At 39.7% G+C, this 57,671-nt stretch carries 52 protein-coding genes and 2 pseudogenes (2 of these 54 cut by a window edge); 33 read left to right on the top strand and 21 right to left on the bottom strand.

Going from position 1 to position 57,671, the window contains the following annotated elements; translation table 11 throughout:
- Positions 1 to 25 carry the end of a hypothetical protein gene (locus tag NDQ71_RS23760; RefSeq protein ID WP_192542941.1) on the top strand. Its footprint begins 482 nt before the window's first position, so only the last 25 of its 507 coding nucleotides appear in the window; its start codon lies off the left edge, out of view; it ends in the stop codon at positions 23 to 25.
- A gap of 97 nt (positions 26 to 122) precedes the next feature.
- Here the strand turns inward: NDQ71_RS23760 and NDQ71_RS23765 are convergent, their stop codons facing one another.
- The 3 genes from NDQ71_RS23765 to NDQ71_RS23775 form a co-directional block, all read right to left on the bottom strand.
- Positions 123 to 1,121 carry a hypothetical protein gene (locus tag NDQ71_RS23765; RefSeq protein WP_192542942.1) on the bottom strand — a complete coding sequence of 333 codons (999 nt, stop codon included), beginning with the start codon at positions 1,119 to 1,121 and terminating at the stop codon, positions 123 to 125.
- A 6-nt stretch (positions 1,122 to 1,127) separates the two neighbouring features.
- Positions 1,128 to 2,330, bottom strand: coding sequence for an AAA family ATPase (locus NDQ71_RS23770; protein ID WP_192542949.1), 1,203 nt, complete (start codon positions 2,328 to 2,330; stop codon positions 1,128 to 1,130).
- 351 nt (positions 2,331 to 2,681) lie between these two features.
- A complete protein-coding gene (locus NDQ71_RS23775) occupies positions 2,682 to 3,461 on the bottom strand; it encodes a DeoR/GlpR family DNA-binding transcription regulator (RefSeq protein WP_301563145.1) in 780 nt (259 codons plus the stop codon).
- 393 nt (positions 3,462 to 3,854) lie between these two features.
- Between NDQ71_RS23775 and NDQ71_RS23780 the strand changes: the two genes are divergently transcribed.
- Complete coding sequence (locus tag NDQ71_RS23780) at positions 3,855 to 4,637, top strand: FGGY family carbohydrate kinase (RefSeq protein ID WP_301563146.1); 783 nt, start codon at positions 3,855 to 3,857, stop codon at positions 4,635 to 4,637.
- Here the strand turns inward: NDQ71_RS23780 and NDQ71_RS23785 are convergent.
- Genes NDQ71_RS23785 through NDQ71_RS23795 form a run of 3 tightly spaced genes read right to left on the bottom strand, consistent with a single transcriptional unit; the run spans position 4,588 to position 6,806 of the window.
- Entirely contained in the window at positions 4,588 to 6,093 is a 1,506-nt protein-coding gene (locus tag NDQ71_RS23785; RefSeq protein ID WP_244453981.1) for an IS66 family transposase, read from the bottom strand. The genes NDQ71_RS23780 and NDQ71_RS23785 overlap by 50 nt on opposite strands.
- A gap of 57 nt (positions 6,094 to 6,150) precedes the next feature.
- Positions 6,151 to 6,504, bottom strand: coding sequence for an IS66 family insertion sequence element accessory protein TnpB (gene tnpB / locus NDQ71_RS23790; protein WP_301563133.1), 354 nt, complete (start codon positions 6,502 to 6,504; stop codon positions 6,151 to 6,153).
- A complete protein-coding gene (locus NDQ71_RS23795) occupies positions 6,501 to 6,806 on the bottom strand; it encodes an IS66 family insertion sequence element accessory protein TnpB (RefSeq protein ID WP_179808177.1) in 306 nt (101 codons plus the stop codon). The genes tnpB (NDQ71_RS23790) and NDQ71_RS23795 overlap by 4 nt, the downstream gene beginning before the upstream one ends.
- Positions 6,807 to 6,864: 58 nt before the next feature.
- On the opposite strand from NDQ71_RS23795, the gene NDQ71_RS23800 reads away from it, so the two are divergent.
- The 4 genes from NDQ71_RS23800 (at position 6,865) to NDQ71_RS23815 (ending at position 12,589) form a co-directional block, all read left to right on the top strand.
- Entirely contained in the window at positions 6,865 to 7,599 is a 735-nt protein-coding gene (locus NDQ71_RS23800) for a hypothetical protein (protein ID WP_301563147.1), read from the top strand.
- A 458-nt stretch (positions 7,600 to 8,057) separates the two neighbouring features.
- Positions 8,058 to 9,128 (top strand): site-specific integrase, encoded by a 1,071-nt coding sequence (locus tag NDQ71_RS23805; RefSeq protein WP_301563148.1) that lies wholly within the window; start codon positions 8,058 to 8,060, stop codon positions 9,126 to 9,128.
- A 77-nt stretch (positions 9,129 to 9,205) separates the two neighbouring features.
- Positions 9,206 to 10,549, top strand: coding sequence for an ATP-binding protein (locus NDQ71_RS23810; protein WP_192542946.1), 1,344 nt, complete (start codon positions 9,206 to 9,208; stop codon positions 10,547 to 10,549).
- A gap of 384 nt (positions 10,550 to 10,933) precedes the next feature.
- Positions 10,934 to 12,589, top strand: a complete 1,656-nt coding sequence (locus NDQ71_RS23815) for a DUF4158 domain-containing protein (RefSeq protein WP_301563164.1) — start codon at positions 10,934 to 10,936, stop codon at positions 12,587 to 12,589.
- Here the strand turns inward: NDQ71_RS23815 and NDQ71_RS23820 are convergent.
- Positions 12,570 to 14,113, bottom strand: a protein-coding gene (locus NDQ71_RS23820) for an IS3 family transposase (protein ID WP_225736794.1) whose coding sequence is annotated in 2 segments (ribosomal slippage) — positions 12,570 to 13,660 and positions 13,660 to 14,113 — 1,545 coding nt in all. Because the reading frame shifts where the segments join, the coding sequence is not laid out codon by codon here. The genes NDQ71_RS23815 and NDQ71_RS23820 overlap by 20 nt on opposite strands.
- A gap of 67 nt (positions 14,114 to 14,180) precedes the next feature.
- On the opposite strand from NDQ71_RS23820, the gene radC reads away from it, so the two are divergent.
- The 8 genes from radC (at position 14,181) to NDQ71_RS23860 (ending at position 19,278) form a co-directional block, all read left to right on the top strand.
- Positions 14,181 to 14,657 carry a DNA repair protein RadC gene (gene radC / locus NDQ71_RS23825; RefSeq protein ID WP_301563149.1) on the top strand — a complete coding sequence of 159 codons (477 nt, stop codon included), beginning with the start codon at positions 14,181 to 14,183 and terminating at the stop codon, positions 14,655 to 14,657.
- Positions 14,654 to 15,088 (top strand): DUF2787 family protein, encoded by a 435-nt coding sequence (locus NDQ71_RS23830; RefSeq protein ID WP_301563150.1) that lies wholly within the window; start codon positions 14,654 to 14,656, stop codon positions 15,086 to 15,088. The genes radC and NDQ71_RS23830 overlap by 4 nt, the downstream gene beginning before the upstream one ends.
- A gap of 27 nt (positions 15,089 to 15,115) precedes the next feature.
- The gene (locus NDQ71_RS23835) at positions 15,116 to 15,559 is read left to right on the top strand and encodes a DUF2787 domain-containing protein (RefSeq protein WP_301563151.1); all 444 of its coding nucleotides are present in this window, start codon (positions 15,116 to 15,118) and stop codon (positions 15,557 to 15,559) included.
- A 186-nt stretch (positions 15,560 to 15,745) separates the two neighbouring features.
- Positions 15,746 to 16,306, top strand: coding sequence for a tyrosine-type recombinase/integrase (locus tag NDQ71_RS23840; protein ID WP_301563152.1), 561 nt, complete (start codon positions 15,746 to 15,748; stop codon positions 16,304 to 16,306).
- Positions 16,307 to 16,407: 101 nt separating this feature from the next.
- Positions 16,408 to 16,908, top strand: a complete 501-nt coding sequence (locus tag NDQ71_RS23845) for a lecithin retinol acyltransferase family protein (RefSeq protein WP_301563153.1) — start codon at positions 16,408 to 16,410, stop codon at positions 16,906 to 16,908.
- Positions 16,909 to 17,059: 151 nt separating this feature from the next.
- Complete coding sequence (locus tag NDQ71_RS23850; RefSeq protein WP_301563154.1) at positions 17,060 to 17,365, top strand: IS66 family insertion sequence element accessory protein TnpB; 306 nt, start codon at positions 17,060 to 17,062, stop codon at positions 17,363 to 17,365.
- Positions 17,362 to 17,715, top strand: coding sequence for an IS66 family insertion sequence element accessory protein TnpB (gene tnpB / locus NDQ71_RS23855; RefSeq protein WP_301563133.1), 354 nt, complete (start codon positions 17,362 to 17,364; stop codon positions 17,713 to 17,715). The genes NDQ71_RS23850 and tnpB (NDQ71_RS23855) overlap by 4 nt, the downstream gene beginning before the upstream one ends.
- Positions 17,716 to 17,772: 57 nt before the next feature.
- Positions 17,773 to 19,278 carry an IS66 family transposase gene (locus NDQ71_RS23860; RefSeq protein WP_244453981.1) on the top strand — a complete coding sequence of 502 codons (1,506 nt, stop codon included), beginning with the start codon at positions 17,773 to 17,775 and terminating at the stop codon, positions 19,276 to 19,278.
- On the opposite strand, the gene NDQ71_RS23865 is transcribed toward NDQ71_RS23860, so the two are convergent.
- Positions 19,229 to 19,777 carry a DUF1961 family protein gene (locus NDQ71_RS23865; protein WP_301563155.1) on the bottom strand — a complete coding sequence of 183 codons (549 nt, stop codon included), beginning with the start codon at positions 19,775 to 19,777 and terminating at the stop codon, positions 19,229 to 19,231. The two genes, NDQ71_RS23860 and NDQ71_RS23865, sit on opposite strands and share 50 nt — an antisense overlap.
- A 183-nt stretch (positions 19,778 to 19,960) precedes the next feature.
- Between NDQ71_RS23865 and NDQ71_RS23870 the strand changes: the two genes are divergently transcribed.
- The 11 genes and pseudogenes from NDQ71_RS23870 to NDQ71_RS23920 form a co-directional block, all read left to right on the top strand.
- The gene (locus tag NDQ71_RS23870) at positions 19,961 to 22,669 is read left to right on the top strand and encodes a hypothetical protein (RefSeq protein ID WP_301563156.1); all 2,709 of its coding nucleotides are present in this window, start codon (positions 19,961 to 19,963) and stop codon (positions 22,667 to 22,669) included.
- 521 nt (positions 22,670 to 23,190) lie between these two features.
- Complete coding sequence (locus NDQ71_RS23875; RefSeq protein WP_192543162.1) at positions 23,191 to 24,297, top strand: glycoside hydrolase family 88 protein; 1,107 nt, start codon at positions 23,191 to 23,193, stop codon at positions 24,295 to 24,297.
- Positions 24,298 to 24,460: 163 nt separating this feature from the next.
- A complete protein-coding gene (locus NDQ71_RS23880; RefSeq protein WP_301563157.1) occupies positions 24,461 to 25,285 on the top strand; it encodes an MFS transporter in 825 nt (274 codons plus the stop codon).
- A 92-nt stretch (positions 25,286 to 25,377) separates the two neighbouring features.
- Complete coding sequence (locus NDQ71_RS23885) at positions 25,378 to 26,595, top strand: IS4 family transposase (protein WP_301562640.1); 1,218 nt, start codon at positions 25,378 to 25,380, stop codon at positions 26,593 to 26,595.
- On the top strand, positions 26,585 to 27,385 hold the full coding sequence (locus NDQ71_RS23890; protein WP_301563158.1) for an MFS transporter: 801 nt from the start codon (positions 26,585 to 26,587) through the stop codon (positions 27,383 to 27,385). The genes NDQ71_RS23885 and NDQ71_RS23890 overlap by 11 nt, the downstream gene beginning before the upstream one ends.
- Positions 27,382 to 28,761, top strand: coding sequence for an oligogalacturonate lyase family protein (locus NDQ71_RS23895; protein ID WP_301563159.1), 1,380 nt, complete (start codon positions 27,382 to 27,384; stop codon positions 28,759 to 28,761). Before NDQ71_RS23890 ends, NDQ71_RS23895 begins: the two co-directional genes overlap by 4 nt.
- A gap of 67 nt (positions 28,762 to 28,828) precedes the next feature.
- Positions 28,829 to 29,785, top strand: coding sequence for a glycoside hydrolase family 43 protein (locus tag NDQ71_RS23900; protein WP_301563160.1), 957 nt, complete (start codon positions 28,829 to 28,831; stop codon positions 29,783 to 29,785).
- A 554-nt stretch (positions 29,786 to 30,339) separates the two neighbouring features.
- Positions 30,340 to 30,504: a hypothetical protein gene (locus NDQ71_RS23905; RefSeq protein WP_301563161.1), complete on the top strand. Its 165-nt coding sequence runs from the start codon at positions 30,340 to 30,342 to the stop codon at positions 30,502 to 30,504.
- A 668-nt stretch (positions 30,505 to 31,172) separates the two neighbouring features.
- Positions 31,173 to 33,536 (top strand): TonB-dependent receptor, encoded by a 2,364-nt coding sequence (locus NDQ71_RS23910; protein WP_192543014.1) that lies wholly within the window; start codon positions 31,173 to 31,175, stop codon positions 33,534 to 33,536.
- Positions 33,537 to 33,591: 55 nt separating this feature from the next.
- Positions 33,592 to 34,887: a PepSY domain-containing protein gene (locus NDQ71_RS23915; protein ID WP_192543015.1), complete on the top strand. Its 1,296-nt coding sequence runs from the start codon at positions 33,592 to 33,594 to the stop codon at positions 34,885 to 34,887.
- Between the two features lie 436 nt (positions 34,888 to 35,323).
- Positions 35,324 to 35,531 (top strand): annotated as a pseudogene (locus NDQ71_RS23920) (transposase); the annotation flags it as partial.
- A gap of 372 nt (positions 35,532 to 35,903) precedes the next feature.
- On the opposite strand, the gene NDQ71_RS23925 reads toward NDQ71_RS23920, so the two are convergent.
- The 4 genes from NDQ71_RS23925 to NDQ71_RS23940 all read right to left on the bottom strand — a co-directional run bounded on the left by NDQ71_RS23925 (position 35,904) and on the right by NDQ71_RS23940 (position 38,621).
- On the bottom strand, positions 35,904 to 36,338 hold the full coding sequence (locus NDQ71_RS23925) for a copper chaperone PCu(A)C (protein ID WP_192543017.1): 435 nt from the start codon (positions 36,336 to 36,338) through the stop codon (positions 35,904 to 35,906).
- Positions 36,339 to 36,357: 19 nt separating this feature from the next.
- Positions 36,358 to 36,942 (bottom strand): SCO family protein, encoded by a 585-nt coding sequence (locus NDQ71_RS23930; RefSeq protein ID WP_192543018.1) that lies wholly within the window; start codon positions 36,940 to 36,942, stop codon positions 36,358 to 36,360.
- A gap of 10 nt (positions 36,943 to 36,952) precedes the next feature.
- Positions 36,953 to 37,420 carry a hypothetical protein gene (locus tag NDQ71_RS23935; protein WP_192543019.1) on the bottom strand — a complete coding sequence of 156 codons (468 nt, stop codon included), beginning with the start codon at positions 37,418 to 37,420 and terminating at the stop codon, positions 36,953 to 36,955.
- A gap of 358 nt (positions 37,421 to 37,778) precedes the next feature.
- The gene (locus NDQ71_RS23940) at positions 37,779 to 38,621 is read right to left on the bottom strand and encodes an SDR family oxidoreductase (protein WP_192543020.1); all 843 of its coding nucleotides are present in this window, start codon (positions 38,619 to 38,621) and stop codon (positions 37,779 to 37,781) included.
- 89 nt (positions 38,622 to 38,710) lie between these two features.
- Between NDQ71_RS23940 and NDQ71_RS23945 the strand changes: the two genes are divergently transcribed.
- Positions 38,711 to 39,094 carry a helix-turn-helix domain-containing protein gene (locus NDQ71_RS23945; protein WP_192543021.1) on the top strand — a complete coding sequence of 128 codons (384 nt, stop codon included), beginning with the start codon at positions 38,711 to 38,713 and terminating at the stop codon, positions 39,092 to 39,094.
- A gap of 864 nt (positions 39,095 to 39,958) precedes the next feature.
- Here NDQ71_RS23945 and NDQ71_RS23950 read toward each other — a convergent pair.
- Positions 39,959 to 40,135, bottom strand: a pseudogene (locus tag NDQ71_RS23950) (ISAs1 family transposase); the annotation flags it as partial.
- 115 nt (positions 40,136 to 40,250) lie between these two features.
- Between NDQ71_RS23950 and NDQ71_RS23955 the strand changes: the two are divergent.
- Positions 40,251 to 41,314, top strand: a protein-coding gene (locus NDQ71_RS23955; RefSeq protein WP_192543022.1) for an IS3 family transposase whose coding sequence is annotated in 2 segments (ribosomal slippage) — positions 40,251 to 40,503 and positions 40,503 to 41,314 — 1,065 coding nt in all. Because the reading frame shifts where the segments join, the coding sequence is not laid out codon by codon here.
- Positions 41,315 to 41,367: 53 nt separating this feature from the next.
- Entirely contained in the window at positions 41,368 to 42,342 is a 975-nt protein-coding gene (locus tag NDQ71_RS23960; RefSeq protein ID WP_301563115.1) for an IS4 family transposase, read from the top strand.
- A gap of 41 nt (positions 42,343 to 42,383) precedes the next feature.
- Here the strand turns inward: NDQ71_RS23960 and NDQ71_RS23965 are convergent, their stop codons facing one another.
- Complete coding sequence (locus NDQ71_RS23965; protein WP_024601495.1) at positions 42,384 to 42,944, bottom strand: recombinase family protein; 561 nt, start codon at positions 42,942 to 42,944, stop codon at positions 42,384 to 42,386.
- Between the two features lie 333 nt (positions 42,945 to 43,277).
- On the opposite strand from NDQ71_RS23965, the gene NDQ71_RS23970 reads away from it, so the two are divergent.
- The 3 genes from NDQ71_RS23970 to NDQ71_RS23980 are packed head-to-tail and all read left to right on the top strand — an operon-like array spanning position 43,278 to position 45,167.
- Positions 43,278 to 44,465 carry a PAAR domain-containing protein gene (locus NDQ71_RS23970; RefSeq protein ID WP_192543159.1) on the top strand — a complete coding sequence of 396 codons (1,188 nt, stop codon included), beginning with the start codon at positions 43,278 to 43,280 and terminating at the stop codon, positions 44,463 to 44,465.
- Between the two features lie 9 nt (positions 44,466 to 44,474).
- Positions 44,475 to 44,966, top strand: a complete 492-nt coding sequence (locus tag NDQ71_RS23975; RefSeq protein ID WP_192543158.1) for a hypothetical protein — start codon at positions 44,475 to 44,477, stop codon at positions 44,964 to 44,966.
- Between the two features lie 39 nt (positions 44,967 to 45,005).
- A complete protein-coding gene (locus NDQ71_RS23980; RefSeq protein WP_171048693.1) occupies positions 45,006 to 45,167 on the top strand; it encodes a hypothetical protein in 162 nt (53 codons plus the stop codon).
- A gap of 32 nt (positions 45,168 to 45,199) precedes the next feature.
- Here NDQ71_RS23980 and NDQ71_RS23985 read toward each other — a convergent pair whose 3' ends face one another.
- Entirely contained in the window at positions 45,200 to 46,444 is a 1,245-nt protein-coding gene (locus NDQ71_RS23985; RefSeq protein ID WP_301563116.1) for a transposase, read from the bottom strand.
- A 196-nt stretch (positions 46,445 to 46,640) separates the two neighbouring features.
- On the opposite strand from NDQ71_RS23985, the gene NDQ71_RS23990 reads away from it, so the two are divergent.
- Positions 46,641 to 48,184, top strand: a protein-coding gene (locus tag NDQ71_RS23990) for an IS3 family transposase (protein ID WP_225736794.1) whose coding sequence is annotated in 2 segments (ribosomal slippage) — positions 46,641 to 47,094 and positions 47,094 to 48,184 — 1,545 coding nt in all. Because the reading frame shifts where the segments join, the coding sequence is not laid out codon by codon here.
- Between the two features lie 178 nt (positions 48,185 to 48,362).
- Here the strand turns inward: NDQ71_RS23990 and NDQ71_RS23995 are convergent.
- A protein-coding gene (locus NDQ71_RS23995; protein ID WP_086962489.1) for an IS3 family transposase occupies positions 48,363 to 49,522 on the bottom strand; the annotation gives its coding sequence in 2 pieces (ribosomal slippage) (positions 48,363 to 49,249 and positions 49,249 to 49,522; 1,161 coding nt in all).
- A 53-nt stretch (positions 49,523 to 49,575) separates the two neighbouring features.
- Positions 49,576 to 49,794: a hypothetical protein gene (locus NDQ71_RS24000; protein WP_301563117.1), complete on the bottom strand. Its 219-nt coding sequence runs from the start codon at positions 49,792 to 49,794 to the stop codon at positions 49,576 to 49,578.
- Between the two features lie 391 nt (positions 49,795 to 50,185).
- Between NDQ71_RS24000 and NDQ71_RS24005 the strand changes: the two genes are divergently transcribed.
- On the top strand, positions 50,186 to 51,541 hold the full coding sequence (locus NDQ71_RS24005) for an MATE family efflux transporter (protein WP_086960546.1): 1,356 nt from the start codon (positions 50,186 to 50,188) through the stop codon (positions 51,539 to 51,541).
- Between the two features lie 32 nt (positions 51,542 to 51,573).
- On the opposite strand, the gene NDQ71_RS24010 is transcribed toward NDQ71_RS24005, so the two are convergent.
- The 4 genes from NDQ71_RS24010 to NDQ71_RS24025 all read right to left on the bottom strand — a co-directional run.
- Positions 51,574 to 52,536, bottom strand: coding sequence for an AraC family transcriptional regulator (locus tag NDQ71_RS24010; RefSeq protein WP_086960547.1), 963 nt, complete (start codon positions 52,534 to 52,536; stop codon positions 51,574 to 51,576).
- A 128-nt stretch (positions 52,537 to 52,664) separates the two neighbouring features.
- Positions 52,665 to 54,386 carry an ABC transporter ATP-binding protein gene (locus tag NDQ71_RS24015; RefSeq protein ID WP_170924580.1) on the bottom strand — a complete coding sequence of 574 codons (1,722 nt, stop codon included), beginning with the start codon at positions 54,384 to 54,386 and terminating at the stop codon, positions 52,665 to 52,667.
- Positions 54,379 to 56,154, bottom strand: coding sequence for an ABC transporter ATP-binding protein (locus tag NDQ71_RS24020; RefSeq protein WP_086960549.1), 1,776 nt, complete (start codon positions 56,152 to 56,154; stop codon positions 54,379 to 54,381). The genes NDQ71_RS24015 and NDQ71_RS24020 overlap by 8 nt, the downstream gene beginning before the upstream one ends.
- 87 nt (positions 56,155 to 56,241) lie before the next feature.
- Positions 56,242 to 57,671, bottom strand: the 3' portion of a protein-coding gene (locus NDQ71_RS24025) for a TonB-dependent receptor (protein WP_301563118.1). Its footprint extends 673 nt past the window's final position; 1,430 of the gene's 2,103 nt are visible here — the last part of the coding sequence; its start codon lies beyond the right edge, outside the window; the stop codon is at positions 56,242 to 56,244.

Genomic DNA, 57,671 nt, shown 5'->3' on the forward strand with positions numbered 1-57,671 from the left:
TGAAAGGAGTTCAGTCTTAGAGTAAGAATATTTGAGGCTAGACTTTATACAAAGTGGCTGCCAGTTTTGATAATCAAGTCTGACAGCTAGATGATATTGCGATTAGTTGTAATATTGCTCCGTCAATTATTATTCAATGCAGTGACTAATTTATCTAGTATTACAGGGTCAACTTTTGATTCATTAATTGAAATGTTTAATCCTGATTTGGTCGTTTTAATTTTTACACCTGATAGCTCTTTATCAAGAACATCTTTGAATTTTCCATCATAGCTTATAGGAGCTGTTACCTGATCCGCACGGATTTTTGCAAGTAACTCTTTCTGCAGCTTTTTAGATGCTTTTTCTAACTCTTCTTCAACAAGGCTGATTTCTTCAGCAGTTTCATTCCCGGTTAGTGTAACTGGTTCAATAGGGGTGAACTGGCCAGCAATCGTTTCTAAATATCCATCTTTATTATATTTAACTAATTCACGTAATAATGGAGTAGCAACATATTTTAAAGCTGGAAATAAGTTAATTAGCTCTTTAGGTAAATTTGCATAGCTGAGCGCGTAATAAACATTACTTTTTTTCATGCCTAACAGATCACTCAGCTCTAACCCTGTGATTTCTTTTTCGTTGTTACTATCAAGTTTTGTTTTTAGTGCTTTTATAGACTTGGCTTTATCCATAAAGCTTGGCTCTGCGTACTCATCCATTACACGAGCAAAATGCGCACGCTCTGTTTCTGTTAAATCTTTTGCAACTATGAGGTTTAGCTTGGTATTAGGAAGAATAGAGACTGTGTAAGCACGCCTCAAACCACCTAGTATTTCATATTTTCCATCAACTAACTCAGCTCTAACTGGTTCAGTATTTCCGTTGGAAGATTTAATTGAATGATAAATGTCTAAAACGGATGCTAAAGATAAATCATCAAATGAACGTTTGTTATAGATAGATTTAACACATTTGTTAAATACGTCTTGGCTTTCGATTGTAACTCTTTCCCATTTAATATCACGGCCATCAATGGGGGAGCTGTCAATTAAACTATCGCTATTATCTTTCGTGATAAGGGTGTCTAAATTCGTATTAGATATTTTTCGTCCTATCACTGCTCTTTTTTTATTGCTCATAGCGAATTAACCTTCATTCTTTCTATTAAATGTAATTGTGTCGAATACTGAACGAGTGAATTCTTCAGCTTTAATCCGTGCTTTTTTTAGTGCATCTCTATCACCAGGGTAAAATTTAGGGTTCGTTGAAAATACGGTCCCAAAGCTTTCACCACACCGCTCAAATGCTGTTGATAACGGAAGTGAAGTATCTAGCATATCAGCGCCACAAACTTCTCTTAGCAGGCTTTGTGCATCTGCGTGATCAGACTTTCTTGCTATTTTTGCCATATAGCCAAAAATAGAATTGAGCTTGATTTCACTGCCAGCGCTTTCTGCCATATCAAAAAGTTCTGGGAGACGCTGCATGAACTTCAGAGTTGAGTGAAAATCAACTTGTGCTGGAGGCACAGGGATCAAAAATGTATCAGCTGCAACGAAAGAGTTAAGCAAGAATGCATCTAAGTGAGGACCACTATCAATAAAAATAAAGTCGTAATCATGCTTTAGCTTATCAATTACATTATTTTTTAAAACATCATATATATTTTGGTTCGGTAGGTGTTCATTCGCGAGCTGTTCAAACTGTGATGCTATAAACGCATCTTCAATGGATGCAGGGATTATATCAACTCCAGCTACACTAGATGGCTTAATAAAATCATTAAGTAATTCTTCACGGCTAACGTTTTGTAGCATTGCCTGAGCGACAGTTTCATCCACGATTCCAATTGATAAATCATGTTTCATAAACATTGTCGCACTTGCTTGAGGATCTAAATCTAGTACAAGTATTCTTAAGTCATGTTTTATTAGTGCAGGTGTACATTTTAAACCATGTGCAAGGGTTACAGAGCTTACCGTTTTAGCAACTCCACCTTTTAAGTTTGTTAAAAAAACTGTATGAGCTTCTTTAAACTGGTCACGATATTTAGGGACTCCTCGGTGTTCATAAATTGCAGTTACATCTTTATGTCCCATGCTATAAACGTTATTTAGGCCAGCTTGTTTCTTTTGAAACTGATAACCCTGTAACTCCATCTCTGCCACAGCCTTATCTACTTTTGCTTTAGCAAGGTCTGGTAGGCTTGCCACCGCTGATTTAGAAAAGGTTTGTTCGTAATTCTCAGCATCAAATTCTATCTTTGAATTGGTAATTTTTTCTGAGAGAGTCTCTAAAGTTAATTTAGCCCGAGTCGCAATTTTTAAAATCCTATCATCCATCTGTATACCCTGTCCTATGCAGCTTTTTAAGAATTAAACATATAATGCTGCATATTTGTGTCGATGTAAATGTGAAATTGAAAAACTGGCGTAAAAATAGCGCAACAACCGGAATGATTCCGACAATTGAATTTCCACACTGTGGAATTGTGTAAATGAAGTTAGTTAATCTTTCAGCAAGTTAAAGTAAGAGCGGCAAACTTTTATCTAAAATTTCAGAGTAGACTTCGTGATCAGAGCGAAACGCAGTTGCAGGGCAGTTTAAAATTGAGAAGTAAAATCACATCTTTTCCCTAGTAGACTAGGACTAAGATGTGAACTGTAATGCATAGTACAACTTAAATATAATTATGTAGATTAGTCATCAAGAGATTCGACAATAATGACTTCAATTCCTTGCTCCTTGAAGTATTCAATTAACTCAGGATCAGCTTTAGAGTCTGTAATCAGAACATCAACTTCTTCTAATGAGCAAAAGACGAAGTTGCTTCGTTTACCTAACTTAGTGCTATCGGCCAATACAATTAGCTTATCTGTTTGCTTTTTCAGCTTTTGTTCTGAAAGGATTAATAATGGATCTGACTCCATTATACCAAATTTTCCTATGCCAGGAGTGCCCATAAACATCATAGAGCTACGATAATGCTCGGTGTTGTCTTTCTCGTAGGAACTTAAAATGATGCCTTGTTCTCTATATATCTCACCACCTGGAAGTGAAATTAAATTATCACTATTTTCTGAAAGATAATTTGCTAGCACGAATGAATTGGTCAGTATGTTTAAGTTTTTATCTTGTAGGAACTCACCCATCATGTAAGTTGAGCTACCGCCATTAATAATAATGGAATCGTTGTCTGCACATAATTCAACAGCTTTTTTTGCTATAAGTTTTTTGGTATCAGTGCGTTTAGCCTTATCAAGATCAAAAGCTGAGCTTTGAATGTTTTTTCTTTGATTTTTACTCGATTCAGCCCCGCCTCTAATCTTTACTATTTCACCACGTTTAGACATTTTAGTTAGATCACGACGAATAGTAGCTTCAGATGAGTTTAATTTATCTGTTAAAACTTTAACGCTTGCAAAGTTATATTGATCTACAATTTCTTTAATTAGCTGCTGTCTATGTTTTTCTAACATTAATAACTATCCATTTTGTTCATCCCAAAGGGGTATATACCAATTAATTACAGTATCTTGATAAAATTTTATCATTTTATGACCTAAAAAGGAAAAAATAGATTTTATAAAATACCCATTAAAAACAGCAGTTTAAAATTATTTGCTAGGATTGGTAATTTTACATTAGGACTATTTTTCTGAAGATAATCACAAAAAATTAGTATCTTCAAGAGTTATTGAATCAATCACTTTAGGTCTATATAAATCATTTGCAATCATTGTGGTTAGGTGTACACTGATATGAATTATCGTGACTTACCTAAGTAACAACTATACATCGTACTAATGCGAAGATATAAATATAATTTTTGTAAGTTTTAGTCTTAATTATTTGAATAATAAGTAATACAAATGACAACTCAAACAACTGCATACTCTTTAGTGATTGATATAGGTAAAACTCATGTAAAGCTACATGTGTTAGATAATAAATATAATTCTTTATTTTCCAAACAAATGAAAAATACTGTGGTAAATGAAGGTGATTTTCCTAGTATTAATACAAGTGAGATATGGAGTTGGCTTATAGCTGGTATTAAAGAAATCACGCCAACATACCGTATCAATGCTATAAATATAACAACGCATGGTGCAACAGCGGCATTGATTGATCGTAATTCGACAGGAACAGATGGGCTAGTCCTCCCTATTCTAGATTATGAATACACCGGTGTTTATGACCAAAGTCCAGAATATGAAATCATTCGCCCTTCGTTTGATGATACTTTTTCACCGTCACTACCTGCAGGATTAAATTTAGGTCGCCAATTATATTGGCTAAAAACAAAATACGCAGATGACTTCGAAAAGGCTACTGATATACTCATGTATCCTCAGTATTGGGTGTGGCGCTTTACAGAACAAAGAGTAAATGAAATTACCTCTCTAGGTTGCCATACAGATTTGTGGTCAATTAAAAGCAATAGTTACTCTTCTTTAGTTGATTACCTAGGTTGTGAAAAGCAACTTCCAAAAATTCAACCGGCATGGTTTGATTGTGGGCAAGTAACACCTACATTAATAGCAGAGCTTGGTCTTGATCCACAATGTCGTTTTTATGTAAGCGCGCATTTAAGCAGTGCGCTTAGCTATAATCGAAGTCTAGCTGCACATTCCACGGCATTAGGTCGGTAAAATCATCATCACCCTCATCTCGATTCGGCAACGTTTTAAATAAATGCACAAAGTAGTAATAAGGATTGATGTCATTGGCACGACACGTCATCACAATACTATAGAGTGTGGCGCTTGCTTGGGCACCATTAATTGACTTTGAGAATAGCCAGTTTTTCCTACCAGTGGTAAACGGCCGAATATCTCGCTCAGTAATATTATTATCAATCCCTAGTTCGCCATCTTCACTATATCGCATTAATTTCGGCCATTGATTAAGTGTGTATTTTATCGCTTTGCCAATATAACTCCCCGCCGTTACTTTACCTTCGGCTTCATCAAGCCACGCTTTAAAGTGCATTAATATGGGTAAGGCTTTTTCTTGTCGTAACTGATACCGCGCTTGAGGGGATAACTGTTTGTTTTTAGCCTGGGTTTCCAGTTTATATAATTGGCTGATAAAGCTGATGGCTTTATGCGCTCGACCTTTGTTTTTCGACTCTGCTTTTAAGGCATCGTTATATTTGCGTCTAGCGTGTGCCCAACAACCAACAGGGGTAATGCCTTCAATACCGTCATAAACACGGTAACCGTCGCACTGTAAATAGCCTTGATAACCGGCAAGAAATTCTTTTGCGCAAGCGCGACTTCGACCTGCTTGGTAATCGTAAATCACGACAGGCTCATGGCTAACCTCATTGCTGCGATAAACCCACATGTAGGAATTGCTGCTAGGATTGTCACCTTCATCTAAGACTTGTGTACGGGTTTCATCGGCACATAAACTGTGCTCATTAAGCAAGTGACGTTGCATGGCTGCCACTAAGGGGCTGATTAGCAGGCCCGCTTTAATACACCAATTAGCTAATGTTCCGCGCGATAGTTCAAGGCCGCCACGGCCCAGTATTTCAACGAAACGATAAAGCGGTAAGGCATCGCAGTATTTGCCTGTCACAACCGCCGCTAATGCCTCGGGACTGGCAATACTCCCCGGTATCGGTTGTTTAGGTTTAGGCGCGGTGATGATTTTACTGGTCAATTGTTCATGCTCGCAATGTCTGCAAGCATATTTAAATTGTTTGTGCTTAATGACGCTGACTTTCGCCGGAATAATTTTAACTTGTTCGCTGTCTTCACTACCACATTGATGTAGTTGCTCACCGCAACACTGACACGTTAACTCGGTTAAGGTGTGCTCAACCTCTTCTCGTTCAAAGTGCTCAGCCAGCGTTTGTTTGCCTTTCTTATGGTGTTTAGGCGGCTCAGTCGTTTTATGCTGCTCCGCTTCATTGAAGGTGCCCCGTGGGGCTTTTTCACTTTTTTTACCGTATTTTTGGGATTTACTTAACTTAAGCTCAGCAAGCAAGTGGTCAATCCGCGATTGCATTTCAACCTTATCTTCTTGTAAAGCATCAAGCTTAGCCTGCATAAGTGCAAGCTGATTTTGTAGTTCGGTGATGAGAATAGTGTCTGGCATTTTAATAGCATGACACATGGGAAAGATCGTTCAAGTAAAAAAAACGATCTGATTAATTTACATCACCGATAACCCCGATAAAGTCGGGTGCCGTGTTTGATTACTGACCGGTAACCCTGATAGCAACCACTGTAATTGGCGTTGCTCGATGCCCATAGCCGTGTGTTCATTAGTCTGTTTTGGCCACTGAAATCGTCCTTGTTCTAAACGACGATAATAGAGCCAAAAACCGTTGGTATCCCAAAATAAAATCTTTAATTTATCGCGTTGTTTATTACAAAAAACGAACCACGCTTGGCTTAAAGGATCGAGAGATAGGGTATCGCTGACAATAATACTTAGGCCATTGATTGATTTGCGCATGTCGGTGAACCCCGTGACCAAGTAAACTTGGTGTGTGCAAGGTGTCACAGTACGCTCAATAATTTGGCTAGCGTTTGGTTAGCTAATGTCGACTCGAAGTCTATTTGATAGCCGTTTGGTGTGGTGAGTTTAATGATTGAAGGTTGCGTAAAGGCTTGCTCATGAATAACAAACGGGATCACCTGTTGCTTTTTAACCCTTACCGTTTCATCAGAAAGGCGTTTACGCCAAACATAGAAAGTCGATGCGTTAATGTTGTTATCACGACAAAATTGAATGGTGGCTAAACCACTCGATTTTTGCTGCTCAAAAATGCCTTGCCAGTGTTTTATTTTTTGCTGTTTATTCATAATTACCTCAGGTTAATATGCTGAGTAAATTATGCATAGGTGCCATTAACATTGGTATGTGGGGCTAATTACGCGCTTACGTTTTTATAATGGTATTCATGATAGTAATGCGAGCTTTTTACGTTATAAACTGACCCAAAATACAGCCCCTTTTACAGTGGTATCAACAGGAACGTGGACTATTTTAATGTCATCTCAGGTATCACTCAGTAACCTTGATGCTAAAAAAGATATGCTTGCTAATATTGATGCTATGCAGCAGCCTATTGCTTGTGCTCGCTTTATGGGTGGCAGAGAGTTTGAAGCTATTTGCGAGCAGGCAGGCTCTTGGCTTGGTGAGCAATTCAATGTAAGTGATATTCAAAATGTAATTGATAATCAAGTGTTTGCATTGCCTGATTTTAGTGATGGAAGTGGCCCATTCGGAGGTGCTGAATGTAGTTTCACAGCTAATACAGATAAAGTCAGCGGTATTGCACTAGCAACGATATATTGCGCCTTGATGATCGATTATCAGCTAGATATGCTCGGCGCAAAAGGTGATATTTTCATAGAAGGCGCTTTTTTGAAGAACCCATTATTATGTGCTGTTCTAAATCAGTTAAGAGACGATAATAACGTTATCCTATCAATGGACTCTACAGGTACAGTACAAGGTGCTGGCTATTTATCAGATTGGGGTAATGTTCAGTGCGAGATTGAATGTGAACCCTCATCGACTACTGAGTTGGGTAATCTTAAAGAGTACAAACTGCAGTGGCGGCAGCATGCTGAATCAAGATTAGAGCAATAAAACAGATCAGTTTTTTATCTACTGAGGCCCATTATGCATTACTTTTATGTGTGATTTAGACGGGCAAACACTATTAGTTACTACTAAATGGGCCTCATAACCAAAAATAGAAAAATTTATACGGCTAGTTAGTAAAATTTTGCTTCACAAGCGCAGTGCTTTTATTTTCCATAACCCATATTCTAGTCTTAATATTTGACTGTATTTCTTCTCATTCATCTGTAGAGTACCGTTGATTCCATTGTGGCAGCTTTGCTTAACATGTCTGCTATTCGTTCCGATTTTATAGCGCGAGCATGTAGTTTTGGAAAGTTAATAGCGCCTATCTTATTATTGAATACATCATTCCCTACTACGACCTCACAAGCTCGTTATTAAATTTAAAAATTAGTAGAGTTATACATCGTAAAAAATAAATAATACGTAATTTAACATAATGCAATTATTGGTATAAATGGATGTTTACACAAGTAATTATTGAGTGTATAAATATACTAGTTGTTGAGTTTTGGATAATTGAGAGCTTTATGAAAAGTAGATTGGAAAAAGTTATCGAATATGATGCTAAATACTTGCCAGCTATAAATAAGAATAAAACGGAGGCAGTACGTGTTGATGAGAAATGTCCGATATTTAATTATATACATTCACTAAATGCCGATACTTCAAAACAAACAGCAACTCGTTGCTTACAAGCTATAGCAAGGCATAACGGTTATTCTTCCTTTTATGACATTGACTGGCGTGAAATTACCTCAGTAGATATAAATAGCTTAATTAACACGCTAAAAGCTAAAAACCTCTCGCCAAAATCTATTTCATTATATGTATCGATAGTTAAAAGCGTATGTGAACATGCTTACCTACTTGACCAAATATCACGTTTGCAGTTAGATGGCGTTTTGAAAGTTAAGGGCTCTACTGGTTCACGCATTAAAAAGCATAAAATTATTAGTCGAAATGAATTTGAAGCTCTGCTTAATCTAATTGAAACGGGCAACTTATCAAATAGAATTAAGATGATAAGAGATAAAGCAATTTTTCACTTATTAATTGGCACTGGGCTCAGAAGAAATGAATTGGCAAACATCCAAATTTCATCTTTAGATCTCGAAACTAACAAACAACGTACTATTATTAGCTCTCAGTATCTAAAAATCATAGGTAAAGGTAATAAAGAAAGGTATATAGCGCTTCACCCGGTGACTAAAGCTGCTTTAGAGGACTGGATAAACATACGAGGAACAATAAACGGTCCGATTTTTATGAAAGTATCCAAAAGTGGAAGTTTTGTGATTAAAAAAGACAATGCGCTAACAGGGAATGCGATTTATGAACTATGTAGAAGATACAATACTGTTGCTCCCCACTCATTAAGACGCTCATATGCAACTTGGCTCGATGAAAAAGGGGTCAAAATCAGTCGTATTAGTAAGCTTTTAGGGCATGCAAAAGAAGTCACAACAGCTTTGTATATTGTCGATGATGAAGAGAAAGCATATGAGGATGTTTTAAATAGCTTGTTTTAATACTGCTCTATACTTATCATTGTTATCGTAATAAAATACACTGTAATATGAATTACAGTGTATTTAGGGGCTATTGTATGCAAAAGTTTTATAATAGAGAAGTCCAGCTTAATAAGTTACGAACGATCTCTGATGATATAGGACAATCTAAAAGTCGGTTAAGTGTCGTTGTTGGTCGTAGGCGTGTTGGAAAAACACGTTTACTTAATGAAGCTTTTCAAGGTATTACGCAGAAACACCTTTATTTATTTGTAAGTCGAAAATCTGAGAGTGCGTTAGTCAGCGAATTTTCAACTATATTGCAAAATGAATTGAATACAAAGTTCTTTAAGCCAGAGTCTTTGAAAGATATTTATGAATACTTACTCGATTACTCCACACATACACCTATTACTCTCGTTATTGATGAGTTTCAGGATATTGAACGAGTAAATAGTAGCCTATTTTCAGATCTACAAAACCTATGGGACGAATACAAAAATAAATCGATGATGCATTTGGTTTGTTGTGGGTCTATGTACAGTTTAATGACAAGGATCTTTAAGGATGAAAAGCAGCCATTACTTAATCGTGATGATTACTTTTTTAAAGTAAATCCTTTAGCGCCGAATTATATAAAAGCAATTATGAAGGATAATGATAAATATACTCCAAACAACCTGCTTATTTGGTGGTGTTTATCTGGAGGTATACCTAAATACCTTGAGTGGCTAAATAATGCCGGTAGCTCACCTTTTGACACACTAATTTCAAATGGTTCGCCCTTAATAAAAGAGGGGATGCATCGACTGGTGGAAGATTTTGGTTCTGAGCACCGTGCATATTTTGATGTTTTAGGAGCTATAGCCAGTGGTTATAATAGCCGGCCACGAATAGAGAATTATTTAGATACGAGTGTGGGTGTTCACTTAGATAAGTTAGAAAAAGATTTTGATATCATAACTAAGCTCAGGCCGATTACTGCAAAAGAAAACTCTAGAGATATTCGCTATAAGATTGCAGATGAATTTTTAAGCTTTTGGTTTCGTTTTATATATAGTAACCGAAGTGCAGTTGAAATAGAGAACTATGACTTCATAAGGCGCATAGTATATAGGGACTTTGATACGTATTCGGGCACCCAGCTAGAGGAATTATTTAAAGCTATTATTATAGAATCGAAGCAATTTAACAATATTGGTAGTTATTGGAATAGTAAAGGTGAAGATGAAATCGATATTGTTGCTATTAACGATTTAGACAAAGAAATTTTAATTGCTGAAGTTAAGCGCCAATACAAAAAGTATAGTGAGCCTAAACTGATACTGAAGTCTAAGAGTTTACTGCAGAACTTGAATAAAAAGGGTTATACAGTTTCATATAGAGGGTTTTCACTAGACAATTTAGATGATATTCAGAATGAGTTTAAAAAGGGGGCATGATCTTTCCCCCTAACTAATTTTAGCAAAGGTAACTACAACTACCTCTATACCATCATACTAATTTCATTTTAAGGGGAAACCTTAGCTTTACGATTAATAATAAGTTTATTAACTATACAAATAGGGGTTTTGTGCCCATCCCCTCGAAAATAACCTTGGCCTGAATTAGCCGATCTCCTCGAAATCGGCAGTAAATTTAAAAAGCACAATTATCAAGTGGTAAATTTTCTTAGAGAAAGCTTACCGCTTGATAATTAAATACGGTATTTTGGTATCATTTCGTTCTGCACTGGTAAACTTTGTTCCCATTTATTAAGGTATGCGTATAAAAAACAACAAGAAAGGTTTACCACTATTTCTTCATCAAAAACCAAGCGTATACAGATTCTTAGTGAATCTGAAATTAATGAACTCTACGCATTACCTAACTTTAGTCGCCAAGAACGTGATGATTACTTTTCTTTAGATAATGAAACCCAAAAATTGGTTAATGAGCTAAGGCGCACAGAAACCAGAGTTTATTTTATATTGCTGCTTGGCTATTTTCGCTCTCGTCCAATAGTGTTTAATTTCTCATTTGATCTGGTTAGTAATGACCTTGATTATGTTCACACTAAATACTTCAGTGATAAAAGTATGTCACATGAAGACTTATCGCCCACAACCAAAACAAAGCTAATCAATAAACTACTAAAGTTTACTGGGTTTACTTCATACCAGAGCAAGTCAGATAAAGAGCCACTTCTTAAACGTCTAAATGATGTTGTTAAAATCAACCTTGAGCCAAGGTATGTGTTTGATGAGTGTATTGCATATTTTGGTCAAAACAGAATAGCGCTTGCTGGCTATACGACTCTTCAAGATACTATATCCACTGTTTTATCTAATGAACGTAGTCGTATTAAATCAGTGCTTAACCAGCACCTAAGCAGCGATACAAAAGCAACACTGCTGAAATTGCTTGATTCTAATAGCACGTTTACCGACTTAGCCAAGTTAAAACGCATGGCTAAAGACTTTTCAACGAGCCAGATCACACAAGAGCTAAAGACGCATAAAATCATCCGCTCACTTTATCCTGAAATTAAAGCACTTATTGCTGAGTTAGAGCTGTCTCCTAAAAACCTTGAATACTATGCTTCTCTGGTAAAGCACAAATCGGTTTATAAGCTAAAAAGACATGCTGACAGCCAAACTGTTTTATATCTCGTTTGTTACTTGTTCTTTAGGTACAGAGAAACCAACGATAATCTTGTTGCTGCATTTATTTACTTGGTTAGAAAACTAACCGAAGGGGCAAAGAGCCACGCCAAACAGCGTATTGTTGACGATGTTAATATTGTCAGAACTAAATTGAAATCGGCTGGAAGTCTGTTGAAGTATTTTATTGATAGTGATATTGACGATGAATTGACTTTCGGTGATGTTCGTGAAAAAGCCTTTAAATTATTGCCTGCCGAAAACATTAAATTGCTTAGTGAGCACCTTGATAATAATGATTTTGATGGCCGTAAATATGAATGGCAATTTATAGATAAACAATCGAGAAAAGTGAGTAAGTTGCTCCGCTCTTTGTTCATGGCCATAGACATCGAGTTTATCCACTTAAAAGATGAATTACATGAACAATATGTCATGGCGCATTCTGAATTAGGGAAATCTAAGGCTATTCGAACCATCAATATAGATCTGGTACCGAAAAGTGATCGCGAACATTTAGAAGGTGAAGTCACCAAACAAATAGCTAACCGTTTTGAGTATTTTCTTTATCGTAAGGCTGAGCAGCTTTTTCAAAGCAATAGCCTAACGGTAAAGGAGAGTGTGAATAATCGCAGTTTGAGTTCAGACTTAATACAACCCAAAGAGTGGCAACAGAAAGCTGACATTATCGAAAACACAGGACTTGTTAAATTAGCTACGCCTATTAATGACACCTTAGATGAAAAGCGATACCAGTTAGAAACGAAATTAGAGGAAGTTAGTTCCGGTGTTTGTCAAACTAGTTGTCGCGATCACTACGTTATGCACTCTCAGCCTTGACACTATTTTGTTCAGGGTTTAAGTACACTTCTTTTGGTAAATCCCAATTACGGATATTACCGCTCCAGCGCTCAGGGTGAGCATCTTTAGCACCTTGATAAACTTCTTTTCTATTAGCCAATATGTCACCCGCTAATCCTGAATGCCTTTGATGTGGGCTGACGTATTTGATGCCACTATGTTTGTGGTTAAAATTATACCAGTGGCTAAATTTCAACACCCAACTACGCGCCTCATCAATTGTTGAAAACCCTTTATACGGATAGTCAGGGCGATATTTACACGTTTTAAATATCGACTCAGCATAAGCATTATCATTGCTCACCCTAGGACGATTAAAAGACGACACGACACCTAAACTATAAAGTGTTTCAAGCATTGATGAGCCTTTCATTGGGCTTCCATTATCCGAATGCAGTACCAGAGGATTATCTTTAACTCCTTCTTTTAAATGAGCTTTCTTAATTAATATTGATGCATTTTCTGCTGATTCGTCATCATGAATTTCCCATCCAACAATCTTTCGACTAAATATATCGAGTATCAAATATAAATAAAAATGCAGCCCTTTAGCGGGGCCTGGTAACCAAGTAATATCCCAACACCACACTTGGTTTGGCCCTGTAGCACAGTGTGTCGTCGGTACTTTTCTCTCTTTTATCTGACTACGTCCGCGAGCGTTTTGCTGTTTTTCTTCATGAAGAACACGATAATATGTTGATTCAGAAGCAAGATAAATACCCTCATCTGCTAATGTAGGGACGATTTGGCTTGGTGGTAAGCTCTTAAAATCATCGCTATTAACGATGGCTAATATGTTATCTCTCTCTGCTTTTGATAGCTTATTTTTTGGCTCAGGGCGCTGAGATATTGGTCTACCATCTGTTTTTATGTTCCCGTCAACAGTCCAACGTTGATACGTCCGGACACTGATCCCAAGTTCACGGCAAGCTTTAAACTTTGGCGCACCAGAACTCACAGCTTCATTAACTAGTTTAACTGCTTGAATGCGAGCTGAGTCGAGGATCATTCGTCCTCGGCTTCCCCCCAGATCGCATTTGCTTTTTTTCTTAACACCAATAGTGCTGCGGTTTCAGCGAGTGCCTTATCTTTTCGACGTAGCTCCTTTTCTAATTGATTGATCTGTTTTTTATCTTTCTTTGTTTCGGTGGAGAAGGCTTTTTCTTGCTCTTTAACGTTAGCGTTTGCATCTATACACGCATTTCGCCAAGCCGATACTTGTTCCACATAAAGACCTTTGCCTCGGCAATATTCCGCTAACTCAGCTTGATTTAAAGAGGCTGTTTCCAACACGACTGAGAATTTATTTGCTGATGACCACTGCTCAGCATTCTTTCCATCACCTGGCACTAAATGCCCCTTATCAATTGCTTGTTTTCGCCAATTATACAAGGTTGATTCACCAATCCCCATCTCGATTGATAATTGGGCTATTGCTATATTATTTGGAGGCATCATCTTCTGAAGAGCCGACTCTTTGCTTTGCGCTGAATAATGTTTCATTGTTACTCCACGCCCTCTGTTTAATGGTTGAATATTAAGCGCGACAACTAGTCTGACAGAGAGGGTTATGCGTAACTCTAATAACCAACACGACTACCCATTTAAAACCTCAGAGTTGAATGAACTGCTAGAACGTGCAGCCGAAGCACTGGCTGCAAAATACAAACGAGAAGGCACGTTCACTAACCCAACCAATGTTAAGGAATATTTAAGGCTCAAGTTAGGGGCTCATGACCGCGAAGTATTCGCCGTGATGTTTCTTGATAACCAACACCAGTTGATCAGTTTTGAAGAGCTGTTCTTTGGCACTATTGATGCGGCATCAATCTATCCACGTGAACTACTCAAGGCTGCACTAAACCACAACACCGCCGCGGTAGTTTTTGCTCATAACCATCCTTCAGGTATCGCTGAGCCCTCTCAAGCAGATAGACGGATTACACAGCGGCTAGTGGATGCATTCAAGCTGGTAGATATCCGAGTGTTGGACCACATCGTTGTGGGTGAGGATTGTGTGTCATTTGCAGAAAAGGGGTGGGTATGAAGACCGTCTTATTGCCTTGTCGCTACGTATCATTATCACAGCATCTTCTACGCTATCTAGAAGCGTCTATTAGTTTGTGCACTATTTCTGAGACTACAGAACGTATTTCCCTCAACTTTAGGCACTCGACCTACCTAACGCATAGATCAGGTCCACATCCATTGGAAGTGCACTTGTTCAGAGAGTCTCCAGAAGAAGCTTGGAAAATTGCGACGATGACCAGCTTTGCTTTTTCTTCCGATGAGGATGAGCAGTTGGAAGTAGAGCTTTATTTCAACTTCAGCCATCAATGGTTCTATCAACCAGATATCGAACGGTGCGACCTCAATCAGCCACAAGTCATCGAACTCTTTCATTCTTGGCAACACGCGTTAACCAACACCTTCCACCAACAAAGCTTTGATTATTTCGCTGCAACGGCCATCAAGTAATCTCATATTTAAAAACAAGGACCAACTATGTCAAACTCTCATTCATCAACCGTTACTTTCAGCCCTTCATGCTTACCTATTTCCCAGAAGCTTCATGGCAGCTTAAACCATGTACTTAGCCAACACTCCGACAGTCGAGGTAAGCAGAGTATCATTGTGAACTTTAGAGATAAAAGCTACAGCGCTGAAAATGGTGGTTATCATCCTGTTGAAATTGCTTTAAGTCAGGTTTCCGAGAATCACTACACCATCCTTTATATTACTGACTTCAGTTATTGCGGTGGTGCTTACCCAGAGCTAGATAGAGATATTGATTTTGATATCGGCAGCTCAGTGGTCTTTTCACGTTATGCGGGATGGCAAAACATTCGCCTACCAACGATGACAGAACTCTACGAAATATGGGAAAGAAACTTTCTTAGCTACATGTCGATGGACGCCTACGACCAAATCACAGTCGAGTGTAGTTAGACACATCACCCCGTTACCTTTCACGTTACAAACACTACACAACCACCAGCACAGAGCCAAAACGAGGCTGCTTCCCATATTGTTAAAAACGGGAAGCTTCCACCCCTTGCTGTATAAGGGTTCTTTAATATCGTCGGCTTTGTGCTTCCCAAAACACTCTTCTACAGACAAAAAAGGAAGCAGACTATGGCTGAGGTCCAAGCAATTAAAGACGATGACACCATACGTATGGTTGGTCACTTATTAAGTATTCGTTGTCATCCACAAATGGCCGATGTGTGGCATATCGGATTAAACCTGGCACTGAGGATTTCTGATTTGTTGTCGATTCGCTTTGAAGACATTAATGGCGACCGACTCATTATTCGAGAGAGTAAAACCGGAAAGCTCACCAACATTCAGCTCAATACCAAAGCGCAGCTGCACATTGCTAGATTGAGGGAGCAACATCCCGACCACATCTACTTGTTTCAATCCCACCGATGCCAGCAGCTGAAAAACAAACCACCGCAGCCAATCACGCGACGCGCTGTGTCGATGGCGTTTCAACAAGTAGGCCAAGAGCTGAATATCGCGTTAGGTACTCACTCGATGAGAAAGACCTGTGGTTACTTTCTCTATCAATCCACAAAAGATATCGGACGTGTCATGAAAATGCTTCGCCATACTTCTGAGGGCGTCACCCTCCGCTATATAGGAATCACTCAAGATGAAGTCGATAAGGACTTCGTTTCTCTTGAGCTTTAAGCATGATCATTTACTAAGGGGGCGGGACCGCTAATCCCTTATAAACATTAAGCTCAGAGCCTTTTTGAGTTTCGTCATCACAAAATTAGAGGGCAAATAACATGAATCCATATAACGCAATAGGAAGCTTTCTAGTCGGCAACTTATCGAAAAGTTTAATTCAAAACTTATTCTGGAAAACCAACAGCCCGATTAGGGGCAGCATTGTGTATTGCGATCTCGCATTTGGTTATGCTGAACATTCAGGTGTCTACGTGAGAAATGGACGTATCATCCATCGTAATGGCAAAGGTCTTATTGAAGCCGTATCAATTCATCAATTCCTAGCAGATACCACAGCCATTTCCATTTACGTGAGTTGCAACGCTCAAGGTAAAGCCATTGGCAGTGAGTCTTGTGCTCAAGTGGCTGAAAGCATGCTAGGCATACAAACAGACTATTCCCTGCTAAATGAAAACTGCCATCAGTTCTGTAGCTACTGTCTAAGTAGTGACATGCTCTCAAGCACCTTCACATTGACTCAGCTTAAACGTGATGCTCGTGCGCACATTCAAGCTAGTCAGTGGCGAGTATGGGATTTGAGACATCGTCACAAAAGATAAGGGGATCCTCTCCCCTTTATTTTTGTCGGAATCGAAAAGTGAGTGATAGATTACCGATAACTATTACCAAAGTAAGCGCGTAATTAGCCCCACATACCAATGTTAATGGCACCTATGCATAATTTACTCAGCATATTAACCTGAGGTAATTATGAATAAACAGCAAAAAATAAAACACTGGCAAGGCATTTTTGAGCAGCAAAAATCGAGTGGTTTAGCCATCATTCAATTTTGTCGTGATAACAACATTAACGCATCGACTTTCTATGTTTGGCGTAAACGCCTTTCTGACGAAACGGTAAGGGTTAAAAAGCAACAGGTGATCCCGTTTGTTATTCATGAGCAAGCCTTTACGCAACCTTCAATCATTAAACTCACCACACCAAACGGCTATCAAATAGACTTCGAGTCGACATTAGCTAACCAAACGCTAGCCAAATTATTGAGCGTACTGTGACACCTTGCACACACCAAGTTTACTTGGTCACGGGGTTCACCGACATGCGCAAATCAATCAATGGCCTAAGTATTATTGTCAGCGATACCCTATCTCTCGATCCTTTAAGCCAAGCGTGGTTCGTTTTTTGTAATAAACAACGCGATAAATTAAAGATTTTATTTTGGGATACCAACGGTTTTTGGCTCTATTATCGTCGTTTAGAACAAGGACGATTTCAGTGGCCAAAACAGACTAATGAACACACGGCTATGGGCATCGAGCAACGCCAATTACAGTGGTTGCTATCAGGGTTACCGGTCAGTAATCAAACACGGCACCCGACTTTATCGGGGTTATCGGTGATGTAAATTAATCAGATCGTTTTTTTTACTTGAACGATCTTTCCCATGTGTCATGCTATTAAAATGCCAGACACTATTCTCATCACCGAACTACAAAATCAGCTTGCACTTATGCAGGCTAAGCTTGATGCTTTACAAGAAGATAAGGTTGAAATGCAATCGCGGATTGACCACTTGCTTGCTGAGCTTAAGTTAAGTAAATCCCAAAAATACGGTAAAAAAAGTGAAAAAGCCCCACGGGGCACCTTCAATGAAGCGGAGCAGCATAAAACGACTGAGCCGCCTAAACACCATAAGAAAGGCAAACAAACGCTGGCTGAGCACTTTGAACGAGAAGAGGTTGAGCACACCTTAACCGAGTTAACGTGTCAGTGTTGCGGTGAGCAACTACATCAATGTGGTAGTGAAGACAGCGAACAAGTTAAAATTATTCCGGCGAAAGTCAGCGTCATTAAGCACAAACAATTTAAATATGCTTGCAGACATTGCGAGCATGAACAATTGACCAGTAAAATCATCACCGCGCCTAAACCTAAACAACCGATACCGGGGAGTATTGCCAGTCCCGAGGCATTAGCGGCGGTTGTGACAGGCAAATACTGCGATGCCTTACCGCTTTATCGTTTCGTTGAAATACTGGGCCGTGGCGGCCTTGAACTATCGCGCGGAACATTAGCTAATTGGTGTATTAAAGCGGGCCTGCTAATCAGCCCCTTAGTGGCAGCCATGCAACGTCACTTGCTTAATGAGCACAGTTTATGTGCCGATGAAACCCGTACACAAGTCTTAGATGAAGGTGACAATCCTAGCAGCAATTCCTACATGTGGGTTTATCGCAGCAATGAGGTTAGCCATGAGCCTGTCGTGATTTACGATTACCAAGCAGGTCGAAGTCGCGCTTGCGCAAAAGAATTTCTTGCCGGTTATCAAGGCTATTTACAGTGCGACGGTTACCGTGTTTATGACGGTATTGAAGGCATTACCCCTGTTGGTTGTTGGGCACACGCTAGACGCAAATATAACGATGCCTTAAAAGCAGAGTCGAAAAACAAAGGTCGAGCGCATAAAGCCATCAGCTTTATCAGCCAATTATATAAACTGGAAACCCAGGCTAAAAACAAACAGTTATCCCCTCAAGCGCGGTATCAGTTACGACAAGAAAAAGCCTTACCCATATTAATGCACTTTAAAGCGTGGCTTGATGAAGCCGAAGGTAAAGTAACGGCGGGGAGTTATATTGGCAAAGCGATAAAATACACACTTAATCAATGGCCGAAATTAATGCGATATAGTGAAGATGGCGAACTAGGGATTGATAATAATATTACTGAGCGAGATATTCGGCCGTTTACCACTGGTAGGAAAAACTGGCTATTCTCAAAGTCAATTAATGGTGCCCAAGCAAGCGCCACACTCTATAGTATTGTGATGACGTGTCGTGCCAATGACATCAATCCTTATTACTACTTTGTGCATTTATTTAAAACGTTGCCGAATCGAGATGAGGGTGATGATGATTTTACCGACCTAATGCCGTGGAATGTGCAGCTAGACTTCGATTATAGCTAAGCGCACTGCTTAAATGCGCGCTTACGTTTTTACGCAAGTTTGCATGCCCTCTATCTGGGTTGTGAGCCGCATTGGTATAATAAGAAATATGATAACTATTAATATCGCCTAAGGTGTATTGCTCAAAAGTACCGTCACGCTTTGCTACATTTTTTGAAAAAATATCTTCACCGTTAACGCTTTGTGCAGCAAAAAAAACAATGACCAAACCGGCATCAAATTTTAAGTTTTGCACTTCCCATTCGGCAATAAAACTGTCAGGAAAATCCATTGGGCTCCAAAACACATGATGCATTTCTTCATTTGGTGAATGCATTTGTAACCAACCATTATTGAAAGTAACTTCCCCCGGGCCTTCCATTCGCCAATTGCTAACGCTTTCAGGTGTAGATAACTCGCTTTGGTAAAGCTGTTTACCTTTACTTACCTCGGCTAAAGTTGGGATTGAGATCAACAAGCTGCTAATAAATATAAGCGTTCTTAAGTAACTCTTTAACATACCATGTAACTTTTAGATTGATTTTGATTGATTATGATTGTAAGTTAATCAAAATCTAAATGCTATGTCTAATGGCAAAGTTACATTAATAAGAGGTTATAGTGAGATAGTTTAAATATTTATAAGCAGAATAATTAAACTCTCTTTACTTCTTTCGTTATATGAGCAAGAAAGAGAAGCAGCATGAATAGACGTGATTTTATTAAAAAAAGTGCATTTATAGCATCAATTCCATTGGGACTATCGGTTGCTAATACCGCACTGGCAAAAAGTTCAGCAATAACAATTCCTAGGTTAGTGCCTCGCCAGTCAGGTTATTTATCTTGGTTAGAAGGTCAAGCTCCAGCCGCTTCTTTTGGTACTACATGGGGACAACCTTGGGCCCAAGGTGCTTTAAAAGCTAAGCAAGCATTAAAGTTAACTAGCCAAACCGGGCAAAATATTCCATTGCAAACTTGGCCCACGGCTTATTGGCCTGATGGTTCAATCAAGTGGACTGCGCATGCTGTTCCCGCGAATGCGAATTTAGGTGAGCAATTTAAAGTAGAAAAAGGTCAGTCTAGTAGTGCAACTACGCCTGTTGTAGTAAATGACAATGGCGATCAAATAACGGTTGATACCGGTGTTATTCATTGCAGCTTGTTAAAAGCCGGTCACAATATTATTGAGCGTTTATCACGTAATGGTAAAACTATTGCAAAAGATGCGAGATTAGTAGGCTTACGTCAAGATAAAGCAGAAAGTGAACCTGAAAACCCTGCCAATATAGAGCAATTCAAATCAAAACTTAATAAGGTTACAGTAGAAAAAAGCGGCCCAATAAAAGCGGTGATAAAAATTGAAGGGGTACACCAAACCACATCTAAGCGTGAGTGGCTACCTTTCACTTTAAGACTAACGTTTTATGCTGGCGACTCAAATATTAATATAAGCCATACCTTTATTTATGATGGTGATGATCAAACTGATTTTATTAAAGGCTTAGGCTTACGCTTTAATGTTGTACAAAACGATGAATTATATAATCGCCATATTCGTATGGTGGGTGAAGAACACGGCTTATGGGGCGAGTCACCGCAAGGTATTACCGGACTTCGTCGTGACCCAGGTCAAGCGGTTAAAGATGCTCAAATTGCAGGTATTGCAACACCTCCCTTGAGCTCTTGGGATGAGCGGGTAAGTAGCCGTATGCACTGGATCCCTGTGTGGAATGACTTCACCTTATCGCAATTATCAGCAAATGGTTTTAGTATTAAAAAGCGCACCAAAGCAGGCCATGCATGGATTGACGCCGATCAAGGACACAGGGCAAGTGGTGTTACCTATTTAGGTGGTGTTTCTGGTGGTGTTTTATTTGGAATGCGTGACTTTTGGCAGTTACACCCAGTACAAATTGATATTCGTAATGCAGGTCAGCCATTATCAGAAGCAACATTATGGTTTTGGTCACCAGAAGCGCCTGCGATGGATGTACGTTTTTATCATGATGGTTTAGGCCAAGAAACTTATGATCAACAATTAGACGCGCTTAACATTACTTATGAAGATTATGAACCGGGTATGGGCAGTGCTTATGGGGTTGCACGTACTACTGACTTTTCTTTAAATGTGTTAGACAAAACACCATCAAGGGAAGAAATTGTTGAGTTGGCCGATAATGTTCGCCAGCCACCACAAGTAATAGCCGCACCAGAAGACTTTTTAGCATCAGGGGTGTTTGCCTCAATGTTCAGTTTACCTGATCGTTCGACTCCACAAAAACGTGCAATAGAAGATCGCCTCGCGTGGCAGGTAGAGTTCTACCGCAATCAAGTTGATCAACACCATTGGTACGGTTTTTGGAATTATGGCGATATTATGCATACCTATGATGCAGACCGCCATGTTTGGCGTTATGACATTGGTGGTTATGCTTGGGACAATTCTGAATTGTCGCCTGACTTATGGCTCTGGTTGTCATTTTTAAGAACGGGTGATGCCAATACCTTTCGTTTAGCTGAAGATATGACACGTCATAACCGTGATGTGGATATATATCATGCCGGAAAATATAAAGGTTTAGGTACTCGTCATAATGTACAACATTGGGGGTGTAGTGCTAAGCAGTTAAGGATCAGTACCGCAGCTTATCGTCGTTTTCATTATTATTTAACGGCTGATGAACGTACCGGTGATGTATTAAACGAAGTGGTCAATGCTGATGAAGCATTAGCTTCATTAAATGCAACGCGTAAGGTAGCTCGAGTTAATCCTTTACCGGGGAAAGCGACTATGGGAGTAGGTACCGACTTTGGTTCTGCCGCCGCTAACTGGTTAACAGCATGGGAAAGAACTGGTGACAAGCGATATAAGCAACGGTTAGAAAATGCCATGAAAGTTATTGGTGCTCACCCTAATGGATTTTTTGCTGGGGCTTTTGGTTATGAGCCTAAAACTAAAACCTTATTACCTTATCCTGAAACCAAACCAACAATTTCTCACTTAAATTCTGTTTTTGGTTTAATTGAAATATGTGCGGAGCTTAATCAATTAATTGATGTTCCAGAGTTTAAAGCTGCTTGGTTACGCTATGGTCGTTTTTATAGTGCCAGTAAAGCTGAACAACAAGCCGAGTTTGGTATGTCGTTCCGTGGTAATAGTTTAACAGTGGCACACTCACGTTTAACCGCTTATGTAGCGATGCAAGTTGATGATAACAAACTTGCTAAGCGTGCATGGAGCGAGTTCAATAAAAGTAGTGGCAGTAAAATAACAATTGGCACTAACCGAGTTTCAGGTCCTATCGTATTAAATCCTGTTGATGAAGCAAGTTGGTTATCAACCAATGACGCTGCGCAGTGGGGCTTAGCGGCAATACAAAACTTAGCGTTGATAGGTTCTACACTCGATTAAACCTTAAGTGTATATCTGAGCCAATTGTAGATTCAATAGGCTCAGAAACGCTTATAGGCTAGGTATTAATTGTAAAGGGTGATGATTATCCGTAGAGCGCTTTAGACATAAAGCGTTCTTAATTTGTGTAAGGGATAGTAAATCACATTATGCGTTACATTTTTTTAGGGGAGTAACACTTGAAAAAATGTGTCTTATTATTGTTCGTGATGCTTTTTGATTTTATTTCGCTCAAACTCAGTCATAATGTTGCATTTTTGTTCATTGTATCATAAGGTGTTAGCATAAAGTTACCTTAGATAACTTAAATAGCCGAGATGTAAATTAGAGTAGAGTTTAATCTCAAGTACTGATAATTGCCTTAGTTCTTAACGGCTAACCGAGAGAGCTATTTACATTATTACGATTTAATAAGCGTCACTATCTTATTAATTCGATATCTAATTAATGAATCTTAATATTGTTCACTGAATTAAATTGATGCAGTGAAAATTTAAAATTGTTTTAAAAAAGGACAAAAAATGCCTGCTATTGCCCACGATATTGCATATTCAACCATTCGCAGTAACATCGATAAACTTATCGATAATCTTGTGAATATCACCGACGATACAGGTGAATTCTTATTAAAATTAGATGACGGCCGCATAATAGACACTAAGGGCTGGAATGACTGGGAATGGACTCACGGAATTGGTTTGTATGGCTTATTAAAGTATTGGGATATTACTGGAGATAATGTTGCTAAAGACATTATTGAGAATTGGTTCCATGACCGTTTTTCCGAAGGTACACCGACTAAAAATGTAAATACAGTTTCACCATTTTTAACCCTTGCTTATATGTATGAGCGCACTGGTGAACGCAGCTACTTACCTTATCTGGATACGTGGGCTGAGTGGATTATGCGTGATATGCCTCGCACGGATGAAATGGGTATTCAACACGAAGTATTTAACTCATTCAATTACCAGCAATTATGGGACGATACACTGATGATGAGTGTATTACCATTAGCTAAAATTGGTTTGTTGCTTGACCGTCCACATTATGTGGAAGAAGCAAAACGTCAATTTATGCTTCATATCAAATACTTAACAGATCGCAAAACTGGCTTATGGTTCCACGGTTGGACATTTGATGGTCATCACAACTTTGCTGATGCGTTATGGGCACGTGGTAACTGTTGGGTAACGATTGCTATTCCTGAGTTTATTGAATTATTAGACTTAAATGAAAAAGACGCTACCCGTATGTTTTTAATTGAAACCTTAGAGTCTCAAGTAAAAGCGCTGGTAAAAACACAACATGAAGATGGTTTGTGGCATACCTTGTTAGATGACCCAGATTCATACCTTGAAGCGTCAGCGTCAGCAGGTTTTGCTTACGGTATTTTAAAAGCGGTACGTAAAGGTTATATCGATAACAGCTATGAGCAATACGCGATTAAAGCTATTAAAGCGGTACTAGAAAATATTGATGACAAAGGTGAATTACAGCAAGTGTCTTTTGGTACGCCGGTATTTGATGATTTACAAGGCTATAGAGATATCCCTTTAACATCGATGCCTTATGGCCAATCGATGGCAATATTAGCGCTAATTGAGTACATGAATCGTTATATTTAATTTTAGCTTAAGAAATGGTTATTTCCGTTGTTTATACCAGCTGTATAACAATGGATGAATAACCATTTTTTTTATAAGAAGAAAATTAATTTGTCTAAAAAGCAAAATTATAAATTATAACAAAACTAAATAATAACAAATTGAGACAATAAAGAGGCTTCAAATGAAAGAGCGTAAAATTGGAGTATGGAATTATACTGCTTATGGTCTTGGGGATGTGCTCGGTGCTGGCTCAATGGCCGTGATCAGTACTTGGGTTTTATTCTTCTATACAACTTATTGTAATTTAGGGCCTTTACAGGCTGGTCTTATTTTTGCGGCTGCGCGTATTTTAGATGCAGTAGCAAGTCCTCTTATTGGTTACTTATCTGACCATGCAGACTCTACTCGCTTAGGTCGTCGATTTGGGCGTCGCGGAGTCTTCTTATTAATTGCTATTCCATTATTACCAAGTTTTGGCCTAATGTGGGTGAGTGGGCAGCACTTCTTATACTATTTATTTACTTACATTTTCTTTGAACTAGTTTATGCCTCTGTATTAATTCCTTACGAAACTTTAGCGGCAGAAATGACAGACGACTTCCGTAAAAAAGGGATGTTTGCTGGTGCAAGAATTTTAGTTGGTCACCTTTCTGCAATTGCTGCAACTATTTTACCTGCATGGATTGTTGCTGTTTTAGGTGGTGCCGATTCACCAGACACTTTCCTATATATGGGAGGAATTTTCTCAGTTGTCTTTATGCTTGTTGTTGCTATTGTCTATTTCAATACATGGGAGCGCAAGAAATCTGAAGAAGAGCTAGCCGCGCAAATGGCTGATAAATCTTCAATAGGTGAAATTTTTGTCAAGTTATATAAAGGCTTAGGTTCTACTTTTAAAATTCGTGCATTCCGTTTACATTTAGGGATGTACCTTGGTGGTTATATTAGCCAAGATGTATTTAATGCTGCGTTTACCTACTTTGCTGTATTTGCACTCGGTGCCTAAAGTATCCCCAAAATTAGCCTTTATATATCAATGAACTAATAGTGTTAAAAAATATGGGTAGTGAGGGAACATTCATGGTGTTTTGTGATCTTATGAATCGCTTAAAAACAACAGAACTAAACACCATGAATGCGTCTACTATTTTGCACAATATGCTCCGCGCTGTCACCCCTAACTCTATTCATAAAGCCAGATTTAATACTCTAGTCGCTGCCGTTAAATCTCTTTTGCACTGTCAGCAATGCACCTTGACATCTATTGGTCGCAATTTGGATTCAAAAACAACTGAAAAACATGATATTAAACGTATTGATCGACTACTCAATAACCACGAGCTTTTGCGTGAGTCGACATCGGTTTATGTTCGCTTAAGCCGTTTTGTGGTCACTGAAAAGCATCCCGTCATTTTGGTTGATTGGAGTCATGCAGATACACAAACCAAATACTGTATTCTGCGTGCCAGCATTGCCAGTGAAGGTCGTTCTTTGACCCTGTATCAGGAAAGTGCATTCAGTTTTCAGTATCATTGCCCAAAAGTTCAAAAACGGTTCTTAAAGATGCTCAAACTGATTTTGCCGGGTGACTGCCGGCCCGTAATTGTGACGGATGCGGGCTTTAAAGTTCCTTGGCTCAAAGCCGTGCGAAACAATGGCTGGCATTATATTAGCCGTGTTCGAGGTACGGCACATTTGAAAACGCAGGGCAGCGATGAGTTTGTTCCATGCCAGTCACTATTCAAGAGCAATCAACGTAAGAGCCAGTATCTTGGCGCGACCGAGTTGACCAAAAGTGCAAAATATCAAACTCATGCAGTGCTGGTTGGCAAGGGACATAAGTTATTAAAAAGAGATAAAAAACGTGGTTATAAGGAGCCTTGGCTACTCGTTTCTTCTCTTCCAAAGAGGCACCACTTTCTCGAAAAAGTACTCAAATTATATGGTATGAGAATGCAGATAGAAGCAGGATTTCGAGATCAAAAAAGTGTTAGGTTCGGCTTAGGCTCAGATCTGCACAGGACAAACAAACTCTATCGATTAGACATACTGTTGCTGCTTGCCACACTGGCTCATTGGTTCTCAATGATGCTGGGGGCAGTGATAGACAAAGCAGGAAAGACAGGCGCTTTTCAAGCTAATTCAACCAAAAAAAGACGAGTAGTGTCATGGGCATTTGTTGGGCTGCGATACTTCAAAAAACAGTCCATTAAACTGCGACGGCGAGATTATTTGGCAGGACTAGCCTATTTCGTACAGGTGGTAGTGCAACTCGATTGGAAAAATATGGATGTGAGTGATGTAATTGAAACTTAATGATTATTTCTGGGGATCCCTTAGACTCGGTGCATTACTTGCGGACTCATCGCTTGACCCCTTGAGTTTAACTTCTTATTTAATGGCCTCTATTTTTGGTATTCAAACGCTTGCAGTAGGCGCTGTATTCGCTTGTGTAGCATTATTACCAAAATTTTTCCCCGCATTAACTTATCGTTTTGCAGTTGTCTCTTATATTGCAGGTATTATTGGGCTATCAAGCTTTTATCATTTTGCCCCAGAGAGCCAAACAGCCCAAATTAGTTGGTTAGCAATCGCACTTATTTTTGCTGGTATTGGTCGTGGTATTTTGAATTATATTCCTTGGAATACCTATAATTACATGGCTGATGTCGACCAAATTGTTACGGGCCAACGCCGTGAAGGTAGTTTTGCGGGAGTTATGACCTTCATTCGTAAGGCAACACAAGCTAGTGCGGTATTCGCTGTTGGTGCTGCCTTAGAAGTAGGGGGCTTAGTTAAAGGTGAGAAATTACAAACTCAAGAGGTTATGGACTCTATCGTATTAATTATGACTGTTGGGCCTACTCTCGTTTTATTCTTTGGTTATTATGTTTCAACTAAATTTAATTTAAATACTGATACTCATAAAATATTAATGAGTGAAATAGCGCGATTTAAAACCGGGGAACGAAAACCTTCAAGTGCTGAAGCTAAATCACTAGTAGAAGATTTAACTGGTTGGGATTACGATAAACTTTGGGGAAATAATGAATTAAGCCTAAAGACTGTAATATCAAATGATAAAACGTTAGGTGAAGCCAAATGAATAATTTAAAAAGATTTTCTTTTTTAACCTTGTTAGTTGCAGTTTGTTTATCTGGCTGTGTCAGTGTAACTGAGCCCACAGCACAAGCTAATATGTCTGCTGAACAAGTCAAAACAATTCCTAAAAGTTGGATTGATGCAGATACCGGGCATAAAGTTGTTCGATTATCAGAGGAAGACAGTTCTCGTTCATTATATTTTCACCAAAACTCTTATGCCGCTAGCGGTGACAAAATGGTGATCTCAGTTGATAATCCGCGTGGTGTTGCCGTTGTTGATTTAAATACTCTAAAGGTGAAACGTATATTTGAAGATCCTGATGTGGGTATTTTGTTTATGGGGCCAAAAGGGCGAGATGTGTATTTAACACATATTCCGTCAGTAAATGGCCAAGTTGTTCACCCGCAAAATGAACTACAAACACCTACCAAGATACTAGCTGTTAATATTGATACCGGTGCGGTACGTGATGTTGCTACTGTGGCGAGAGGTAAAATTCACTCAATTAATAACGATGAAACTTTATTAATTGGCGCATTCGCTGAACAAGCCCATAGCTTAGAAACCGGTCCTCGTGACAAACGTTTTGAAGCACGTTATGAAGCAAAAGATGCTGATGGTAACCCATTAAGTTTTGCTGATGCCAAAGAAGTTCGCATGGACGAACGTTTAGAGTCGCGCATTCCAATGCAAATGTTTACTGTTAATATTAAAACCGGTGAGCAGAAAATAATCATGAAATCAACCGACTGGTTGAATCATATTCAATTCTCGCCAAGTGATCCTGAACTTATCATGTATTCACATGAAGGGCCTTGGCATAAAGTAGATCGTATCTGGATAACCGATATTCATGGGAAAACCCCTCAAAAAATTCACCAACGCATGATGAATATGGAAATTGCTGGCCATGAGTTTTTTAGTTTTGACGGAAAACATATATTTTATGATTTACAAACCCCTCGTGGACAAGATTTTTGGTTAGCCAGCTATAATCTTGAAACGGGCGAACGTGTATGGCGACATATGGAGCGTGATGAATGGTCTGTTCACTTTAATATTTCGCGAGACGGTAAATTGTTTGCGGGTGACGGTGGTGATGATGAAATGGTCGCTAAAGCGAAAGATGGTAAATGGATCTATTTATTTGAATCAGAGCCAGTTAAAGATGTTGCCGGTATTCATGCACGTAATGCTAAGGATTTAATTAAGCCCGCGGTTTTAAAGTCACAGAAATTAGTAAATATGAAAGACCATGATTATCGACTAGAGCCAAATATTACCTTTACCCCTGATGGGAAATGGTTAGTGTTTCGCTCAAACATGCATGGCCCTGTTCATGTTTATGCCGTTGAAATAACAAAACATGCTAATTAATCACTGCTTGGTTTTGGTAACTTTTTTAAAAAGTTACCAAAACCATCTATATTAAAATAAGAACCCTATGAACCTACCGTTAGCGTTAATTGTTTTAGTCATGTTATGTAGTTGTGCCGTAGGTGATACTCATCTTGCTGAACAATCAAAGGACGATGTATATATATTTTCTTCGTTCAGAGGCAATGGCAATGATGGGTTGCATTTGTCGTATAGTCATGACGGTTTAACTTGGACAGCAATCAATCAAGATCAAAGTGTGTTAACGCCAGACGTAGGTGGAAAATTAATGCGTGATCCGTGCATTATTTTGGGGCCGGATAATACTTTTCATATGGTTTGGACAAGTAGTTGGGAAGACGGTGGTATTGGGGTTGCTCATTCTAAAGATTTGATAACATGGTCAGAGCAACAATTTATTCCCGTAATGAAAAATTTTCCAACAGCTAAAAATGCATGGGCACCTGAAATCATTTGGGATGATGATAATCAGCAATATGTCATTTATTGGGCGTCTACCATTCCAGGTAAATTTCCTGAAACAGAAAAACAAGCTGATAAGGGGTGGGATCATCGAATTTATGCCACCACCACTCAAAACTTTAAAGATTATTCGCAAACTACTATTTTTTATCAGCCGGATTTTAATGTGATTGATTCTACGATTATCAAAACAGATGATGATTATGTGATGATCTTAAAGGATGAAACACGTTACCCTGCGGCTAAAAACTTAAAAGTTGCACGTAGTTCATCAATATTTGGTCCTTGGGAGATTACTGAGCAAGCGTTTACGCCAGAAAATACTTGGGTTGAAGGGCCAACAATAGTTAAACATCAAGATTGGTTTTATGTCTATTATGACGAGTATATTAACCATCAATATGGCGCTATGCGGACACAAGATTTTAATCAATGGCAAAATGTATCTGCACAATTAACTGTGCCAAAAGGTACTCGCCACGGTACTGTTTTAAAAATTCCAGCGGAAAAATTAACTAAATTACTACAACAATATAATTAACCGTACATGGGGCGTAGCATCGTTATGCTTAAGCTCGCCCATATTCACTTTTAAAAGCTCTAAATATTTATTAAATAGAGCATTCATCATGATATTAAAACTTGGCAAAATTTGTGCTCTTAATAGTCTGGTTATTGCTACAGTTGCTTGTTCCGATACTAACATTGAAGTAAGTCAGACAGTTAAAGTCTCCAGTATTAGCTAAGATCTAAATGCAGCTCAAACCGAGCTGCGAGCTTTAACGGATAAACTCACACGCTATTGTCTTGGTGGACAAACTGATCAGCTTATTGAATGGGCAGTGGAATAATTGATAAAGGGTATATAAGCTGACCGGTCAGCAATTAGCGCTAGTTAAAACAGCACAAATAGTTGAAAGTGGTATTTATATTGGTCAAATATCAGCTCGATTAATTAAATGAGTTTATTAACAGCAATTTCTAAGGCTGTGGGAAAGTTTTATACTTACGCAAATGAGCAGCAGCTTGCTGTTATCGGCAGTGATGTGCGAGGTATACTATATTATGTCATTTTTGAGATAGTGGAGCGTTTTGGTGTATCACCTTGGTAGTGGCGGGCAAGACGTTACTGTGCTATCACAAACTGAGTTAGCACTAGCCTTGACAGTCGCAGAACAAAATATTGTACAGTCGCTATCAGTTCAATATCGTGGGATCTTTCTAAATGATGAAGATTGGGGCTTACAGCCTGTCTCTTGATCACAAGTCGAGCTCTTTCATAAAAGCATAGGACTCGACTAAAAATACCAGCTTTACTCAACCATCCCACATGGCTTTTTTGCACCAACACGTCCAGTTCGTTTACTATCGTGTCAACTTCCAAGTTTTGTTATCGCATAATATGCCCACTTTAACGATGGAGGTTTTTTTGGGAGTGGAGCCTTCTGATTTTTCGCTTTAAAAAGTAACTTCCAACCCTGTACTGGCTCTGTTGTATACAGTAACCACTGTAATTTACGGATAAAATGATACGCGCTCACAACGCCTGCACCTTATCTGGGCCAATTACTATGCCGACTTGCCTGATGAGAATGTTCGTTGAACCCGCCTATATCAATTCTATCGCGATGCCGTGGATTTTCTAAAATCCATTGATTGTCTGGTTGCAATCGTTGAAGGTGAACTTGAACAGGACGCTTACAATTCATCACTAAGTTTTTTATGTCTTTATGAAAACGACTATAATAGTAACGTTCAGTATATATTGATTTTTAAATGAATTAACGAGGGGCGTCGTTATCGGTTACTTTGTGCCTTAGTATCTAAGGCACAACTATTGGCTAGGGTGCGACAATTTGTCACTGTTGTAGATTATGGTTTTTGGTTAAAGTGCCGCAACTTCCAATAATACTGTTTTTAATATCGTTATGTTTAATCAATACATCCTTAAAATCGCTTTAATTTCCAGCAGTTTAATCACATCTGTAATAGCTACACCTTTAATCGCCAATGAACTTGCACAAGACTCGGACTTGGTTGAACAACAAACGGATGAAAAAAACATTGATAAAAGCACTAAATCATCGCCAGAGGTTTTAAATGTTTGGGGTAAAAGGCTTAGCGCTAATGAACCCGGTTATACCAGCCCCGAAAGTTTACTGTTGCCGTCGGATATGGTTGGAATTAATGCCATTACCACTGAAGACTTAGTGAAATACGAACCCAGTTTAGTGATTAGACGACGTTTTATTGGTGATGCTAATGGCACTATAGGGATACGCAGCGCCAATATGTTTCAAACCGCGCGTTCTATGGTGTTTGCTGATGGTGTGCCTCTGCATTATTATTTGGAGTCTCGTTGGTCTGGTGCGCCGCGCTGGACTATGGTGTCAGCCAGTGAAATTGCTCAAGTGAGTGTATTGTATGGGCCGTTTTCAGCTCAGTATGGCGGCAATGCAATGGGCGGCGTGATAAATATTGAAACCGAAATTCCACAGGAGCGCGAGTTTAATGCTGACTTAAGTATGTTTACCCAACAAGCCAAAGCGTATGATTTTGATGAAGATGTCAGTGGATATAAAACTTTTGTATCCTTTGGTGATAAAGTGAATAACTTAAGTTACTACGTGTCATTCAATCATTTGGATAACGATGCTCAGCCACAAACGTTTCGTAGTGCTAGCGCCTCAGGCTCTGATCAACAAAGTAGTAAAACTGGTGGCTCTGCCGGGGTAGACTCACGCAATAGAGACGTTTACTGGTATGGCGATACAGGCATTGTTACTAGCCAAACCAACAACTATAAAGTGAAGATTGGTTACCAACAAAGTAATTGGCAAGCCTTGTTTAATTTGGCTTATGAAGACCGCTCTAGTGATAATGTCGGGCAGTCTTATATTCGAGACGCTACTGGTAATAAAGTCTACAGTGCTAATAATGAAGTAATTAATGGTACTATGTTTTCGTTTAATTCGTCCGGCTTAAACGACAGTCATTTATTGCGCGAGAGTTTATCATTAGGCTTACGCCTTAAAGTCGAACTTAGTGACGACATTGAACTTGAAGCGAATATCAATCAGTTTGATATTCTTAAAGATGAAACTCGCACATCGGCTCTTCATCCAAACGATCCTGCATTTAATGGTAATGGTAAAATTACTGACTATGATGACTCAGGCTGGACCACCGGTGATGTAACGGTTACGGTGTCAGACTTTATTATCCCTAGAATAAACTTGCTCTCAGGCATACGCCATGAAGATTATCAGTTAAATCTTAATGTATATAATACTGACGACTATTTAGCTGGAGATAAGCAAAATTATAGCAGCAGTTTTGGCGGCGAAACACAGTTGAATGCAATATTTGCACAGTTAAACTGGAGTGACGATAAACGCTGGGACATGACGTTAGGTTTACGTTATGAGCAATTTGAAAGTAGCAATGGTTATTACAGCGAAGTTAATAAGGCTATCAATCAACTGGAACTTGTGGCCGCGCCAAGTGTTGAATACAAAAAAACATCTCCTAAATTTACCATCGGTTATTATCCAGCTGACAAATGGTTGGTACGTTATTCCATTGCTAAAGCATACCGTTTTCCTATTGTTGAAGAGTTATTCCGTCAGTATCAAGCTTACAACAGCATTAATGAGTCGAATCCCAATCTTGCGCCAGAAAATGGATTTCATCAAAATTTAATGCTAAACCGTGATCTAGATGGTGGTTATGTGCGAGTTAATTTATTTTACGACCAAATTGATGATGCCATTGAGTCACAAAGCACCACCATAATAGGTGGTATTAACGATGGGACCAATTTGAGTACCTTTGTCCCTTTAGATAAAACCGAAACAAAGGGCGCTGAGTTTATTTTCAACCAAGCGAATGTCGGAATTGATGGTTTAGATTTGCGCTTTAATATGACCTATACCCATGCCCGTATTACCGAAAACAGCGCGAATCCTGAGTGGGAAGGTAACGTGTATCCTCGTATGCCAAAATGGCGTGCAAATTTATTGTCTACCTACGCGATTAATGACGATTGGAATGTCAGTGTAAATGCTCAATATGCTAGTGACGTTTATGCTCGTTTGCAAAATGATGATATTATTGACCAAGTTTATGGCGCGGCAGATAGTTATTTATTGTTTGGTTTCAAAAGCCAGTACATGATCAATGACGAACTTAAAGCCAGTGTCGGTATTGATAATTTAACCAATGAACTTACTTATGTTGCCCATCCTTGGCCACGTCGTACGGTATATTTAAATCTGTCATATCAACTGTAATAAAGCAATTATCCCCAGTTGTGATAACTGGGTATTTTTATATGAGCGCTGATTAATGAACAACTCAAAAAATACGTATAGAATACTTTGGCGCTGGCACTTTTATGCTGGATTATTTTGTATTCCTTTTTTAATTATTTTATCTATTAGCGGTGCTATTTACTTATTTACACCACAAATAGAACACATGCGTGAAGCCGATTATGTTGCCAATTCAACATCTGCAACACGTACTTTACCAGCACAGCAAGTTGAAAAAGCAATGGGTGCAGTTCCTGGCGGACAATTTCAAAGTTATCGATTACCGCAAAATAATCAAGATGCAATAAGAGTAAGTGTATTAAAAAACAATCAACGTTATTTGGTTTATGTCGACCCTTATACTTTAGATGTGATGGATGTGGTGGCATGGGATAGCCGTTTTATTGAATGGGTAAAAGACTTACACGGTAATTTATTGGCCGGAAATAATGGCTCTTTATTGGTGGAGCTTGCCGCATGTTGGTCAATATTCTTAGTGTTAACTGGATTGTATTTATGGTGGCCCATCGAAAGTAAAGGCATGGCGGGAGTATTTTATCCAAGAATAAGGCAAGGAGGACGACGTTTCTGGCGTGATTTGCATGCTGTTATCGGTATGTGGAGCAGTCTGTTAGTGCTATTTTTGCTTATAACTGGGCTGCCTTGGACGCAAGTATGGGGCTCTGGCTTTAAAGAGCTGCGTAAAAGCGCTACCCAGATGACCAGTACAGACTGGACGAGCAATAAAAAACAAGAACTACAAACATGGCGTTTGCAATCTAATGGTTATATTTCTTTATCGGAAAAAGCTTACCAACAGGCGATGGCTCTTGACTTCGCCGCTCCAGCGGAGCTGTCAGTCAGTGACGAAACGCAGCAAGTCTGGAAGTTAACCTCACAAGCGCAAAATCGCCCGTTACGGCAAAATGCTTGGTTGGATAATTATACCGGTGAAGTGGTTAAACGTAACGGTTTTGGTGATAAAGCGTTGCTTGATAGAGTGATAGGCGTAGGGATTGCGGCTCATGAAGGACAATTATTCGGTTGGGCTAATCAGTTATTGGGCGTTATTGTGGCATTAGCGTTATTGATTATGTCGGTCAGTGGCTTTGTGTTGTGGCGCAAGCGCAAACCGCCTGGGCGTTTAGGGACGCCGCCAAAACTACAGCAGCAAAAACTAAGTAAAAGCAAAGGCGTTATTGTACTTATGTTACTTTTAGCTGCGTTAATGCCGATGTTGTTAATATCCTTGATTATTATTTTAGTTTTAGAAACTTGGCTATTTCCAAAGCTGCCTAAAGTTCAGGCATTTTTAGGGCTTACAAATTAGTAGAATAGGTTTACTTAAATAACATAGCATCTAGTACATGCTGTTATATTATTTTGCTCAGTTGCTAAAAACGATTTAGTTTGTAAAAACTGCACCGTTTTATCTTGGAATTCAGACATTATCTGTTCAGAAGGTGTAGGGGGAACCTCCAGCTTGAGCTGTTTGCTGTTGGTGTCGACTAACATTGGTTTCCACGCCCCGATATCGTCAGCTGCAATCTTCGGCTTTATCCACTCGTGATTATACGTTGTGGTGGTTGTAATGTCGTTATAAATAAGGTTTCTTGCTAGTCTGTCGTGGCGATTAATTATACTAGTTATACTTGCATATTTAGCACTGTCAGCTGTTTTGCTTAATTACCATTAAAGTCGCGTATGTGGCACTCCACCTGATTGGTAAACTCTATGGTATCAACTACGTTATAAATCAGCTTGAAGAGCTCCGGCGTTATCTTGAAGATGTCAGACGGAGTATTGATAATAACCACGCAGAGTCAGCAATAAAACCGTTCGTGATAGGGCGAAAAAACTGACTGTCCTCAAATACTATCAATGTGTGCATACCAGCCGGATACTTTATAGTTTTTTGAAACTGCAAAGGCCACCACTTTTATCTTTATTTGCTTGAAGTACCTTGCTGGGTAGCCAAATAACTTTGAACCGCTATTACCCTGTAACATTAAGCAAGGCTAGATATCGTTAGCTATATGTTTACCGAGAGTCCGTGTCCATGGGAGAATAAGATATGATTTTGATCAAAGAGATTGCACCAAAGTCTACGATTATTTGGGTAGCGTATGGATTTAGTGAGTCATGTAGCCTCATAACGCAAAAAATTAAAGAGTTTGTCAAAACCAATCGCTTGACTCAACCTGCCAATGTTCCTAAAAATGGCGGGATATTGAGGATATTATAAGCAAAGGTGATTAATAACGAGTAACGCTCACCAACTAATCCATTGGAGCAATATCATTTTCCGACAGAGGGTTGCTACTGTATTTTCGCCATATAGTCACCTCAATGAGATTGCATTGAGATTGATTCTACCGGTACGACAATATCTTGCTCTGAACCATCAGAGAATTTCAGTGATAAATCAAATTTACTGCCAGCAGATAACTCAGTTTTTAACCCTATCAGCATGATATGCAAGCCACCGGATTTCAACTCTGCTTTGCCCTTCGAAGGGATCTCTATTTGATTTATTTTACGCATCATCATTACGCCATCAACTTCGCTGTGTGTATGCAATTCAGAGATTTCAGAAATACTTGAATCAGCAGCGACTAGCATAAGGGGTCGTGCCGAATTGTTTTTGAGCGTCATAAATGCAGCGCTATTTCTTTGTCCGGGTGGAACGGCCACAGCAAAAGCTCGCTCTACTTCAACAATGCTGTCGGCAAACGAATGAATTGAGGTGAACAATAAAAATGAACATAGTGTTTTTCGCATACTAAAAAATTTCCATAAATTAAAAGAGGCTTTTTATCTCATTGGTTAATAGGTCAGGATTCATATTGTGTGGAAGGGTTTTGACCAGCCCCCCCTCTTTATCTATCAGGTACAGGAGTGCAGAATGATCAACGGAGTAACCCATTGCAGAGTCTTTAAGTTCGACAAAACGATAAAAAGCACCATACTGCTGGACTATTTTATCGATCTCATACTTACTACCAGAGACTCCAGTAATGTGCTCGGAAAAGAATGATGTATATGTTTTCAAATATTTAAGGGTGTCTCTGTCGGGATCCACACTTATAAAAATGCCATGTACGCTTTTTTGTTGCGGCAAAGGTAGCTGGCGTATCGCTTGACCGACAACAGATAAAGATACTGGGCAAATATCAGGACACTGGGTATAACCAAAATATAAGATGACGACTTGCCCTCGAAAATCGGGCAGTGATACAGGCCCTTGCTCTGATTGGAGTGTAAAGTCTCCTCCATATTCTGGCAGACCCGGCTGAGGTTGTTTCAATTGTCTCCCAACAAAGATTGTTATAATTAAAACAGAAATGATGACTGTAGTTATAATGCTAAATTTCTTAATAATCATTAGGCATGCCTCATTGAGCTGCAAAGTTAAAATGGGCGGCGTAGAGTTGAGTTGGAGTTTGTATGAATACAGTTGCGCGCCAAATCATATGAATATCTGTACATATCGACAAATAGGTTTTTCCTGTAAATAGCCCCGGCATGTTAGGTTTTGGTGATAATGTGCTACGGATCTCTCCCATATACATTTCAGCACCTTGTAACCTCAATTTGACCGTATGTTGCTCAGGAACACCTTTCAGAACAAGACCTACATCTATAGGCCTTAGCGCGATGAGAGGTGTTGGCCCCATTGTTAGTGTTAATGACATATCTTCCCATGCTGCTGTACAGGCCCCCTGTTGCAAATCACATGGAGAGGCCTTCATAACGACTGCGTCCGGTTCAAGCTTTTTTTGTATAAATGGGCCAGCTATAACTATGGCTAACAAGAGCACCAGACCTAGGGCATAAATCAATTGTGATTTTGTCTCAGACATTGAAAGACTAAATTACTGTAATCGTGTCACTATGATATAGGTTTTTTTTAAGAAGTGAATGCGACATATTGTCGCATCCTTTAGACTCTGGACTTCAGCTATGGTCCGATTGTGCTGTATAAAATCTATACTCATATACTCGTCTACTGCAGTGGAGTCCAGATCACCAAAGATTCTTTGATAAGCCTCATAAGCTATCTTCTTGGTTTATACTATTTACTTATCAGTGATGAAAATATATTGATTAAAATAAAGTGCATTTTTTATTGAAATCAATAATCTTCGAGTTGCTAGCTCAACGGGCTTCGTTGAGCTGAGAAATCTAGGTCGATAAAATTAATCCTAATAGGATAAGTTTTTACATTCCAATATCAACAAGCCACTGTTCAACTGAGCGCGGATTAATTCCTAAAAGGCGCTGCGCACTTATATTGGCTGCAATTGCAGAATCTTTGCTGAGGGCTTTTGCTTTATAGATTTCAACAACTTCTGCCGCTGCGGCCTCGCCAAATAATACCGTTAAACGCGTGCCAAACTCTTCTGGAGTTAAACTGCTATATTTTACTTCTCTTCCTAAATGAGTGGCGAATGACTTTGCCAGTTGATCTCCAGTCACAGCCGGTAACTGACCAATCTCAACAATTCCATTGACTGATGTATCTGCAAAAAGTGCGGCAGCAACATCAGCAACATCCAAATGTGAACACCAAGAAACAGGGTAATCTGAACGCAGTGGATATGGAAGGATTCCCTCCATTTTCACAGCTTCGCTCACAATCGGCAACAACAAGTTTTCAAGGTACAAACGCGGCGCAATTACTGCAGTCGATACTCCCGTTGCTTCAACGCCGCGAATAAGTTCAGGCAAGGCGCTTTTATCCTCAGGATCACCTAATGCGCACCCACTAGTCGAAATTACCAAGCGCTTAGGACGGGAAGTTCCAACCGCTTCAATAATATTTTGCGTATATTGAAGACGCAAGCTTTCTGGGCCCAAGGGCAAATGAATAAATACGCCCTCAGCCCCTAAATAAGCAGCAACCAACGATTGAACCGACGAGAGATCAATTGTCACTGTTGAACCGGCATCAAGAGTCTCGGGATTTCTAATAGCGGCTACGACATTCTTACCTTCAGTCGTTAATTTTTTAAATAATGGGGACCCTTGTGCCCCTGTTGCACCATGAACTATATATGTCATAGATTCTCCCTAATAGTTAACTAAACAGAGCATTAATTGTGCTATGATCAAACTGGTTACGTCAAATGCACTATTAGAGAATTATTGTCATGATTGAAAATAAAGTTCCATGCTGTGGAGTTGCGAGGTTTTTAGCCCTTCTGGATGGTCCTTGGGCTACGTTGATCGTTCGGCAGCTGCTCGTAGGCCCTCAGCGCTTCACACAACTACGCAATGCACTACAAGGCATTAGTGCACACACCCTTTCACATAGGCTTAAAAGATTCGAGGCGCATGGAATAGTTACACGCACAGCCTATGCTGAAACACCGCCTCGGGTTGTTTATGAACTCACGGCGCTAGGATGCGGTTTACGTGATGTGTTGGAGTCAATGAAACTCTGGGGAGACACAGTGCCTGATGAGACAATTATAGGAAATGTAAAATATAACGAAGCGAGCTTGGCTAATATTAGGATTAAATTGCCGGAGTAGCTGTTTAATTATTGAATAACCAGCGATAAACCGATGAAGGTGTTTGGGAAGCGTTTGTAAAATGTTGGCCACTGTTACGATATTTTAGTGAAAACTCATTGTTACAATTAATACTCTTAAAAGTGTGAAATAGGATCTGACTTATGAACTACATTTTATGGACAGTACCTAGTGTTCTGGTCAACTCCAGCCGGACACTTTGGACTTCCCATAGTTTGCTAGACACCCAATGACTAAATAGAAATTTCCCGTTCACACACATAGTGAGTGTCAATTATTGGGACTCACATATATCTTTAAAGCTTATAATTTGATATCAATTGTGAGGAAAAGAGTGTTTAACCTCCCGTTGATGCAAATAATTCGGTATGAAACTATATAAGTGGAAGGGGAATGTGCCTTCCCGTTCACACACATAATTAGTATCAACTATTGGGACTCACATATACCTTAAAGCTTATAGATTGATATCAACTGTGAGGGAAATAGTGTTGAACCTCCCGTTAATGCAAATAACTCTGCATTAAATTATATAAATGAAAGAGAAATACACTTTCCCGTTTACGCACATAGTAATGGGGTAAAAAAATAAAGATCTTATCCTTAGGGTTTTGATATCAAGTTTTAGTAAGAATACAGTTAGCAAACTTATACAAGAGATATAGTAAGTTAGAAGCCAATTCTGTTTATGATAGATTGTTTTTTTATCGAGCATTTAAAGCTTGTACTGTAATTAAAGGGTATTCAGCCAGGGCAAGATCATGAAAAAGTCTATGATTTCAATACCTTTTCAAGGTAATCTGTACTGCGCATAGCTTTTTTCTGTTTTGCGGGCATGCCTTTATTAAAGCTTGTTTCTGCTTTTAGCTGATTAAATGCGATGTGTCTCAGCCCCGCAAATACAGGTGCTGCACCTTCACGCCTAATTCGGCAATCATCTTCTTTAAATCCAACATCTAAACGCCAATGTTGCCGTGCGGATCTTGCGAGTTCTTCCGCCGATAGATATGCTGAACTGATGTAGTATCTATAGCATAACTCATTGCTTACTTTGTTTTTTTCTTTCCTATAAGAAACAATAACTCCGGTAATCCCCCCGAAAAATAATGGGTGTCAAACGTAGAATTTTCTCTTATTGTAAACACAGGAGAAAATTATGAAAAAAGCACATTTTACAGACAGTCAGATCCTCGCTATTTTAAAGCAAGCCGAAAGCGGTGTGCCGATCCCTGAGCTATGCCGTGAACATGGTATGGGCAACTCAACCTTCTATAAATGGCGCGCAAAATACGGCGGTATGGATGCCTCTTTAATGACGAGAATGAAAGAACTTGAAGATGAAAACCGTCGTTTGAAGAAAATGTATGCTGAAGAGCGACTTAAATCCGAGGTCATTCAAGAGGCTATGGCAAAAAAGTGGTGAAGGCTTCTGAGCGCAAGATATTGGCACATGAAGTCGTTAGTACAAATAAAATGAGTATTGCCTTAGCCTGTCGCACTTTCATGATCAGTGAAACGTGTTATCGCTATACGTCGACATTAAAAAATGAAAACTTAAAAATAGCAGAGCTGTTACTCGATTTGACTGAATCAAAGCGCAATTGGGGCTTTGGGCTATGCTTTTTATATTTTCGCAATGTAAAACGATATAAATGGAATCACAAACGAGTTTACCGCATTTACCGTGAGCTTGAGTTAAACTTGCGAATAAAGCCTAGGAAACGCTTAAAGAGAGACAAACCTGAGCCATTGGCTGTACCAGAAACCATTAATGAATGCTGGTCAATGGATTTTATGCATGACCAACTAGCGGATGGCAGAGCGTGTCGTTTATTTAATGTAATAGATGACTTTAATCGCGAAGGACTGACTATTGATGCTGATTTATCACTGCCTGCTGAGCGTGTGCTCCGCTCGTTAAATCAAATTATAGAGTGGCGCGGTAAACCTAAAGCCATCAGGTGTGATAATGGCCCAGAATATATTAGCCATAAACTCGCTCAATGGGCATTGAATAATGAGATCGAATTACGATTTATTCAACCTGGTAATCCACAGCAAAATGCGTATATAGAGCGCTTTAATCGAACAGTTCGTTATGACTGGCTAAGTCATTATATTTACAGTGACATTAGTGAGTTACAAGACAGAGCTACCGATTGGTTATGGACTTACAATAATGAACGCCCTAACATGGGCATAGGTGGCATAACACCCTAAAGTATCCCCAAAATTAGCCTTTATATATCAATGAACTAATAGTGTTAAAAAATATGGGTAGTGAGGGAACATTCATGGTGTTTTGTGATCTTATGAATCGCTTAAAAACAACAGAACTAAACACCATGAATGCGTCTACTATTTTGCACAATATGCTCCGCGCTGTCACCCCTAACTCTATTCATAAAGCCAGATTTAATACTCTAGTCGCTGCCGTTAAATCTCTTTTGCACTGTCAGCAATGCACCTTGACATCTATTGGTCGCAATTTGGATTCAAAAACAACTGAAAAACATGATATTAAACGTATTGATCGACTACTCAATAACCACGAGCTTTTGCGTGAGTCGACATCGGTTTATGTTCGCTTAAGCCGTTTTGTGGTCACTGAAAAGCATCCCGTCATTTTGGTTGATTGGAGTCATGCAGATACACAAACCAAATACTGTATTCTGCGTGCCAGCATTGCCAGTGAAGGTCGTTCTTTGACCCTGTATCAGGAAAGTGCATTCAGTTTTCAGTATCATTGCCCAAAAGTTCAAAAACGGTTCTTAAAGATGCTCAAACTGATTTTGCCGGGTGACTGCCGGCCCGTAATTGTGACGGATGCGGGCTTTAAAGTTCCTTGGCTCAAAGCCGTGCGAAACAATGGCTGGCATTATATTAGCCGTGTTCGAGGTACGGCACATTTGAAAACGCAGGGCAGCGATGAGTTTGTTCCATGCCAGTCACTATTCAAGAGCAATCAACGTAAGAGCCAGTATCTTGGCGCGACCGAGTTGACCAAAAGTGCAAAATATCAAACTCATGCAGTGCTGGTTGGCAAGGGACATAAGTTATTAAAAAGAGATAAAAAACGTGGTTATAAGGAGCCTTGGCTACTCGTTTCTTCTCTTCCAAAGAGGCACCACTTTCTCGAAAAAGTACTCAAATTATATGGTATGAGAATGCAGATAGAAGCAGGATTTCGAGATCAAAAAAGTGTTAGGGGTTTTGTGCCCATCCCCTCGAAAATAACCTTGGCCTGAAATAGCCGATCTCCTCGAAATCGGCATTAACTTGATGTGCATCATTCTTTTTGTGCTTCTTCTTTGAGAATTGCATATACTGTAGAGCGTCCAATACCTAGTTGTTTCGCTATTTCTGTAGCTCCAACCTTTTGAACATCTAAATGAATCACTTTCTCGCGGTCAATAGAACGTTTTCTACCAAATTTAATCCCCTTGGACTTAGCATCAATTCTCCCTTCATTTGTTCGCTCCAAAATACGCTCTCTTTCGGCGTCAGCAACAGCACTTAATATTGTTACTACCATTTTGCCCATTGTACCCTCGGTACTTAATCCTTCCTTGATGAAACGGATATAGACTCCTAATTCTGAAAACTCTTTAATTAATTTAATCATTTCAGATGTATCGCTACCCAATCGGTCTAATCGAGTAACAAGCACTAAGTCTCCTTCTTCTACTTTTATTCGAAGTAAATTTAGTCCTTCTCGATCTAAATTTGCTCTACTACCAACATCACTAAATATTCTGGAACTTCTTACACCTTCCTTTAATAAGGCCTTTTTTTGGACTTCAAGTGACTGCTGACTAGTTGATACACGAGCGTACCCAAATTTTCTCATTACGTGTCTACTAAATGGATTATTAGAAAAACTGTCTATTAATTAATAATAATCGAATTAGTAGACATTGAAAACACCCATTGTTAGGATGTCTTATATATTATGAGTTTGTAGACAATTTAAGGTGATAGCAATCTTAGTATTAAAAGCTAACTAGAATTAACTAATTTGCGCTACGCTAACAACATAAAAAAGGAACAAAAGAGTATTGTAATGGTAGAATTGCTATATCATAGTTTTGGGTCAGCATAAATTTAAACTGAGCCTATTGCTGTCACTTTTCGATGTAAGGAATTCAGTAAACCCAACCAATTAAATAATAAGGAATGTTATATGAGTAAACCCGCTGCCCGTTTGGGCGATATGCATGTTTGTCCAAAAGTTGAACCGGGACCAGTGCCACATGTAGGTGGCCCGATTATTTCCGGCTCACCCAATGTGATTATTGGTGGTATGCCTGCTGCGCGTGTTGGTGATGCAGCTGTGTGTATTGGGCCACCTGATAAAGTATCAGCAGGGTCTGCAACCGTGTTAATTAATGGCAAACCCGCAGCTCGTTTGGGGGATTCATGCGGACATGGTGGAAAAATTGTTGTGGGATGCCCAACCGTATTAATAGGCGATGGGCGTGGCGCTCGCGGTGTTGCGCCTGCCAGTAGCAGTAGCCATTTACCCAAACCACCACAAAGTAAAGAAGAAACCCTTACGCGTATGGAACAAGCGACAAAAAAAGTACAAGCATCTCGTAGTACCCAGCAACCACTGCCACAACCACCTTACAGTACCGCTGATAAAGTCCGTGTTGTTGAAGAGGGGTTAAATGAAAAGTTTATCGTCCGTGTCATTGAAACAAAATACGCAGGAGACGATGGCACTATTGGTTATATGCCACAAGGCGCAACCACCGCCACTTATTGGACCACCACTTATACCCAATTAGAACACGCAGATAAAGATGCCGAGTTAATAACGCAATCAGTTGGTATCGATTATAACCCTGATGCAGAATACACCTTACTGTTAATAGACCAAGAGCAAGCCAATACCAACGGTGATATGGTGAGCCTAATTCCTACCTATGATAACCTGACCGATTTTTCTCAAACAGAGCTTGCTGATGAATTCGAGGGCCGTGAACATTTAATTGAACCGTGTATGACACCCCAATTTAGTGAGTCTTATGAACAGATTTATAAAACAGCTCTAGAAAAAGATGTAAACCTTGATCGTAAAGAAGACTTTAATGATCTTGCTAGCGACCTTGGTTTCGATGCAGACCAACGTCGGATATTGCAAGTTCGCCATCAAATGAACAAGAGGCTCGGTGCAAACGAACAATTCTTAGGTAATGGCATGACCAAAGACAATAATACAGATAACCCCATTACCCCCTTTGGCCCTGCGCAAGAAGGCCAACAATTCGGGCCAGTAGAGACGTTCACTCTTGATAAAAACCCGCAAACATTAGGCAAGCTGGAAAAAGCCGGTATTGTCACTCGTATTCCTCTCAATAATGCCTAAGGAACAAGCATGAGACACTTTAACGACATAGACCCTTTAACTGTGGCACAAGACCCACGAGTGGTAGCCAGTATTCAAGATGATATAGAGCCTACAGTAACTTATTACTTCTTGATAGATGGCGATCACATGATTGTTTCCAATACAAACTGGAAAGAAAGAAAGCAAAAATGGCTCCACTACCAAATTGAATTCCCGAAGCGTGGTTTACTGTGGTATTTAGATACATTAGAGCATAAGTTCTTTAAAACTGAGGCTGAAGGAGGGTTACCAAAAGGTAAGTTTCATGACAAAACGGAAATTGAAGGTGAGCGTATTAAACTTGGTCGAGCCTTTAATGCTGATGGTAATGGCGGTGGTGGATATTCTTTTGTAACCTTAGATAGAAAAGAAGATGATTTAGCAAAAGAATACACATTTACCGATGCATTTTTATTTGAAGGTGGGCTAATCCAAATCTTTGAAGATATTGCCGCTAAAATTAAAGGTGGACAGCTATAGCTGTCCATTTTGGATTAATCTTACTGAAGCCTATTTTCTATGAAATGCCCTAATTGTGATCAACATATTGAGATTGAAGACTGGCAAGATTTAGAGCCATTTACTTGCGAAGAATGCAAGGAGTCACTTTGTTTAATAATTGATGAAAGTACATACCAAGGTGCCACTAATACACGATTAGTTATTTGTGATGATCAATAATAAATTTGATATTTACCCTAAACTAACCTGCATTATTCTTCTATTGGCTCGATATTACTGAGCAATCCAGCTAAATCAATTGCTTTACGATTCTTATTAAAAGCATATTCTCCGTTTAAATTAATGTGTTGCCATGCAACGGGCGAAAGCTTTGAAATAATATCTACAACGTCCTGTCTACCATTGCGTTCTTGGATCTGCAAAAAGGCAGATAACAACGATGAATTATAGTAAATAATACAATTAGAAATGAGTCGAGCACAATCATTCCATTGTGATACTTGGTAATCATTGCCACCACGGAATTTATTGCCATTGACTGAGGTAATGGCTCGTTTTAATTGATGATAGGCTTCGCCACGGTTTAAAGCTTGTTGGACATAATGGCGCAGTGTTGAATTGTCTACATACTCCAAGACATAAATCGCTTTGATTAAACGGTCATACTCATGCAAAGCTGTCAAAGTACGGCTTTTGCCATTACTGAGTTTTCTTATAATCGTGCTTTGAGTCGTTGTTTTTCGACTCAACGAACAAACAATATGTTGAATACTATCCCACTCTTCAGCGATTAATTTATGGTTAATATCTTTCTTTAGTTGAATACGTCCACCGTCCTCTTCAGTGACTTCAAATAAATCAAAAAATACTCGCTTCATTTTTGCGTATCGAGGCGCAAAGGTGTAACCAAAAAAGTCTAAAATAGCGAAGTTAACATTATTGGTACCGTGATTATCGGTCGATAAAGTATTGGGCTGTATCTCTGAGGTATTGTTATAAAGTAAATCAAACGCAAAGTGGCCTTCATACTCGTTAGCACCAATAACCTGAGTATTCACCGGTACATGATTTGACACTAAAGTTAATGCTGAAACGCCTTTGGCTTTAGAAAAATACTTAGACGAATAACGGGCTTTAAAGGTATTGATACGACATTCAAACTTTTGACCATCGATGCTTGAAAATAACTGATTATCATCAACGTGGTAGTAAGCAAATATGGGTAATGTTGCAGTAGCATTTGATATTTGATCATTAGACTGTTTAAGGGTTTCATATCTTACATAACTATCATCGACATTGCGTAGTTTGCCCATTGAACGATCGGAGATATTTGCCATTTTATATAGGCCATAGTTCGTACCGTTGGCAAGTATACAAGCAACTAAATCTTCTTTATCTACTGGTGACTTTTCTTTGGTCGTAGCAATATGCGTAAAAGCATTTAAGTAATTAGTTTTCTCGTCAACAAACAGCATTAACTCAACAATACCCATATGCTGGATTTGATTGTAGAGGGGATTATCAATTGTTTGTTGCCAACGACTGTTGGGAATTGACCACTTTAGATCTGCCTTACCAGGTATTACTTCAACATACTTATTATCCCCATTGAAAATATGTGAACCCCTCTCTGTCAGACTAGTTGTCGCGCTTAATATTCAACCATTAAACAGAGGGCGTGGAGTAACAATGAAACATTATTCAGCGCAAAGCAAAGAGTCGGCTCTTCAGAAGATGATGCCTCCAAATAATATAGCAATAGCCCAATTATCAATCGAGATGGGGATTGGTGAATCAACCTTGTATAATTGGCGAAAACAAGCAATTGATAAGGGGCATTTAGTGCCAGGTGATGGAAAGAATGCTGAGCAGTGGTCATCAGCAAATAAATTCTCAGTCGTGTTGGAAACAGCCTCTTTAAATCAAGCTGAGTTAGCGGAATATTGCCGAGGCAAAGGTCTTTATGTGGAACAAGTATCGGCTTGGCGAAATGCGTGTATAGATGCAAACGCTAACGTTAAAGAGCAAGAAAAAGCCTTCTCCACCGAAACAAAGAAAGATAAAAAACAGATCAATCAATTAGAAAAGGAGCTACGTCGAAAAGATAAGGCACTCGCTGAAACCGCAGCACTATTGGTGTTAAGAAAAAAAGCAAATGCGATCTGGGGGGAAGCCGAGGACGAATGATCCTCGACTCAGCTCGCATTCAAGCAGTTAAACTAGTTAATGAAGCTGTGAGTTCTGGTGCGCCAAAGTTTAAAGCTTGCCGTGAACTTGGGATCAGTGTCCGGACGTATCAACGTTGGACTGTTGACGGGAACATAAAAACAGATGGTAGACCAATATCTCAGCGCCCTGAGCCAAAAAATAAGCTATCAAAAGCAGAGAGAGATAACATATTAGCCATCGTTAATAGCGATGATTTTAAGAGCTTACCACCAAGCCAAATCGTCCCTACATTAGCAGATGAGGGTATTTATCTTGCTTCTGAATCAACATATTATCGTGTTCTTCATGAAGAAAAACAGCAAAACGCTCGCGGACGTAGTCAGATAAAAGAGAGAAAAGTACCGACGACACACTGTGCTACAGGGCCAAACCAAGTGTGGTGTTGGGATATTACTTGGTTACCAGGCCCCGCTAAAGGGCTGCATTTTTATTTATATTTGATACTCGATATATTTAGTCGAAAGATTGTTGGATGGGAAATTCATGATGACGAATCAGCAGAAAATGCATCAATATTAATTAAGAAAGCTCATTTAAAAGAAGGAGTTAAAGATAATCCTCTGGTACTGCATTCGGATAATGGAAGCCCAATGAAAGGCTCATCAATGCTTGAAACACTTTATAGTTTAGGTGTCGTGTCGTCTTTTAATCGTCCTAGGGTGAGCAATGATAATGCTTATGCTGAGTCGATATTTAAAACGTGTAAATATCGCCCTGACTATCCGTATAAAGGGTTTTCAACAATTGATGAGGCGCGTAGTTGGGTGTTGAAATTTAGCCACTGGTATAATTTTAACCACAAACATAGTGGCATCAAATACGTCAGCCCACATCAAAGGCATTCAGGATTAGCGGGTGACATATTGGCTAATAGAAAAGAAGTTTATCAAGGTGCTAAAGATGCTCACCCTGAGCGCTGGAGCGGTAATATCCGTAATTGGGATTTACCAAAAGAAGTGTACTTAAACCCTGAACAAAATAGTGTCAAGGCTGAGAGTGCATAACGTAGTGATCGCGACAACTAGTTTGACAAACACCGAAACATGCCTACCATTCGTCCTGAACTATTAGGAGAATTTTTATCTCGTTTGGAAAAAAATGAAAACATCCAAGATAAAACCAAACTACTTCTACTTTGGCAGTTGCACACTATTGTAATGGTCAACAAATTCTGTAGAGATTCTAAGCGGCATTTTTTAATTCATTATATTTCTGATGTGGCGTCATATAATTAAGCGTAGAATGCCTACGTTTGTAATTGTAAAACTGAATATAATTGTCCACCTCACTTATAACTGAATGATGATTTATAAATGACAGGCGATTCAGTCGCTCTGTTTTTAAACTTCTAAAAAATCGCTCCATTACTGCATTATCCCAACAATTACCTCGACGACTCATACTTTGCGTTATAGTTAGTTGTGATAACCGAGCTCTAAACGAGGCCGCAGAATACTGACACCCCTGATCGGAATGAAACATCAGTTGATTAAGAACCGGCTGTTGACGCTTAATAGCATTATTCAATGCTGCTATAGCCAATTCAGCATTTGGGCTTGTTGATAAGGCATACCCTACAACTTCCCTCGTTGATAAGTCTAACACACAGGCCAAGTAGCTCCACCCTTGATGGTTCCTGATATAGGTAATATCACCGACCCAATGCGTGTTATGTGAATCAGGGTTAAACTCTCGTTTTAAGAGGTTCTGTGCGTACTTATGTTCATCACCTGAGTTAGGGTAGTAATGTTTTTTCTTCGGCCTGATGGCTTTTATATTCAACTTTTTCATCAGTGCCGCTGTTTTATATATTCCAATCGTATGATTTAACGCATTCAGTTCAACGTTCACTCTGCGTCTACCATACGTATAACCAGAATCGTCAGCGATAGATTTAATTAACTCCAGCAGTGCCTGCTCTGACTTATTTGGCGCGACGGGCGCATAGTAATAACTACTTGTACTGACTTCTAAAGCACGACACAACTCAGATACCGTATAGCTTGGGGTCGCTTTCTTCAACGCTTTAATTACTTTAAATTTTGATTGTCGCGAATGAAGAAAGCGGTGGCTTTTTTTAATATATCATTATCCCTTAAAGCTCGCTGTAGCTGCTTCTCTAGCAATTGAATACGTTGCTGTTCTGGTGTGAGTGCTTGTACATTTCCCGGGCTCTTACCATCTAGCTCAGATAGATATTGTTGCTTCCAACGTGATACTGCTGACTTTCCTGCGCCAGACATCTCTTCAATTTGCTTATTGGTATAACCTTCTTCTACCATTAATTTGGCATATTCAAGTTTTTGTTGTGCACTGAGTGTTACTTTTGATTTTCTGGTCATAGTGATACCTTTTGGGTTTAGCTCATTTTACGCTATAAACCTGTCCAGTTTCATTAGACCATTACAATACCGTGATCACTGCCTAACGACACGACCAATACATCCGCATCAAAGCCTAGCAACGCATGAAGCTCATTTGAGTTTACGGCATCAAAGTTCACTACCGTACGAACGGTTTTCTTTGGTGAAGCTATGGGTTCAAAACGAAACTGTTTTATTGTCTGCTGACGAAGTGACCATTCGACTGAACCGGCATACCACTGTTCATTCATCAAAACGTTGCATTCGACGTACCCTTGCCCAGTCATTGAAGCGCCAACAGAAAGAAGGTGTGAAACATATTCCTGTGAACTTCTGCTGTCTAAAGCCGGTATCGGTCGTGAGGTTAATGCCGACAAATCCGATACTTCGCGCCCAACAGGAAGTAAGAAATAATGGGCACCCTGCTCTCTTTCAAGCGGAGAAGTTTGTTCTACTAACACGTGAGATGTCCCAATAATGTTTTAAAAGGAACATCAGGTTAAACCAATACCATCTAAATGCTAATGATATCCATTATCAAATCCGTGAAGTGAATATATTGCTCCGCATGATGACAAAAACATTATGCCTTGCATGCCACAATAGCGATATCTCGTAACATAACTTAACCTGGATTGACACATGAACAATAAACCACCAATTTATAAAGAGATCATCAAGCTCTCTTTACCACTAATGTTTATCCAAATATGCCAAGCATCACTCGGGCTCGTCGACACCCTTCTCGCTGGGCAATACCATTATAAGGATCTCGCAGCAGTCGGACTGGCGAGTAACATTTGGACTCCGATCGCCATTCTCATCATTGGCATTATGTACGCCTTGGTTCCCAAATTTTCATCGGCCGATGCCAAACAAGATAATGAAGCTTGCGCGAAACTGTTAGCTTTGGGGAAGCGTAATGCCACTGTGCTTTCTGTACTTGGGTTCCTTGCTTTGCAGCTTTTTGCCTTCTCAGCGCCCTACATTATCTCTGATCAAGAAGTTGCAAAAATCAGTCAGCACTATCTTCATGCTGTCGCCTTTGCTGTGCCGGGCCTGACTTACATGATCCTTTATCGATTTTTCAATGAAGGCCGAGGAGACATGCTACCGATCGCCCTCACTGGCGCTCTATTATTAGTGCTCAATAGTGTGCTCAATTTTGTGCTCGTTAATGGTCACCTAGGATTACCAGCACTAGGAGGATTAGGCTGCGGGGTTGCAACGGCAATCACAACGTATTGTGCTCTTTTCTGTTTATTCGCCCTTTCCAGAAAGTCACTTAAATCCCTCAATAATAACAATCGAAGCGTCGAGAGTTCAGAGGCAAGAAACCTAATGCTAGAAGGCTTACCGATTGGCATTGCACTCATCTTAGAAGTCTTGGCACTGACGGCGTTAGCTTTCTTTGCTTCGGTACTTGGCACAAAAGTGGTCGCGGCGCATCAAGTCGCCATTAATGTTGCCATGGTCGTATTCATGATTCCGGTAGCAATAAGCAGTGCCGCGACCATTCAAGTCTCCAAGTACAGGGGAATGTCTCTGCCGTTTGAATCGAAACGCTCTGGTATCGCCGCGCTCACCATGGCTACGCTGTATGGTGGAATCATGACTGTGCTAATCTTGGTGTTTGGTAAACAAATTGCGCCTTGGTTTAGCGAAGACCCAGAAGTGATAGCCCTCATTTCGAGCCTGATCATTTTCATTGCGATGTTTCAGCTCGTGGACGCAATACAAATGGTCGCAGCAGGCATCTTACGAGGCCTTGAAGAATTTGTTCGACCTCTTGTGACCGTGTTGTTTGTCTATTGGATTGTTATTATACCTATCAGTTATGCCATTGGCGTCAAAGGTTGGCTCGTTGACCAACCCGACATCGAACATATCTGGCTATTACTCACCTGTGGACTGACCTTTGCTGCGTTACTGTTAGGGACACAAAGCTACCTTCAATTAACGAAAAATGTACACAAACCCGAGCTAGCAAACGCCTAGAAAAAAGGCTCAAGCGATGCTTGAGCCTTTTCTTATCCTACGTTAACCGATTTTCGTCTGTATTGTTTCGGACTGCACATGTACTGCTCTTTGAATTTTTTCGAAAAGTGCCCGACATGTTTAAATCCCACAATATTCGCCACTTCCTGAACGGAAAGATCCCCCACCACGAGAAGCTCTCCAGCCTTAGTCATGCGTTTATTAGACAAAAAACCATAAACTGTTTCGCCGAAGACCAACTTAAAGTTTTTCTTCAGTTTGTTATCGTTAATACCGATTTGGCGGGACAACTCGATTAATGAAGGCGGAGAGTCCATACGCTCTTCCATAATACGAGCCGCTAACTGAATACAATCCATGTCTCGTGGTGTCATTCCACAACATAGGTTAACCTCTCGGTGCATGTTGTGATAGATAAGGGCAAGCAGCTCTAATACTTTACCTTGCAGATACAGTGTGTTGGCCGTTTTTCCTAATTTGGAACGAAAAATTTCTTCTACGTTTTTAACAATATCAGAAGTCACCTGAACAGACTCAAATCGATTGATTTCAGAAAGCTCATCCGAACCATCTTCAAATAACAACGCCATCATTGATTTCGGGACGCAGAAGTTTATAAATTTTGTTTGAGAAGTGTCGTAACGAAACTCCAGCTCCCCTTGGTGACAGACAAAAAAAAGTGCGTTGTCTTTATCAATAATTATCGATTCCGACTCACCAGAAACCAATACCTCGACACGACCTTCTATTGCGAGGCAAGCACCAAAGTAGTCTTGCGCAACCTCCTTAAAGCTTGTAGGTCGATTGAAAGTAACATCGCTGTAGGTAATATTTAGCCCTGGGGCTAGCTCAACGATGTAACCATGGCCTAAACACACATTTTCATCGAGCTCGACTTTTGTTGTTGCATAATCCGCAAGTCGATTTTCGCCCCCTCCTTCAAATCCTTCACACATTTTAAAGGCAGACTGAACGTTACTTTTTACATAGGCCATAGTTATATCTCTTAGCTTTTATTCTCTATTGAGTAATCGTCAAAGTACTATAAATGATAATTATTATCAATTAGATTGAGATTTGCACAGGTCGTAATAAATCAAAATAACTCAATAAAAACAGAAAATTAAGCTTTCCAGCCTTGTGATTCCAACTGGTCATTCCACAATGTTTGATATGCATCTGATGATTTGATCAGCTGCTCATGGTTTCCAACCGCTCCTATCTCACCATACTCCAAGACAACAATCTGATCGGCATGGATCACATTCAATAAATTATGCGCAACCAGTATGACTGTTTTGTCTTTGACTAAAGAGGAAATAGCGCGTTGTATCAGCGCCTCATTCTCCACGTCCAACGCCACAGTCGCTTCATCAAGCAGCACAATAGGTGCATCTTTTAACAATGCTCTTGCAATGGAGATTCGTTGTTTTTCACCTCCGGATAGTCTCATTCCTCCCTCTCCGACAACCGTTTGTAACCCATCAGAAAAACGATGAATGAACTCCCAGCATTGCGCTTGACGACAAACCTGCTCTAATTTTGTTGGTGAAACTTCCTGTCCCATCACCACGTTGTTATAGATAGTATCGTCGAATAGGTAAACCTCTTGAAAAACCATACTAATATGTTCAGAGATCTCGGTTTGACTCATGTTTTTTACGTTCTTTCCTCCAATCGTGATAGCGCCTTCCTCCGTGTCCCAAAAACGAGCAATCAAACTCATCATCGTTGATTTTCCAGATCCCGACGGCCCCACTATCGCTGTTACCGAGTGCTCAGGAAAAGTAATGTTCATACGATTGAACAGCGGTGTCTCTTTATAACGAAAATTCACATTATTGAAACTCACTTCATGGCCTACATTTTCCGGTACGCACTCCGTCTCTTCGATCAGTTCTTCTTGTTCCAATACCCCTTCAATGCGAGACATAGACACCTTAAAATACTGAAACTGAGTCAGTAAAATGGCGAGTTGAGTAAGTGGACGATAGAATTGCATTGAGACAAGTAAGAACAACAAAAAAATAGTAATAGAGAGCGTTTCTGTCCCTATGGAATAAAGCCCAAACATGATCAAACTGGCAAAGCCTGCCTCAGAAAAAATAATGAACGCGGCTGGGGCCAAACTGGCTCTCATTTCATATTTTAAGTGGGCATCTCGCGCACTTTTCATTTTTTCATCAAGTTCTAGGAATTCTCCATCAGCTTGTCCGTGCGCTCTAAGTACTCGTATTCCCAGAATGTACTCGAAGATTGCACTGCTCAATTTATCTGCGGTTCGAAACAGTTTATCTTTGCCCTCCTGACTTAAACGAGACAAGAACACAAACATGGCTATCGCTACAGGAAAACCAATCAGCATGCTCAACGCCAAACGCCAGTCAAACATGAATAGACCTATCATTAACAAGACAAGAACGCAGGCAATACCAAGCACATAGCTAATAACGTGTGATAATGTATGCTCTGTAAATTCCACGTCTTTTAATAACGTATTATTAAGGGTACCTAAATCCATAGAGAGTAATGAACCTAAAGGAATGCGGGTGAGTTTTTTCATCATATCTTTCCGCATTTCATAACCAGAACGGCTACTAAATTCACTGTGTGCAGTGAACGTCAATTTCACTGCGATCAACCGGGCAAACAAACAACCCACAATGAGAACACAGTAAAAAATAAGATAATTTTCAGATGGTGTTGGATCCAACATTTCGGCAAGAATAAAGAACACAAAAAAATTTGGCACTATCATAGTGACTGCATCTGCTATCGCGACGGCTATATTTTTCCCAATCGTTACCATCGAGCAACCAGATAAACGCATTATTTGATTAAGCACAATCCATCTCCTCATTCTTTGCTTTGTTGGTCACTAACCACTTTTGAGTATTTTTGCTGCTACGCCACATTGAACCATACAAGCCATTTAATGCGATCAATTGATCATGTGTCCCCTGCTCAATAAGCTTCCCGTTATCCATAACGAGTATCTTATCTGCCCTTTGAATTGTGACCAGCCGATGAGCAATAATTATCACTGTCTTTCCTATCATCAGTTTGTTCAAGGCGCTTTGAATAAGCTTTTGATTTGTAGCATCGGAATGAGAGGTCGGCTCGTCCAAGATTATGATTGGTGCATCTTTCAATATCGCACGAGCTATCGATAGCCTTTGCTTTTGACCACCACTGAGCCTTGTATCTTGGTCAATTACAGTGTCATAGCCATATGGAAGCTGGCAGATAAAATCATGAGCATTCGCCGCTTTTGCCGCCGCAACAATGGCCTCTATTGAATAATGTTTACCCATGGAAAGGTTACTCGATACAGACTGAGTAAACACAAAGGAGTCTTGGTAAACCATCGCTATGGCATCCATACGCTTCGCTTCAGACATCTCTGATAATGGCAGTCCGCCAATCAAAATGTCGCCACCAGTCAAAGGCCAGAAACCCGCTAACAAAGATGCCAAGGTGGTTTTCCCCGCTCCAGAAGGACCAACGATGGCAGTAAGGCTCCCTGAAGGTAACGTGAAACTCACATTACTGATCGCCTTTCGTTGCTGCTCTTCATAACAAAAATCGACACTGTTAAATTCTATGTCATGGTGACGTATTTCAGATTGACTCGTGATTCCCTCCGATTCAGACAGGTTTATTATTTTGATTAAACGCGCAACACCTTCAAATACTTGCCCAAGATAAGTACTCAATAACGTAAGATTAAAAAGCGGTTCTAACATACCTACACCGAGCAGAATACACAGTAAAAAGCTTGAAACGCTTAGCGAACCTTGAAACCAAAAATACAAGCCGGAAGGCACAAGAAAGACCAGTCCGGAACTCAGAACGATTTTGAATAAAGCAAAAGGCCAGCCCGCGCTTTTGGTCCATGATTCAATGTAGTTTTTATGGTTATCTATGTCATTATCTAGCTGATTGTAGGAGCGATCACCAATACCAAATAGACGGACTACGGGCATTGCTCTAATAAACTCTGTCACAGAGCTATTCAGTTTTTCTACAGATTCGTGATATTGCTCTGCCTTCGATTTATAGTCCTTAAACAACACAGCCTGACATAGGACAGCGAGTGGAATGGGGACTAATGCTATTAGCGCCATCCTGATGTCAATCACCATTAACAAGATGAACGTCGCCAACGGAATAATGAAGGAGGACACCAAGTCGGGGAGTTGATGTGCAATGAATACCTCTATACGGTCAATATCTTCCGTTAGGTTCTTTTTCAATTCTCCGCTATTTTTTTGACTAAAAAAGCCAAGCTTTGTTTTTGAAAGGCTATTTATTGCCGAACGCCTAATATTATATTGAATATGAAAAGCACAGTGATGAGACAAGTATACTGACGTCAATAAAGATAAGTAACGTGCAACCATGATAGAAAGCGCAATAATCGATAACGACCAAAGTTGATCCCACCGTGAGCCTGCTATCAATTTATCCACAATTAAATAAACAACATAATAAGGTCCGAGGGCAAGGACAGCTGCGGTCAACGAAAATAAAATCGCCAACCAAAGCATCCATTGCTGTGCTTTACATTGGTTGAACAACCATTTTAGGGGATGCGAATCGGCTTGCTGCATAATAATTCCTTTTTAACACGAGAAAGGCAGCACATGACATGCTGCCCGAAATCAAATAAGCGTATGCACACTCATTAATTTACTTGATTAGAATTTTGCCTCTAAATCCACTCCAAACCTTAACGGCTCTCCATAGGTACTGTAGTTACTGCTACCCCACTTCACAGAGTAAGTTTGATAGCGCTCATCAGTTAAATTTGCCCCCCACAGTCGGATTGAGTAATCATCTCGATATGAAAAATCAAGATTGGCATTCACGACCAAGTAAGGTTTCTGGAACTTCTCACCTCGTCCATCTTGAGCCACTTCTCCGAAGTACCCCATACTCATGGAAGGAGTAAAACTCCAATCATCGTTAATATCAGCAAAATATGTCGTTTCAACATGGACATTATGTTCAGGGGCGTACGGCACTCGATTGCCTTCGGCCATACTTGCACCTGTGTAACCATCCACTTGGGTAATCTTAGCGTCATTAAAGCCAAACCTTAGTGCCGCTTGCCAAGCATCCGTTAGTAATGCAGAAATAGAACCTTCAATGCCTCGAGAACGAACTTCTTGTATGCTTGCAATTCGTGTGCTGCCACCAGCATCAGGATACGCGTATTGAAAGTTTTCCACTCGGGCTTCAAATACGTTGATATTGGTCATTACTGTGCGATCAAGCCAATAGCTTTTATAACCAATTTCCACGACTTTACTTGTTTCCGGATCATATATTTTTCCGTAACCTAAGCGTTTCCCAACAGGAGTCGTTTCCTCAGCCATCCAGCTCCCACCACCACTCAAAAGCCCTTCGCCATAGCTTGTATAAATAGTATGGTCTCGTCCGAAGTCTTTTGATAACGCAACTTTTGGCATGAACTCAGAATAATCCGTTTTGTAGTTACCTTGAGTTTGAGCAGGATTTAAAAACATATTGTAGAAAGAGGAATCTATCTCATAATTCTCTTTTGTATAGCGACCACCTAAGTTCAATGACCAAGTTGGAGCAAAACGCCAAATCGCATCAACGTAAGCGGTATAAGTATCTCGTTCAAAATCGCCAGCCGTTTTCGTCAAAGCCATTTTAGAGGCTTTCATCGCCGCTTGGTTATTATTGTTTTCCGTTACTTTGTAATATGCAGCGCCAACAATCCAATCGATCGGTAGTTCATGGGGTGTAGAAACAAGTCTAATTTCTTGAAAGTAATCTTTTTCTCTTATCCAAGTATCAACCAAGGTTGAAGTTGCATCCGGTGTAACAGCTAGATCAGCATCAAAACGACCGAAAGTATCAATCTTCCGATACCCAGAAACAGAACTTAACGTCCATTCAGGGGTAAGATTCCAATCTACGTTTAACGCCATACCTTTTGATGTTTGGTCAAATACACCTTCTACATCAAACGCGGCCTTGAGATCATCCCCGCGGTTTGGTTTTGAAGACTCAGGCACATATGGGTAAGCTCCGCCATCAACTTCACCGTAATCCATATACAAGGTTGCGGACCAATCTTCGCTTGGAGTCCAATATA

This window comes from Pseudoalteromonas sp. KG3 (assembly GCF_030436385.1).
In the GTDB taxonomy this organism is placed as follows: Bacteria; Pseudomonadota; Gammaproteobacteria; order Enterobacterales; family Alteromonadaceae; genus Pseudoalteromonas; species Pseudoalteromonas prydzensis.

Excerpts from the sequence above, each read along its gene's own strand:
- NDQ71_RS23765 (WP_192542942.1), bottom strand. The coding sequence starts at position 1,121 with ATGAGCAATAAAAAAAGAGCAGTGATAGGACGAAAAATATCTAATACG.
- NDQ71_RS23775 (WP_301563145.1), bottom strand. The coding sequence starts at position 3,461 with ATGTTAGAAAAACATAGACAGCAGCTAATTAAAGAAATTGTAGATCAA.
- NDQ71_RS23780 (WP_301563146.1), top strand. The coding sequence starts at position 3,855 with ATGACAACTCAAACAACTGCATACTCTTTAGTGATTGATATAGGTAAA.
- NDQ71_RS23785 (WP_244453981.1), bottom strand. The coding sequence starts at position 6,093 with ATGCCAGACACTATTCTCATCACCGAACTACAAAATCAGCTTGCACTT.
- NDQ71_RS23795 (WP_179808177.1), bottom strand. The coding sequence starts at position 6,806 with ATGAATAAACAGCAAAAAATAAAACACTGGCAAGGCATTTTTGAGCAG.
- NDQ71_RS23805 (WP_301563148.1), top strand. The coding sequence starts at position 8,058 with ATGTTTACACAAGTAATTATTGAGTGTATAAATATACTAGTTGTTGAG.
- NDQ71_RS23810 (WP_192542946.1), top strand. The coding sequence starts at position 9,206 with ATGCAAAAGTTTTATAATAGAGAAGTCCAGCTTAATAAGTTACGAACG.
- radC (WP_301563149.1), top strand. The coding sequence starts at position 14,181 with ATGCGTAACTCTAATAACCAACACGACTACCCATTTAAAACCTCAGAG.
- NDQ71_RS23830 (WP_301563150.1), top strand. The coding sequence starts at position 14,654 with ATGAAGACCGTCTTATTGCCTTGTCGCTACGTATCATTATCACAGCAT.
- NDQ71_RS23835 (WP_301563151.1), top strand. The coding sequence starts at position 15,116 with ATGTCAAACTCTCATTCATCAACCGTTACTTTCAGCCCTTCATGCTTA.
- NDQ71_RS23840 (WP_301563152.1), top strand. The coding sequence starts at position 15,746 with ATGGCTGAGGTCCAAGCAATTAAAGACGATGACACCATACGTATGGTT.
- NDQ71_RS23845 (WP_301563153.1), top strand. The coding sequence starts at position 16,408 with ATGAATCCATATAACGCAATAGGAAGCTTTCTAGTCGGCAACTTATCG.
- NDQ71_RS23850 (WP_301563154.1), top strand. The coding sequence starts at position 17,060 with ATGAATAAACAGCAAAAAATAAAACACTGGCAAGGCATTTTTGAGCAG.
- NDQ71_RS23860 (WP_244453981.1), top strand. The coding sequence starts at position 17,773 with ATGCCAGACACTATTCTCATCACCGAACTACAAAATCAGCTTGCACTT.
- NDQ71_RS23865 (WP_301563155.1), bottom strand. The coding sequence starts at position 19,777 with ATGTTAAAGAGTTACTTAAGAACGCTTATATTTATTAGCAGCTTGTTG.
- NDQ71_RS23870 (WP_301563156.1), top strand. The coding sequence starts at position 19,961 with ATGAATAGACGTGATTTTATTAAAAAAAGTGCATTTATAGCATCAATT.
- NDQ71_RS23875 (WP_192543162.1), top strand. The coding sequence starts at position 23,191 with ATGCCTGCTATTGCCCACGATATTGCATATTCAACCATTCGCAGTAAC.
- NDQ71_RS23880 (WP_301563157.1), top strand. The coding sequence starts at position 24,461 with ATGAAAGAGCGTAAAATTGGAGTATGGAATTATACTGCTTATGGTCTT.
- NDQ71_RS23885 (WP_301562640.1), top strand. The coding sequence starts at position 25,378 with ATGAATCGCTTAAAAACAACAGAACTAAACACCATGAATGCGTCTACT.
- NDQ71_RS23895 (WP_301563159.1), top strand. The coding sequence starts at position 27,382 with ATGAATAATTTAAAAAGATTTTCTTTTTTAACCTTGTTAGTTGCAGTT.
- NDQ71_RS23900 (WP_301563160.1), top strand. The coding sequence starts at position 28,829 with ATGAACCTACCGTTAGCGTTAATTGTTTTAGTCATGTTATGTAGTTGT.
- NDQ71_RS23910 (WP_192543014.1), top strand. The coding sequence starts at position 31,173 with ATGTTTAATCAATACATCCTTAAAATCGCTTTAATTTCCAGCAGTTTA.
- NDQ71_RS23915 (WP_192543015.1), top strand. The coding sequence starts at position 33,592 with ATGAACAACTCAAAAAATACGTATAGAATACTTTGGCGCTGGCACTTT.
- NDQ71_RS23925 (WP_192543017.1), bottom strand. The coding sequence starts at position 36,338 with ATGCGAAAAACACTATGTTCATTTTTATTGTTCACCTCAATTCATTCG.
- NDQ71_RS23930 (WP_192543018.1), bottom strand. The coding sequence starts at position 36,942 with ATGATTATTAAGAAATTTAGCATTATAACTACAGTCATCATTTCTGTT.
- NDQ71_RS23935 (WP_192543019.1), bottom strand. The coding sequence starts at position 37,420 with ATGTCTGAGACAAAATCACAATTGATTTATGCCCTAGGTCTGGTGCTC.
- NDQ71_RS23940 (WP_192543020.1), bottom strand. The coding sequence starts at position 38,621 with ATGACATATATAGTTCATGGTGCAACAGGGGCACAAGGGTCCCCATTA.
- NDQ71_RS23945 (WP_192543021.1), top strand. The coding sequence starts at position 38,711 with ATGATTGAAAATAAAGTTCCATGCTGTGGAGTTGCGAGGTTTTTAGCC.
- NDQ71_RS23960 (WP_301563115.1), top strand. The coding sequence starts at position 41,368 with ATGGGTAGTGAGGGAACATTCATGGTGTTTTGTGATCTTATGAATCGC.
- NDQ71_RS23965 (WP_024601495.1), bottom strand. The coding sequence starts at position 42,944 with ATGAGAAAATTTGGGTACGCTCGTGTATCAACTAGTCAGCAGTCACTT.
- NDQ71_RS23970 (WP_192543159.1), top strand. The coding sequence starts at position 43,278 with ATGAGTAAACCCGCTGCCCGTTTGGGCGATATGCATGTTTGTCCAAAA.
- NDQ71_RS23975 (WP_192543158.1), top strand. The coding sequence starts at position 44,475 with ATGAGACACTTTAACGACATAGACCCTTTAACTGTGGCACAAGACCCA.
- NDQ71_RS23980 (WP_171048693.1), top strand. The coding sequence starts at position 45,006 with ATGAAATGCCCTAATTGTGATCAACATATTGAGATTGAAGACTGGCAA.
- NDQ71_RS23985 (WP_301563116.1), bottom strand. The coding sequence starts at position 46,444 with ATGGGTATTGTTGAGTTAATGCTGTTTGTTGACGAGAAAACTAATTAC.
- NDQ71_RS24000 (WP_301563117.1), bottom strand. The coding sequence starts at position 49,794 with ATGAATGAACAGTGGTATGCCGGTTCAGTCGAATGGTCACTTCGTCAG.
- NDQ71_RS24005 (WP_086960546.1), top strand. The coding sequence starts at position 50,186 with ATGAACAATAAACCACCAATTTATAAAGAGATCATCAAGCTCTCTTTA.
- NDQ71_RS24010 (WP_086960547.1), bottom strand. The coding sequence starts at position 52,536 with ATGGCCTATGTAAAAAGTAACGTTCAGTCTGCCTTTAAAATGTGTGAA.
- NDQ71_RS24020 (WP_086960549.1), bottom strand. The coding sequence starts at position 56,154 with ATGCAGCAAGCCGATTCGCATCCCCTAAAATGGTTGTTCAACCAATGT.